This window comes from Fontibacter flavus (genome assembly GCF_042432905.1).
Taxonomy (GTDB): Bacteria; Bacteroidota; Bacteroidia; order Cytophagales; family Cyclobacteriaceae; genus Fontibacter; species Fontibacter flavus.
Genome location: NZ_JBHLWI010000041.1, coordinates 1 through 57,671, shown reverse-complemented (window position 1 = coordinate 57,671; position 57,671 = coordinate 1). Strand labels below are relative to the sequence as shown.

The following is a 57,671-nucleotide window of genomic DNA, read 5'->3' as shown; positions in this document are numbered from 1 at the left end:
CCGTCAATGGCATCATCTACAACCAGCCTATGCCTGCCAATCCAACACTTACCAATTTGGAAATAGCAAGAATTATGTCTTATCTCTACAATATATGGGGTAATAGTGAAGGTGTTATAGATGCCAACAAAGTGGCTGAATTCCTTGAACAAAAGGATTAAATTTCATCAAGTTCCTGTTTTGCCGTTGCCAAAGCTTCTTTGATATCTTTGTTTACTTTTTCAACCTTTACTTTCTGTTCATTCAGGTATTCAATCGCTTCGGATTTTTCCATGTCCTCTTCAGGGGCCTTGAATTGCCTCATCCAAATAAACATACCTTCAAAGGCTTGATCAAGCTGCTTGGAAAGTGCTTTTAATTCTTGTATACGTTCCTGATGCATGACAGAATCTTCCATACTCAACTGCTCAGCCAAAGTATCAGCTTCTTTCTTCAATGATTTCAATTCCCCCATCAAGGGCATAACTTCATCATGAATGGCTATAACTTCTTCTTTCAAATCCCCAACTTCATCTTTTTTTTCAGATTGGCAGGAAACAGTAGCAAACAAGAAAAAAACTAAAAGATTTTTAAAAACAAACTTCATAACCCAAGGCTTTCTCATTAATTGATATGCAATATTAATTAAAAAAAATGACTTAGGTACCCAATACTTAATTTTTAACTATAAATTATACAGTTTTTGATTGAAATAATTAACATTTCATCTGTTTAAAAAATATTTTGAGATTCAAAAAAACACACCCTCTTTTCCTGGGGAATATGTATTTTTGAAAACACATCAAGTAACGCTGATTATGAAAAATTTTTGCTTTGCAAACGACACAATTATCGAAGCTGAAAAAGCGAGCATACATCCTATGGACATAGGCTTGATAAGAGGATATGGAATCTTTGATTTTTTCAGAACCTTCAATTACAGGCCTCTTTTTCTCAATGACTATTTGGACAGGTTTATCAGATCTGCTGAAAAAACCCATCTTTCTTTAACCTTAAACAAAGAGGAGCTCAGATCCATCATTCATGAGCTCATTGCAAAAAATGACTTAGAAGCAGGAGGAATCAGAATGGTCCTAACCGGAGGCGTATCTGAGAACCATTTCAGTCCAACAAAAGGTTCTCTTTTCATTTTCTGTGAGGATTTGGACTTCCCCGCAAAAGAAAAGTATGAAAAGGGTGTGAAATTATTGGCTTTGGAACATGTCCGAGCAATAGCTGACATCAAAACCACCAATTATGCCCTCCCGGTATGGCACAGTGCTACCTGGAAAAAAGAAGGCGCTGAAGATGTTATTTACCACCTGAATAATATAATTTCCGAAAGTTCTAGGTCTAATATTTTCATTGTGAAAGACGGGCAAATATCAACTCCCGATAAACATATACTTCACGGAATTACAAGAAAACGCGTATTGGAATTAGCTCCGGACACAGAAATTAGACAAATTACTTTATCTGAATTGCTGGAAGCGGACGAAGTTTTCATGACCAGTACAACAAAAAAAATCCTTCCTGTCACATCAATCAATGAGTTTAAAATAGGAAAAGGAAATCCTGGCCCTAGGACCAAAAAGCTTTTAACTGCTTTTGAAGCCATGGAACAAAAAAGCTCCGTTTGAGAACGGAGCTTTTTTTAATTGGTCAAAAGTTCAGCATCTTTAAGGATATACATCAACTTTTCAGGATCCTTATCATTCAAAGTCAGTTTCCCTCTCACTTTTACCCTTTTGGAAGTATACTTGATCGGGTTTTTCATCATTACCTCCATGACCGTTTCGGGACCGCCTGATCCACAGAAAAAGCATTCTGCCAAAGGAAGGGAAGATAAGATGATATGTTCTGGCTTAAACATTCCTTCAAAAGGAATGATATAACCATCTGCCTCCACTACTTTACCTTCTAGTTTTTTGATTTTATCACTGAATACAGGTATATACAATTCTCCAAATTCATCCTGACCGATTTTATAAGTCACTTCAGAAAGGTCTCTCCAAACATTTGGTGAGGTCTGGGCAAGAGCAACAGAACCAATTAAGGCTAATACTAATGCTAATGTAATTTTCTTAAATATCATGAAACTTAATTTTTTCTATGTTTATCAATGATCAAAGTTATGATTTGGTAAGCTGTTTGGCAATATCTGTTTGATAAGCGTTCCATGCAGGGATAAGAGAGGCAAGAACTCCTACTATGACAGCATAAGCAATGATCCAAAGCTCCTGTTGTAAAAAGACCAGAGCACTTAAACCACTGATTGCACCTTGCTCATTCTGCATAACGACAATGGCAAGAAAAAGGTGCCCCATCAATATTCCAACCAGTGCACCTAATACGGTTAAGATGACGCCTTCCAATACGATATGCAGGAACAACTGCCCACTTGAGGCCCCCAATGTCCTCATCACAGCAAGATCATATTTTCTTTCCTTCAGTGAATTAAATAATGCAATAAATATACCTAGACCTGCTATCACAATGATCACCACAGCAAGCCCCTGAATCAATTTGACACCAATTCCCAACAATTCAAATAGCCTGGAAATTTCAAATGAAGGTGAGGCTGCTTGTAAAGCACTCTTACTGTTGATAAATCTTGGCAATTGAACAGCAGCCATAGGATTTCTGTATTGAACCAATAAAGAAGTAACTTCTCTGTCTTCATCTGTTTCAGGGAAACCTCTTTGGGCCACATCAGCTTCAAATTTATCATGATCATGACCTTCATCATGGGTATACCATACCGATTCAATACTGGTTAAAATCAGTTTGTCCAGAACATTCCCCATTGGCGTCAAAATGCCGGTAATGATGTAAGGATGCTCATCATGTTCATGGCTACTACTGCCGATTCCATGAGAGCCCACAAAATTATCCCCAACATTCAACCCCAATTTCATCGCTACTTCATGACCAAGTACTACATCAAACGGCTTCTTCCATAATTCACCCTCTCCCATCTCTGCTGAATAAAGATCGATGTAATCATAATTAGTGCCCACGATCCGATAGCCCTGATAATTATCACCTAATCCCATTGGGATGATGTTCTTCACCAATCTGTTTTTGGAGAGCGCCATCGCATCATTCATGTCAATATTTCCAGTAGGAAAATCTATATGATATACGCTGGATAGAATCAGTTGCAAGGGACTTCCTTTGGCCCCTACGACCAGGTCAATGCCTTGGGCATCCCTTGTCATTTTGTTTTCAAATTGATCCTGAATCAGGATAAGCACTGTAATGATAGCCAAACCCAATGCCAGCAGTAAAATATTCAACCCTGTACTTAAAGGTTTAGCGGTGAGGTATTTCCAGCTTAACTTAAACATGTTCATAGTTCACCTCCCATAATTATTTGGTTTGAAATATGATCTTTCACCCGCTGGTCATGCGTGACGATAATGAGAACAGCTTTGAATTTTTCCGCTTGCTCTTTCAGTAATTTCACCACATTTGAAGCATTTTCGTCATCCAAGCTTGCAGTAGGTTCATCTGCCAAAATGACTTTTGGGGAATTGGCCAATGCCCTGGCAATCGAAACACGCTGGGCCTCCCCTTCAGAAAGGGTATTGACTTTAGCTTTCCTTTTGTCAAAAATACCAAGCTCTTTTAGCAAAGTTTCATTCTTGTCTCCCCTTTTTCCAGAAAAGAAGTTTGCCAAACTTAAATTCTCTTCCACTGTCAAAGGAGCTAGGATATGGGGCTTTTGAAAAATGATGCCAATATTCCTTCCCCTAAACTTGTCCAATGCAGCACCTGACTGGCTATACAAAGAAGTACCATCAATAAGTATTTCTCCTTTAATTGGCTTCAACAAGCCTCCCAACATGTTCAAAATAGTGGTCTTGCCACTTCCTGATTTTCCAAGAATCAGCAATTGCCCTCCTGGGGAAAGGTTAATGTCAGGAATATTAAATCGTTGATTTGGATTGTAATAAAATTCTAAATTTTCCGCTTTAAGCATCTTTACTTGTTTATTGGTATTTTGACAAAGAATGTGGTCCCTTTTTTCTGCTGACTTTCAAAAGTGATTTCTCCTCCCAAAACATCTACGCACTTTTTCACAATTGAAAGACCTAGACCTGACCCCTCAATAATACCGACATTCTTTGCTCTAAAGAAACGGTCAAAAAGCTGATCTTGTTCTTTTTCCGGAATACCTATCCCGTGATCTATAATTTTTGCATTCAAAAAGCCATCCTCTTCGATCATTTCAAATTCAACAGATTGTCCATCTTTTGAATATTTCACCGCATTGGATAGAAGGTTTTCGAAAATCTGATATAATAAATCAGAATCTGAGGTTATGGTTTTGGGAATTTTGCCGATTTTCAAATTGATTTTTACATCATTTTCACTACCGGCCTTCACCACATCCACCACTTCATTGATCAAGGCATTTAGAAAAAGCTTTTTAGGCTTGTAATCAATTTTATTGGCATCGGCCTTGCCAAAAAACAATACAGATGTCAGCAAGCTGTTCAGGTTCCTAACAGAATGCTCAATTTTATCGGCATGCTTCATGATTTTCGCCTTAAAAGGATGATCCTTTTCCGCATACTGCTGAAGTAACTGCGCAGAACTTAATATAGAAGTCAAAGGTGTCTTGAAACCATGCGAAACATTCAGAACGATTCTTGACTTTAGTTCACCGATTTCCCTTTCCTTCTCAAGGGCACGGGTCAACTCCTTGTTGGCCTCTGCCAAATCCTTGGTCCGCTGACGTACTTTCTCTTCAAGTTCATTATTGAGTTTCTGCAACTCCTTCTCTTTCCTGTCTTTGAAAATAGCCAATTCAATCACCATATTCAATTCCCTGATATTAAAGGGCTTGATTACATAGGCGGAGGGATTGGTCCCCACTACCTTGGTCAAAGTCTCTGCATCAGAACTGGCACTGAGATAGACGACTGGAATATCATATTTCTCGTTGATGATTTCAGTAGTCCGGATACCATCCAATTCACCGGCAAGATTGATATCCATCATCACAATATCGGCATGGTGTTCTGCCAAGATCTCAAGGGCCTGTTCACCCGAATCAGAAATCCCGATGATTTGATGATTGTTTTTTTCAAGCGCTTTTTTGAGCAGAAGTGCTGACACATGGTCATCTTCTGTAATTAAAATCCGTAATGGAAACATAGTCGTGTTCACAGTAGCATGCAAATTACAAGTTTATACGAATATGAAAAATCAATTTTTTCCAAGGGGTAGAATTACCAGCACCTTTGTACCTTTTTCTTTCACACTTTCTATCTTAATATCCCCTCCTAAAGCATCAATGAGATTCTTAGTAATTGCTAAACCCAACCCTGTCCCTTCATAATTTCGTCCATACCCTCGACTTTCCTGTTCAAAGGGGAAGAAAATCCTTTCTAAAAACTCCTCACTCATACCAATTCCCTGGTCCACAACTTCTAAAAAAAGATTACCACCCGTCCCGCTTAATCTGACCGTAATAAGTCCTTTGTTGGAGTATTTAATAGCATTCCCGACAATATTATTGATGATCATTTCAAGATATCGGGTATCAATCATCCCTACAAAAGGCTGCGTTTCATATTTAACAGATATCAAAAGCCCTTTTCTCACCGCCAGATTTTTCAAAGGCAAAATTATCTTAGCCACAAAGTCATTGATATTGGTTTGCACTGGTTTGATGTCAATTTTATTGGATTCAATTTTCGAAAGATCTAAAATACTATTGATGGTGTTCAAAAGTCTTTCTCCTGATTCCTGTATGATCTCAAGCTGGGAAACCAACTCTCTATCTTTTTTACGTTGAAGAATAATATTTTCCGTGGTACCTAAAATCCCATTCAATGGTGTCCTGATCTCATGGCTCATGTTGGATAGAAAGCTAGACTTCATCCTGCTGGCCTCCTCGGCTTTTTCCTTGGCGAATTTTAACCCCTCCTCATATTTTTTCTTTTCGGTGACATCTCTAAACACACCTAAATAAAGTGGTATGCCATCCAAAGTTGTCTTTAATTCACTGGAATAATAATCAATCTCCCTTATCCCACTTTTAAAAGGAATTGAAATTTCAAAATTGATAGATGGCGCCTCGTACCCTGCATATTCGGCCTCTAGCTTGGATTTTTGACTGTCATAAAACGTACTGTCCTTAAAAACATCTCCTAAGAAACCATGCTCAAGCTCTTCTCTGGGTACTCCGGACAAGGTTGAAAAAGCCTCGTTTACCGCAATAATTTTACCTTCGGCCGAAACAATCATAAGACCATCTTTTGAACTCTCCCAGACATTTTTGAACTGATCTTCAGAAACATTGGCTTTTTGTGTCTTTTCATCCACTTCCTTTTCCAAAACACCTGCTTTTTTTGTTTGGGCCTGTAGGGTTTTAATCAAAAAACCAATCCCTATAAGTGCAATAAGCAACAAGATTAGAAACCAAGTTTGTAAATAAAGGGGTTTTAAAATCCTGATCCGTTCAGAACTTAAGATATTGGTCTCAATTTCCCCATCTATACTCGCTTTGATAAAAAGCTGGTAATCTCCAGGAGGCAGATTATTGAAAGTCAATACGTTGTTTCTAGGATTGACTAACTCCACCCAATCTTCATCCAATCCCTCCAATTTGTAAGAGACGATCAGGTCAACATCCTGCAAAAATGTAATAGCTCTATAATGAATGGCCAAACTGTTATATGAAAATGGAATTTTCCTAAGCGGAATATGGACATTTGGTGCGTTGATCAGTTTTATGGCAGTTATATCCAGGATAGGCGCCACTATACTTCCTTTCTCTTCCTGCATGTTGAGAATTGACAGTCCTTTAGATGTCCCTATGAGGATTTTACCTTGATCACCTTCAATCAAAGCGGCCCTGTTTGTCTCAGTGCCTGCCAGACCACTTTTAACATCGAATTGTTTGATCTGATTGTTATAAATCATAAAAATCCCTTGGTCTGTCCCCGCCCATATTCTTCCTGTCGAATCCCTCAGAAGTCCATACACTTGTCGTCTGATTGACTCACCATTAACGATAAACTCTCTAGCTACTCCATTTTCAACTATTTTCAATCCCTCCTCTGTAGAGACCAAAAACCCACCTTCAACCTCCAAAAAATCATAGCCTACCACAATCACCAATTCCTCTCCCACAAAAATACTCTCCCTATCAGCATAGCTATTGCCACCCACCAAGAGGACCAAACGATTTGAACTGTCTCTGAATACTTTTCTGATATAGATATTTCTATTTCCCAGTAAATCCTGAATATTATCGCTGATTTCAAGTTCAAAATGTTTAAGTCCTTTTTTAAAAATGGAAGACAGAAAGACCCTTGTACCTGCCGTGATGTACAGACTATCACCATGCACCTGAACCGAATTGACAAAGTTGACATCTGGTCTTTTTATCATCTCCAAGGAACGACTTTGGGGATCAAATCTTCCTAAACCCATGGTATTGGAAGAAAACCAGACAATGCCATTTTTATCCATTGAAAAATTTGTCACCCTTTTATCAGGTAGCCCCCTTAAATTCTCATCCACCAAAAGTGTCTCGAATCCATTTTCATTCCACAATTGAAGACCATGATTGTAGCCTAATAAATACTCATTCTCTTTAAGCTTGATCACTGCTGTTACTTCATCATCCAACAAAGTGGGAAAATAGTAATTGAAAAATTTCAGCGAATTGAAATTAATCAAACCTCTATGAGACCCTACCCAAATGATCCCTTCTCTATCCAATAGGAATGAATAGATGTTATGCGTCTTGAGTTGCTCAAAAGCGCTGATCTCTATCATTCTTCCGGATTCTGGATTGTATTTGTGCAATTGGGAGTCAAGGAAGAAAAACACTTCTCCATTTGCCAATTCCAGCTTCCCAAAAAACTGGGCTGAATAATTACTTTTTAAAAAACCTGAGTAAATCAATTCATCAGGTTCATGAAAACTTGAACCTGATGCCAAAAAATCCCTCCCTAAAAAGTAATATTTTCCTTTTTGGAGATCATATGCAACATAAGATATGTGATGAGGTGTCTGAATTCCTTTAAATTTAAAAGGCTTTATATCTTGGTCCTGGAATTGAAAAGTTCCTTTTTCAAAAAACAGGAATATCTTACCTTTTTCAACATATAGGGAATAATAATCACCCAAATTTTCATAAACAACATCCTTCCTGTACCAATCTTTGAAGTTTTTTGAAAAATAAATAAAGTCCTTAAAGATTAAAAAATACCATTTTTCACCTGATAATTCAGCAACATCAAACCTGCTGTAAATAAAACTTTCCTGAATAACTTCCTTTGGAAGTGAAATCTCTTCCCAGCCTCCAGAAAAATATCTGTAAACTTTCGGAATCCCCAATTTATTATAAACCCAAATATTTCCTTCCTTATCTTTAAACATCCCCTTGTAACTGGAAAGGTTAACCTTAATGGTATCAGGAACCGAATAGGTATCAAAGCCATCTGAAAAATAAACACCAAGTGCGGTATTGAACCATATTAATCCTTCATGATCCTGTTCAATACCATAAATGACTTCAGAAGGCAGATCAATACCCCTCACCTGATAATTGTAGGGATAGGTTTGGGCAAAAACACCTTGACTCAACAAAAGGGTTAAAAAAAACAGGAATATCTTTTTCATAAGGTAAAGAAGTCCCGTCTAAATTATAAAAAGATAGGCAATCTGTAAATTAATTGGATAATGTTTAGCAATTCTTTTTGTCAACGGGCTTAATCTTTTATTTTTGTCGAAACTTTAAAAATCGCAACATGAGTGTTTTAGTCAATAAGGATTCAAAAGTGATCGTGCAGGGCTTTACCGGGTCTGAAGGTTCTTTCCACGCACAGCAAATGATAGAATACGGTACCAATGTAGTTGGTGGTGTTACACCTGGAAAAGGTGGCACAACTCATTTGGATAGACCTGTTTTTAATTCTGTGGAAGAGGCTGTCTCCAAATCAGGCGCCAACACCTCAATTATCTTTGTTCCACCGGCATTTGCAGCTGATGCTATAATGGAAGCTGCCGATGCAGGCATCAAAGTGATCATTGCCATCACTGAAGGTATTCCTGTGGCTGACATGATGAAAGCCAAGCCATATATCAAAGAAAGAGGAGCGGTATTGATCGGTCCAAACTGTCCAGGAGTTATCACTCCAGGAGAGGCCAAAGTAGGTATCATGCCAGGTTTTGTGTTCAAGCAAGGCAGAATCGGTATTGTATCCAAATCCGGGACTTTAACTTACGAAGCTGCTGACCAGATCGCTAAAGCTGGTTTGGGCGTATCTACAGCAATCGGTATCGGTGGTGACCCAATTATCGGTACTTCTACCAAAGAAGCTGTTCAGATGTTGATGGAAGATCCTGAAACTGACGCTATCGTCATGATCGGTGAAATCGGTGGTAACTACGAAGCAGAAGCTGCCAAGTGGATCAGAGAAAATGGCAACAAGAAGCCAGTTGTTGGCTTTATCGCTGGACAGACTGCACCTCCGGGCCGTAGAATGGGCCATGCAGGTGCTATCATTGGCGGTGCAGATGATACTGCTGCTGCCAAAATGCGCATCATGGGCGAAAATGGCATCCACGTGGTGGAATCACCGGCAGAGATCGGTGCTGTAATGGCCAAGGTGCTTGGTGTTGAAGCTTAATGAGAATTAGTGATTAGTTAATAGTGATCAGTAACTGGTTAATATCAAACCGCTCGGAAAAATCCGGGCGGTTTTTTTATTAATGTAGGGTGAAAGAATTCCATTTTATAATCCAATAGCAAGGATAGCCTCTCTTACTGACAGGAATGAAATTCAATTAGTAGTTTCAGCTTTAACTATTTCAACTATTTTTCATGTGCTTTCAAAGTTTGAACATAAGGAAGTAGTGAAAGAAAAAATCAAGAAAATTAACGGCTTTATGTCCAGTCCTCAGTAATGCAGGCACTTAAGACATGAAAGAAAAACAGTTTTTTTATATGGTACATAGTACTTGGTAATTGGTGCAAAAATATAATTCAATTTATCTCAACCCTATCTCAATTTCTGCCAATTACTTTTCTGTTTATTTCTAACCCTATATCAAATCAATATCAAAAAATATCCATCAATATCAATCACTATATTTCAACTTATTTCACAAACCTGTCTGCATTGGCAGAGTATATTTCAAGAATAAATTACCTTTGCCCCTTGAATTCCAATCATCATGATTTCAGTAGATAATATTTCAGTTTTGCACGGCGGACATGCCTTGTTCAGTGATGTTTCATTTTCTATCAATGAAAATGACAAAATCGCCCTGATGGGCAAAAATGGAGCAGGAAAATCAACCATGCTCAAAATCATCGCAGGAGCAACCAAACCTACCAAGGGTGGCGTATCTGCTCCAAAGGATTCCGTGATTGCTTATTTGCCGCAGCACTTACTCACGGCAGATGACTGCTCGGTTAGGGATGAGGCGGCAAAGGCATTTGCATCCTATCTCAACATGAAAACTGAAATCGACAGGCTGAACGAAGAACTGACTGTAAGAACGGATTATGATTCAGATGATTATTATAAGATCATCGAACAGGTATCAGAACTCAGTGAAAAATTCTACGCCATCGAAGAAGTCAATTATGAGGCCGAAGTTGAGAAAGTCTTGTTGGGATTGGGATTCGAAAGAAGTGATTTGGACAGGCCTACCTCAGAATTTTCAGGTGGCTGGAGGATGCGAATCGAATTGGCCAAAATTCTTTTACAAAAACCTGATCTGATCCTGCTGGATGAACCTACCAACCACCTGGACATAGAGTCTATTCAGTGGCTGGAGGAATTTTTGACCGAAAAAGCCAAAGCGATAGTGGTGATTTCCCACGACCGTGCATTTGTGGACAATATTACCAACCGTACCATTGAGGTAACGATGGGTAGAATCTATGATTACAAAGCCAAGTATTCTCAATACCTCGAACTCAGAAAAGAACGCAGAGAGCAACAGCAAAAGCAATACGATGAGCAGCAAAAATTTATCGCAGAGACCACGCAATTTATAGAAAGATTCAAAGGCACCTACTCCAAAACCCTACAAGTACAGTCAAGAGTAAAAATGCTCGAAAAGCTGGAAATCGTAGAGGTGGATGAAGTGGACACGTCTGCACTGAAACTACGCTTTCCTCCTTCTCCCCGATCCGGAAAATATCCGGTGATCGTACAGGACCTTTCAAAGTCCTATGGAGACCATGTGGTCTTCAAAGATGCTAATATGGTCATCGAACAAGGTCAGAAAGTGGCTTTTGTGGGCAAAAATGGAGAAGGTAAATCCACCATGATCAAAGCCATCATGGGCGAGATTGAATTTGAAGGAAAATGCGAGCTGGGACACAATGCCATGATCGGTTATTTCGCCCAAAACCAGGCTTCCCTATTGGATGAAAACCTCACTATATTCGAGACCATAGATCAGATTGCTGTAGGTGAAATCCGCTCCAAAATCAAGGACCTTTTGGGCGCATTTATGTTCAAAGGTGATGATATCAACAAAAAAGTCAAAGTGCTTTCCGGAGGAGAAAAGACCAGGTTGGCCATGATCAAACTATTACTTGAACCTGTCAACCTTCTGATTCTAGATGAACCTACCAACCACTTGGATATGAAGACGAAGGACATTATCAAAGATGCCCTGAAAGCCTTTGATGGGACTTTAATTGTAGTATCCCACGATAGAGACTTCTTAGACGGTTTGGTGACTAAAGTTTTTGAATTTGGCAACAAACGTGTGAAAGAACACTTTGAAGACATCAATGGCTTCTTAAGGAATAAGAAACTGGAGAATTTGAGGGAAGTGGAAAGGAAATTAAAATGATATATACTTCGTGATATAAATGGATATATGCTTCCGAAATATAAAAGTATTTACAGATAAATAGCTTGTCACGTATTCTAAGAATCGGGAATTACTAAGTGATATTGGTGGATTTTTGCTTTGCGATATTAGTTGATGTTGGTAATGAGATATTGAAGGGAATGTGATAGCATTTAGCGCCGCCAATGCAGACTGGTTAACGAGATATTGTGGAAATATCTTAATGGATACAGATGGAAAACTTGTGTCGAGATCAGAATTTTGTTCGAGATTTTGAAATGGTCAATTCATAACCATTTCAAAATCAGGATTCTGTATTTTTTCTTTCTTATTTACTTTAACCTCTCTTCTCTCCCACTTCTAAACCTTAATATTTAAAACAGATGCCTCCTATCGTCGGCATGACAAGGAAATGCTTCTATCTATAGCCTACCGACTGGAATTGGATAGATTTCTGGATATAATTTAATTCGATTGTAGATTTTCTCTCGCTTCTCGCTTCTAATTTCTCTTCTCTAAATCCAGCCCCCCTGCATCAAAATCAACAACAGTGCCTGCTGAATAGCCAAATGACCATCCTTGTTGACCCACCACTCATCCAGACTGTGGGCTCCACCTCCCAAACCTCCACGGCCAATGGTCACCGCTGGAATACCTAATGAAAAGGCAATATTACTGTTTGTCGAACTGGAGCTCAAACTTGGATCATTTCCTGAAAGGTACTTGGCAATAGCCATGGTACGCTGAATCAAAGGAGAATCAGGGTCTGCCAATCCACTTGGCCTATCCCCTACTTTTTCAATATCCACAGTCAAGGCTTTACCTCTACGGATAATGGCATTTTCCTTGTCCAATCCTTCTTGAATGGATTCTAAAAATAATTGATTAATACCCTGGAGTTTTTCCTGACTCTCAGAACGCATATCCACCAACATCCAAGATTCATAAGGGATAGAATTCACCGAGGTACCTCCTCCCAATACAGATACACTATAGGTGGTTTTAGGTCCTTCTTTGGTAAAAGCATCTGCCTTAGGCACAAAGGCCACTACTGCCTGTGCCAGTGCATTGTGAGGATTCCCTATTCCAAATGCCCCATAAGAATGTCCTCCTGGACCTTTGAAAGTCACTTTATACCTTAAGGAACCAATACCCCCATTCACGATATCTTCCAATCCTCCCCCATCAATGGCAATATGGGCAGCCAATGGATGTGCCCTTTCCCTAAACAGGTGCTTCATGCCTTTTAGGTCTCCCAAACCCTCTTCTCCAACAGTACCGGCAAACCAGATATCATCTTCCGTGCGGATATTTTCATGGTGCATTGTTTTGAGCAAAGCTACCACAATGGCCAAGGACCTATTGGCATCTGTGATCCCTGGAGCCAATAAAGTATCCCCTCTTTGCTTGACAGTCACATCTGTACCAAATGGAAAAACGGTATCCAAATGCCCCTCCACCAAGAAAGTCCTTTCGGATTTTGTACCTTTCCTAAGTGCAATCACATTGCCCACTTCGTCCGTCCAAACTTTATCGGCACCGGCTTTTCTGAGCATCTCGGCAAAAACCTTCCCTTTTTCTTCCTCATGATGGGAAGGAGAAGGGATTTCGGTTAGGGTGATCATGTCCTGCACGGTCTGCTCATCAATCTCAACGATATATTGAAAAGCCTTTTTGACTTCCGGTTTTTGAACCAGTTTATTGACCTGTTGTTGGTAAGACGGCTGAATAGTCTGGGCCTGACCCTCGATTGAAACAGTCACTAGAAAGAGCAGAACGGGCAATATTTTGAATTTCATACTTGTCTAAATTTGAAGTGAAATACAGCAAAAATAGAAATGAAGACAATACCGTTTATCAATTTTATTTCCCACCTTTTGACATACAATCAGTCCCTTCCCCAAATTTTCAAAATTGGTTGAAATGAATATCTTTAAAGTATGAAAAAACTTATCGGCCTCCTTCCCTTCCTGTATTTCATATACACAGTTTCCTTTTCCCAGAGTCTATTCAATGGTGAAAATTTAACCGGATGGTACATGGATGTGCCCGAACTGGAAAAGGAATCATCTTTAAGAAAACCATTTATCGTTCGGGAGGGCATGTTGATAAGTCTTGGAACTCCCCTTGGCCATTTAATCACTGAAAAAGAATTTGAAAACTATCGCTTGGAAGTAGAGTACCGCTTTCCGGGAGAACCGGGAAATTGCGGGGTATTGGTACATGCTTCTTCCCACAGATTTTTGTACGATATGTTTCCAAAATCCATTGAGATACAGATGATGCATGAAAATGCAGGGGATTTCTGGGTAATCGGTGAAGATATTCAGGTTCCTGATATGGAAGCCAGAAGAGGCCCTAAAGAAAACTGGGGCGTCACGGAAGGCAAAGGACGACGTATCCTCAACCTGACCGATGGCTCCGAAAAACCTTTGGGAGAATGGAACCATATGCTGATCGAATGCAGAGGAGATGAGGTCAAGGTTTGGGTAAATGGCGACCTGGTCAACCATGGTTTTAGTGCCACCGCCACCAAAGGCAAAATCGCCATTCAGGCCGAAGGCGCAGAAGTGGAGTTTAGGAAGTTAGAGTTGACAAAACTTTAACATGCCACGAAGGCACAAAGATCCGAAAAGAAAAGACCTTAGTGCCTTGGTGTCTTTGTGGCAAAAAAACAAAATTCCTTTAAGGCTTTTCAAAATAATGCCGTCACCTGCATTCTACCGATATGAACCAACCTACCCAATCCTTCAGAATTTCTTCCTTCATAGACCATATTCATCTGTAACCCTTCCCCAATCTTTTGCAGCCAATTGAGCGACCAAGTAACATTATTTCCAGTAGTTAACGCTTGTAGCATTTCGTAACCAACAGGGGTATTAATCTGTCCATTATAATCAATATTGACATATTTGAAATTAGCGTTGATGGTCGTTTTGATAGCTTTGGCATATCGGAAGTCCAAACCAAACTGATGCGACAATGCCCGTTCCTCAAACTCAGTATTGGCCACATTCATTTTGTCTGCGTACTGGTACATGACCGTCGTTCTAAAGATATTGCTGGGCTGATAGGCCAATTCAGGACCAAAGCTGTATTGATCAATGGCATAATTCCTATTGTCAAGGAAGTCTGATCCAGCAGACCTTTTTCCTGTCTGCCCGATCAAGCGCATATTCAACATGGGACTAAAACTAACCCTCGTATTCAGGCGCCAATCTTTCTGGATCAATTCCTCAAAGCCCCCTGCCAGTAATTGCTTATTCTGACTGTCAAATAAAGAAAGGTCAAATCCATATTTAGCCGAAGAGCGGTTGAAGAAAAAAGAAGACCTGATTACCTGTCTCACAGAAATAAGTTCTTCTGCCTCAAATCCTCCTATGAAAGGATTAATCCTGTCCCAAAAGTCATTAGAAGTAATCTTTTTCTCTATACTCAAACTTGTTGTGTTGGAAAATTTTTGCAAAAACTGTTTCACGCCACCTTCCTTCCTCCAGACATCCGGGAACCTCGCATTAAGGCGGTAATTAAAAATGGTGGTATAGGCCTGCACAAATTCCGCCGTGGGGACAAAAATCTTGATGAAGTTCTTCTCCTCAGGATTGACAGCTAGATAAAATTCATTCAATTGCTGGATCCCATCTTCATTGTCATCCCTCCAGGTATGGGTACCCTCACCGGTAGGAACAGGAAGGAATACAAACTCCCGGCGAAACTCCCTACCATTGCCCAAGGCATAGCTAAATTCATTCCTGATAGCACCTTTTGCCATTGTACCCAAATAATCTACCTTACCCAAAACAGTTGTCTCTTTTTCCGATTCCAACCTCAAAAACTCAAGTTCCCGGTAGGTAAAGCTAGCGCTAAGGTCATGTCCTTTGAACCTCCTTTTAAGTCCAAACATAGTCTGAAAAGCTTCTGTATCGGGCATCAACACCCCTTCTAAGGGAAACTTATCCTCACGCACAGATGCATTCAAGAAAAAAGAATAAGGCAAAGTATCATTGCTGTTGAGATAGGCCATGTGCTCCACAAAGTTCATAGCAGTACTTACCACAGAATCCGTTTCGATATTTCTGACCGCATTTCTATCCAGCATGAGTTTGTATCCCGGAACCAAAATTTTTGATCTATACTGAACATCACCGGTGTACCTGATCCAATCTGAATTGAGGTTCCGGACATCAGAATCCAATACAAATAACTCATTTTTGAGAAAAACATGTTTACCCAGTTGATGATTAAATTTAGCCGTTTGCTGGGTACCCGATTGAATAGTCCCTCTGTTACGGAAATTAAAGCGATAACTCAATTCATTATGCTGGTCCTTCATGAAACCGAAACCTGCATTGAAGATCCGCTCATGCCCTGCCTCCAGCATATCCTCTTGTGTCAAACTCCAGTCTCGGTCAAATTCTATATATCGCAATCGGTCAATGAAGCTAAAATGACTGGAGTTATATTCAAACTCCGTCAGGGCATTGAAACGATATCCTTTTAGCTTTTCTAAAGGCCTATTTTCTGACACAAAACCAGATTTAATACCGAACCCATTATTGGTGTCATTGTCTAGTTCAGAAAACAGATTTTGGTCCACACTAGAAAAAGCCATCTCTGTATAAACCTTTTCAAAATCACTGAGCTTCACCTTGGCCCCTGTAGTAAACATCTGCTTTTTATTCGGTGCTGGCAGAGGTGACAAAATGGAATAATTCCCCTGTGGCACGCCATTGATTCGGGGTCTGAATACTAACACAGGCCCATTGGCCAATTGCCGGTCTCTGACATAATCTCCGTTTCCTTGGCCCACCTCGGAAAACCCGATTGCAAAATGGGCCAGTTCAGGATCGGTTGAATATTCATAGAAAACTATGGAATTACCCAGATCGTCCACATCAATTACCCTCCTATACAATACACGGTTAGGATCAAAGGCTACCGAATCTACTCTTGGAATAGCTGCCGCATCGAGATCATTTCCGACAGATGCCAACAATCTTTTATCCGCATCGCTGAATTCAAAGAATAGCGGCCGGTTTCTATTATCCTGCTCTCTATAAAAATTCATGTAAAAAGAAAACCGATCAGTTTCCTGAATATGATTGGCTGTTAAAATTGACCGGGTAAAATTCCTTTCCGCATATTCAAAATCAATTCTTACCCTACTGTATTGGGTAATCAGCACATTGGGGGTAAAAGTAATTTCACCTTGATTATAATCAATCACATAATCGTAATTGAACCCTCTTTGCAATTGTTTGCCATCTAAAAATACCCTTTCAGAATTGGCTATAATAATCACAAAGCGCTCATTTTGTGGCCCAGGAATCCGGTATGGTCCCAGAGTCCCCTCAGTAACTTCTAAATTAATAGAGGCAAATTTACCTTTCGCCACCGATGCCGCTGCTTGGGTAGAAGCTTTCCATTTATCTCCCAATGAATAATTGGTGGTCAATTGTGCTCCTTGCACGTTTTTATAATAGCGGAGAAACTCCGACTTCCTTTGCTGCAGGACCACATCACCAGCAGCCAGATTAAAATCATCATTGAACAATTCGACAAGGACATTATCAAAATCCTGCAATTGCTGCGTATTTCCTTCTGGCTGAAAAGGCACATTTTGATCCGTAATACTAGCCCTAATATTCAGGTTGTCGGACAGTTGCCCGCTCATCTGCAAGTTCAGGGATGAGTTAACAAAAAGATTCTGTGTATTTCCAAAAGAAATACCTCTTGTAAGATTTCCTGATTTATTCAGATTCGTAGAAGGGAATAACTCTTCACGAAAGTCAAAGGCAGGGCTTGCCTTAACCCTGTTATCCTTAAAGGTAGCCATGGAGTCATAGTCTGCCATTAGCGTTCTTTTGGCAATCCGTTGGTGAAGGGCAAAAGGCAAGGTTTGATAACAAATCAATAAGGAATCGGGCAAAGTATTTTCGCCAATTTCAATGGTAATCTGACCGGAACTTAGGTCATACTTAAAGCTAAAAGCTCTTTCTTTCCCATCTGTCACCTTTATACTTTCTTCCAACACAGAAAGTGAGTCCAGTAAAAAAGGCTTTTGGGCCAAAGAGGAGGGAATGGTTTTACAATCTTCCGTTTGAGAATATACCTCATCCTGAAGCCCTGCAATCATCCAAAAAATCAGAAAAACATAGCCAAACCTTAACATAGAAATATTCAAAGCCTCTGCTAATGTAATATTTTATAGCAGAAGAAATAAAAAAGACAGGTTTGATTCATCTTTAAGAAAGACACAGGGGCTTACATCAGACCAAAGCAAACTCTAAAAAGAACGAGGTGCCTTTTCCTTCCTCTGTTTCAAACCAAATGCTGCCACCAGCTGTTTCTACTCCCCTTTTTGCGATAGCCAAACCTAAGCCAGAGCCTTCTGTTTTAGTACTGAAATTTGGAATGAAAATTTTATCCTTAAGCTCATCAGGAATTCCTTTGCCATTGTCTTTGATTTCCAATACAACACTTCTTCCCTCTTCTTTCAATATTACTTCAATTTTAGGTGATCCTTCAACTGCCTGTATGCCATTTATGATCAAGTTGGAAATCACACGGCCAAACAATTGATCATCCCCTACAACTTCAAGCTTTTCTGAGGTACTCAAATCTTCAAAAGTAATTGTTCCCTTTTCCCTATTTTTAAACAGCTCAAGTGTATCCTGAACCACTTTCCTGAAGTCCATGATTTCATTTTTGGGCAAAGGCATCTTGGCAAAAGTTGAAAAGGACGTAGCAATATCACTCAAAGTATCTACCTGATGAATGAGTGTTTCTATAGGCTTTTTCAATTTTTGAGGGTCATCAAGCTTACCTTCAGACTGCAGCCTCAAAAGATGCTGTAAAGTCAGCTTCATCGGAGTCAGAGGGTTTTTGATTTCATGGGCAACCTGCTTGGCCATTTCCCTCCAGGCAGATTCCTTTTCTGTACTGGCAAGTATATTCTTACTGGCTTCCAACTTATACAACATGTTATTGTATTCATTGACCAGCAAACCAATTTCATCCTTAACCGGCCAATACATCGGCTCATTGTTGTCCAGATCTGTGGTTTTAAGTTTCTGAGTCAACAATTTGAATGGAAAAGTCAGGTTTTTGGTCACAAAAAATGAGACAAACAAAAACATGATGAAAACCAGTACAAAAATATTGAGAATATTGCTGAGTACATCTGCAATCAACATATCCAGTTCATTTTCGGACTCGAAAAAAGGTATAGAAATAATGGCTTGGATATTCTGTCCATCAGTGGTTCGAATAGCAGAGTAAACCGCCTTATAATTAAGCTGACCAACCCTCTCTTCCAAGAGGATCAGGTTATTTTGACCTTCAACCAAGTCTACCCTTGCCTTGGGATTGATATATTTGGTCAGTATCCTTTTGTCAAAAATATTTGGTTGAGAACTTGTAAGCAGTAAACCTTTTTCAGTGTAAACATTAATCTCCAGATTAGTTGTCCCCGCAAGATTATTGACTGCTTCAAGGAATTCTTCTCGATCAACCACACCTGCCTCCTGCTTTTCCATGATAGCAGAAAGGTTGTCTTTTATCAAGGTGGCCCTTTGAAAATATTGTCGGTGAAGTTCCTCTTGATAGGAATTTGCCAAAAGACCCAAGATAATAGCAGAAATGATAAGGATTGGAAAAAAGAAAGCGAAATTCAGATACATCTGAAGCTTGGTGGCATAATTAAAATCAAAACTCTTTAATCCTTTGGAAATAGAATAAACCAGAACACTGATCAAGGTCAAAAGAATAAATGCCAAAAAGAAAAGCGAAATATCTGCTAGGATATAATAAACAGGATAAATAGATGAGGAAACGATAATGACGCTATCTTCATTTTGAACCCCTAAATGGTGATATTTTTTTCTATAAAGACCTGAAGAATACAACCCCGAAGCATCAAGCAAATCTTCAAAACCTGATGCCCTATAATTAAAAACGCCTACCGAATACTGCAATTCTCCATCTTGATAAATGGCATAATCGTAGTTTTTATCATTCAGCGTAGCCATGTAATTTTTATCCATCAAGAGCTTAGGGAAAACCGCTCCGGGAAGAATCCTTAGCTGCCTTAATTCAAGGTATACAGTACCGATAAAACTATCATCCCGATATAATGGGACAAAAGCAAAGTATTGGTTATTCCTGCTTTCCTCGTTTCCCTTAATGAAATAAAGGTCACGGACTGTAGTCGCATAATCACTTTTAACATAACTCAATCTGAGATCCTGTAAATTTACCTCATCATTCCTGACCAAAACATTGTCTCCTGAGGCGTTAAAGATTTTTATTTTCAGGGTATACTGATCAAAATAATTGGTCATATGGATTCTCCTGATCTTCCTTTCTATTGGCTCTTTGGCTTGAAAAGGGTCAATGAGAGCATTTTTGATGAAAAGATCCTCGCTGATTCTGGTCATGATATCTGATAAAAAAAACTCTGCTATCACATCATTCTCGACTAACTGCTGATTGCCAAACCTTAATTTGGATTGAAGCTGTCTTTCCAAATAAACATCATGAGCCGCAATACCCGTAATAATCGCTCCTATAAGACAGGCAAAGAAAAAAGTAAGAAACGTATTCAAGCCTAAGCGGAAGATATTTTTATGTAAGTCAAAACTGATAATTGATACCAGAAAAATAAGATGCCCCACAAAAACAATCAGGTAAATCCAATTATAAACTGCCAGCCCCAAAATAATTGGAGTAGCATATAACAATAATATCTTCAGCGCATAAGTCTTCGCATTTGTCCCTTCTTCAAGCACAAGACTTAAGCCTAAGATGGAAAATAAGATATACCCAACACCTCCAAGAAAAATAACGAACAAGCTGATGAGTTTAAAATAATCCAGAGATGGAAGGCTCAAAATATTCAGCTCCCACTGGGAGTTTGTCAATATATTGATATAAAGACCATAGAAGGCAATCAACAGAATGGATGAAACGAAGTAGACCAAAACATGAAAAAACCACCTTTTGTACTGCACTCTGATTTTATTGAATTTCTCTAAAAAAGACCCTCTCCGTATTAAGGCCAAAATCATCGTGAAAACAATCAGAAAGCAAATCACATTTACCAAAAGGTCTCCCAAGCTTGGGTTTATCCAAGAGGAAGCATACTTGCTGGAATCAAAAAGCTCATAATCAAAATAATCTTGCGGGAAACCAAAAAACAGCATAAGCCCTCTGATCGAGCCAAGAATAATACTTGTATATAAAATCGCCAGTAGCCCTTTTCCTTTCTCCCATAAAGTTTTGATGAATCCTGAACCAGAAACAACAATCAATAGTAAAAGAGAAAAGAAGAAAACCAATAAAGTCAAATTGTTGGTTTGTTCAATAGGCTGATAACCTTGTTCAAAACTAATTGAAAAGAAATATTCACCTTTACTTCCGATAATATCAATATAGTCATCCTGAGGCTCTGCGGACAAGCTAACATTATCATTCCCAAAAATGGCTTTATTGAATCCTGATTGAAGGAATTCATTTTGAATCTCACTTTTGGAAAATAGCGGATATACCTGTATCAACCAATACCCCTTATCCTTCCTTGTAAACCTTCTGACTTTAGAAAAGAAAATACCTTGCCTGTCTTCATAAAGATACTTTTGACCCTGAGAACTCACTTCATCAAAATCAGGTATGTAAGTAAAATCAGACCAATAAATCAGGTTCCCTCCTTCATCATATAAATAATAGGGATGATGAGAATTGATCGTCAATTTGGAAAAAAGCAGCTCATCATCAGGCCTATTTTGCATTAAAAGATCTATAAAATCAAGGTCAAATTCCTGATTTACCTGAACCATTTTTTGTGCAATAGGTCTGAGATATTTTTCTGAACTTTCTATTGTACTAATGAAAAAATTGATAGCTAGGAGAAATCCTATACCTAAAATAGCCAACAATAAAATAAAACGTTTTTTCTTCAGCATATCCTAGATAAAAGTAAAAAAGCAAAGTTGATAATCAAACTTTGCTTTTTTATTTCAGAATTTATCTCCTTGGAAAGTAAATTTGCCTTTCCTCTTTTTAGCATTTCTATACCATAGAAAACCTATTACGGCAGCGATCAAATATGGCATAGAAAACAAATACAATATCCCGGTATTTAGACCTGCTCCTATAGTAGTATCTCCATTACTGACATTGTTTTCAACCGACGCCCTGCACATGGCACATTGAGCGAAACCCGGAAGATCTATCAACAAAAACAGAATAAGAGCAATGATGACTTTTTTAAGAAATTCCATACTATTGAAACGGCTTTAGATTGAAATTAGTTTAATGCGTATAATATGGGCTAATCATCAGATAAACCAATACACCAGTAATGGTTACATACAACCAAATCGGAAAGGCAAATTTAACAATTTTTTTATGCTTTGTGCGCTGATCGAAATAGCCATAATAATAAGCCAGCAATATTGGGAAAAGTGCCACTGCCGCCAAAATAATATGCGTAATCAAAATGAAATAGTACACAGACCTAATCCATCCTTCACCTCCGAAAGTTGTACTTTCAGCAGAGGCATGGTAAACCACATAAGATACCAGGAAAATCGCTCCAAGGCCAAAAGCAGAAGTCATAGAAGCCCGGTGAAGGTTAATATCACCTTTCTTGATAAATATAAGGCCAAATATCAAGGCAATTGTAGCAGCAGAATTAATGACTGCGTTTAGATGGGGCAGAAAATATACCCATTCGCTTGCCAAGTCTATCTTTGAAGGCATAAACAACAATACCGCCACTACTACCGGTACGGCAATAGATATAACCGAAATCCACCTGATCACACCACGATTATCGGAATGTTGAATTGATTTATTCATTTCCATGTAAAAGAATTTTTGTTTCCAATATTAATTTATCGACATCTTCTCTATTTGTACCACTATAATAGCCCCTTATTCGGCCCAACTCATCTACCAGTACAAATTTATCACTATGCACAAAATCATCAGGCACTCCATTACCATCCAAAGTAGGAAGAATAAAACCACAACGGGCAAGGTTATATATAAGTTGTTTATCACCGGTCAAGAAAAACCATTTTCCAAGAGTAGCTCTATGTCTTTCCGCATAATCCTTCAGGACTTCCGGAGTATCATACTCAGGATCGATAGAAATAGAGAAAATCTGTACTTGGTCCTGATTTCTGAATGCATCATCCACCCTTTCCATTTCCGTAGACATGATTGGACAAATACTTGGGCAAGAGGTAAAGAAAAAGTCAACAATAGTAATTTTCCCCTTCATTTCTTCCCTACCCATTTCGATACCATCCTGGGATGTCAGCACAAAATCCGGAATATAGTGCTGTTGGTTTTCAGCCATGCTACATTCCATAAACGGATCCTCTACACCATTTTCAAACAACACAGGAATGTCATACTTGTTGTTTCCGAAAGTTTTCAGAAAAACAATAATCACTATTGGGATCAAAAGGATGCAAAGCAACACCAATCCCTGTAAAACTCTCAATCCTTTCATTCTATAATTTTATATCTAAACAAAAAAGTAGGTTGAAGTATTTCACCTCAACCTACTTTTTTTAATAAAATTCAAATATTTTTTACCACCTCAACAAGAGAATGTCCGCACCTTCTCTCATCAGTGCAATCACTAACCAAACTAAGAAGATTAATGGAACAATAATGGAATAGAAAAGTGGTTTTGCTTCTTCACCTAAGTGCATAAACTCCATCATAATATATTTAGCCTTCCAAATAGTAAGACCAATGAAAATAAGATAAAGCAATATACCTCTGTCAAGAGTAAATGCAAATACGAATTCGATTGAGGTCAAAATCAAAAGTATCAAAGCTGTTTTCCAGATTTTTTTGATTTTAGCGTTATCTCTAGGAATTACTTCTAAAGTGGTTTTATTTCCGTGTGATGCCATTATATTGATATTTTAAAGTCTTAGATCAAATAGAAGAAGGTAAATACAAATACCCAAACCAAATCCACAAAGTGCCAATATAACCCGATTTTTTCAACCATTTCATAATGACCTCTATTTTCATAAACACCTACTGCAGCTTGATAAAATGCAAGGAACAATAATACCACACCAATAGTTACGTGAAAACCATGAAAGCCTGTAATGAAGAAAAACAGTTGTGCAAAGGCAGCTGGTCCATACTCATTTATTGATAGGTTAGCACCTGTAACTGTTTCAGTCACTATTTTACCCATATTGTTCACGAATGTCAATACAGATCCTGATTCAGTGCCATGAATAAAATGGGACCATTCCCAAGCCTGACAGCTCAAGAAAGTAATACCGCCTAAAAGTGTCCAAAGCAACCATTTTACTACATCTTTTCTGTCATTTCTATGGCCTGCTTCTACCGCTAACACCATCGTAACAGAACTCATGATCAAGATGAATGTCATCAATCCGACAAAAGCCAAAGGAATATGTACGCCATGGAAAAAAGGAATGGCATCAAACACCAATTCGGGGATTGGCCAATATTCATTCGAGCCCACAAAAGTTTCTTCCGGACCTGCATAACCAGGATAACTCACCCTTATTGCAGCATAGGAAATCAAAAAGGCGGCAAATGTAAAGATATCGGAGAGCAAGAAAAACCACATCATCAGTTTTCCATAGCTGGCTTTGAGAGGCTCATTGCCTCCTCCCCAGATTCCTCTTTTAGGGCTCACGCCCACAGCAGTTGCAGTCGTTGACATATTGATTAAGTTAACAGTATTTAAATTTTTAATGATTCAATAATAGGAACATGAATAGATATAACCAAAGCCCTCCGAGAAAATGCCAATAGGTAACACACATTTCCATGACATCAATATTTTTGGAGTGAACCTTATATCTAAAGGACGAAATTAATACAATAATTAGAAATATCACACCACTGATAAGGTGTATTGCATGTAATCCTGTGAAAACATAAAGAAATGATCCGGCAGGATTGCCCACGAAATAAACATCTCTGTCAACCAAGGCCACCCAGCTATACCATTGCCCTATGAGGAATGTAATTCCCAAGAAGGTGGTAATGAACATTCCTGCCCTCACTTTAGACAACTCATCCTTTTTGGTTGACAAATAGGCAAAGTGAAGGGTAATACTACTGAGTACAATAATCCCTGAAGTATACCAAAAGATAGCTGGTAGATCAAACTCAAGCCAATTACCTTCTGCCTGTCTTACAATATAAGCACTGGTCAAAGACGCGAAGATCATCACCACCGTCACGATGAAGAGCCATAAGGCAAACTTCTTCGGATGCATGGATATGGGTTGTTCTGCACCTTCAATATAGGATAGTTTTTCTTCCATATTTTTATATCTTATCCAAAAGATAAGCAATTTGAACTATTGGTAAATAAAGGAATGATCCAAACATGATCTTCAGCGCTGATTTTCTGGAACAATCTCTCATATGAGAGAACGTTTGTGCCAAAAACAACACGCCACAGATAGTGGCCACGATACCTGAATTAATCCCTGTCAAGCCAAAATAAGTTGGCAACAACCCCAAAGGGAGAAGAAATAGGGTATAAATCATAATCTGAATAGCAGTATTCAAATCTTTTTTTCCTCCACTTGGAAGCAATTTAAACCCTGCTTTTTTATAGTCATCATCGCTTACCCATGCAATTGCCCAAAAATGAGGAAATTGCCAAATGAATTGTATCCCGAATAGAATAAGTGCCTCATGTCCAATAACACCGGTAGCAGCTGTCCAGCCTAGCAAGGGTGGCATAGCTCCTGGTATAGCGCCAACAAATACTGCAATAGGTCCAACTTTTTTAAGAGGCGTATAGACAAACACATACAAAACCATGCTCAATACCCCAAGAAAAGTAGTCAGTGGATTAGTGAAAATCCACAACAAGCTTATACCAAGAATGGCGATAATACCTGTAAACCAATAGGCTTCAGAAAGTGATATGATATTTAAAGGTAAAGGACGATTTTGGGTCCTTTTCATTAATTTATCTATGTCTCTTTCCCAAATTTCATTTGCAGCACCTGATGCACCAGTGATAAGAAAACCTCCTAATGCTAGCGCAAAGAATTTACCCCAGGAAAAGAAAGTACCCGAATCACCAAGAATAAATCCAAATGCCGCAGAAAAAGTAACCAGAGCAGAAAGTCTGAACTTGATCAATTCGTAATAAGCCTTGGCTCTTAAAGCCAAGAAATCAAGAAAGGATTGTTCTGAAATATTAATAGTTCTCATGAACCGGATTTTTCAATTTTTAAAGCTTTTTGGTCATTCAATTGCATCAATAGAACAAACTGAACACCAATAATCAATGAACCAACAAGAAGATGAATAGGCTGTAAGTAAGCAGGAATTCCAAAGTAGGCCATTCCAATACCACTCGCAATTTCAATACCTATCAAGAACATTAGGAATTGAGACCACTTGAAGACACTTACTTTCCTCAGAGAATACTTATATATTTTATAGAGAAAAAGGATATGCACAGCCAACAGCACAATAGAGTACGATCTATGAATCAGAAATTCCATACCCAATACATCAATCCATTGATCTCTCATCATATTTCCAAAGGAAAAGGCTATTGCATCAATTTCTTCCCTAACCTGAGTACCCAATACAATTTGAATCAGCATCAAAACAAAACCAACAACAAGTATAAGAAATAACCTATTTGGCTTTTCTGTTTTAAACTTAACTGGATAGGCTAACCTGTAGGAACGATAATGAACATACAAAAGAAGGCAAACTATAAGAAGTGCCAACATCATATGCAAGGTAATCATCCATGGAAGCAAGTTGGTAGAGACCACTATAGATCCTATCCATCCTTGGAACATAACGAGCAAAAGGTTGAAAACAGAAAGTGAAGTTATTGTTTTATCCAGTGACCAAAGCTTTAAAGACCTAATCAAAGTCAACAAGACTAGGATACCAATAGCTGCTCCAATCAACCTATTCACATATTCTATCCAGGTTTTAACAGCGTTAAACTCCTCCTCAATCAGAATGCTTTTATCATTTCTGATTTCTTCAGCTTTTTTGGAGAAACCGAGCTTTTCTAATTGCAGGATGAACCTGTCATTCTTCTCAACCCTTTTGGCTAAGTATATGTCCTGATAATCATTTGGGAGCTGATCCACACTTGTTGGTGGAACCCAGCTCCCAAAGCATTTTGGCCAGTCGGGACATCCCATACCGCTTCCGGTACTTCTAACTACCCCTCCGACTAATATCAGAAAATAAACAGCTATCACAGTGATCAAACTGATCCTGCGAAAGCTGCTTATATCATTAAGATTCTTTTGATTCATTAGCTACTAAATCAGCCTCTTCATCAGCGATAATTTCTCTTTCCAACTTCACTAATTCCTGCTCATGCGGAAGGTTTGATTCTGGAGTAGCAGACAAAGGTACTGTCTGAGGAATGAAATCTTCCTTAGCACCGGGCTTAGAGTAATCGTAAGGCCATCTGTAAACAGCTGGAATTTCTCCTGGCCAGTTACCATGTCCAGGGTGCAATGGAGTCGTCCATTCTAAAGTATTTGATCTCCATGGATTCAGGTTAGCAACCCTACCTCTATACATGGAATAGAAGAAGTTGAACAAGAAAATAAACTGAGCAGCAAAAGTAATGATTGCCGCAGCAGATACAAACATGTTCAAATCTGTGTACATATTAGAGAATTCAAAACCTGTCCAAGAATAATATCTTCTAGGGAATCCAGCTATACCGATGTAATGCATTGGAAAGAAAACCATGTAAACACCTACAAAAGTCAACCAGAAATGAATGTAACCTAGTCGGGCATCAAGCATTCTTCCGAACATTTTAGGGAACCAGTGGTAAACACCCGCCATCAATCCAAAGAATGAAGCAGAACCCATCACCAAGTGAAAGTGGGCCACAACGAAGTAAGTATCGTGCAACTGAATATCAATTGCAGAGTTCCCTAAGAAAATACCTGTCAAACCTCCAGAGATAAAGAAGGAAACCAATCCTATTGAGAACAACATAGCAGGGGTAAAGATCAAATTACCTCTCCATAATGTAGTCAAATAATTGAAGACTTTAACAGCAGAAGGAATAGCAATAATCAAAGTCAGGAACATGAAAATAGATCCCAAGAATGGATTCATACCGGACACAAACATGTGGTGGGCCCATACTACAAATGATAGGATGGTGATACCCAACATGGAAATGATCATCGCTTTATAACCGAAAATCGGTTTCCTTGAATTGGTTGCAATTACCTCAGAAGTGATACCAAGTGCTGGCAACAAAACAATGTATACTTCTGGGTGACCAAGGAACCAAAACAAGTGCTGATACAAAACAGGACTACCACCTGTATTTGGTAAGGCTTCTCCACCGATATAAATGTCTGATAGGTAGAAACTAGTACCAAAACTTCTATCAAAAACCAATAATAATGCAGCAGAGAACAATACAGGGAAAGACAATAATCCAATTACTGCAGTCAAAAAGAATGACCAAACAGTAAGCGGAAGTCTTGAAAATGACATCCCTTTAGTTCTTAAATTGATAACAGTCGTGATATAGTTAATCCCTCCCAAGAGCTGAGAAGCGATAAAGAATACCATGGCTACCAACCACAAAGTCATACCTAATCCAGAACCTGGCATAGCCTGTTCTAAAGCAGATAAAGGAGGATAAACTACCCATCCACCTGAGGCAGGTCCTGTTTCAATAAACAAGGAAATGAACATAATCAAACCGGAAACAAAGAAGAACCAGTAAGAAAGCATGTTCATAAATCCTGAAGCCATGTCTCTAGCACCAATTTGAAGCGGAATCAAGTAGTTAGAGAAAGTCCCACTAAGACCAGCAGTCAATACAAAGAATACCATGATGGTACCATGCATGGTCACTAAAGCAAGGTAAAATTCAGGATCAAGTTTCCCTTCCTCAGTAATCCAACCACCAAGAATTGGTCTCAGCCATTCAAGGTCCATTTCTGGAAAGCCTAACTGAAGTCTGAAAATAAGAGATAATAAACCACCAATGATTGCCCAAAAGATACCGGTAACAAGAAACTGTTTACCGATCATTTTGTGGTCAGTCGTAAAGATATATTTGGTGATAAAATTATCGTGGTGTTCATGATCATGATGATCATGAGCGGTAGCACTGTGTGTAGCTGTATGAGCTGTTGCCATATTAATGATAATTTAATTACTTATACTCACTGATTGTAATATCAGCTAATTCTTTAAGTTCTGCAGGAAGATCTGCAACCAAAGCCGGATTATTCACTATATATGGCTTTTGTTCAGCTAACCATTTCCTGTACTCTCCAGGCTCAACTACCCTGATTTCCTTTCTCATACTAAAATGCCCTCTTCCACATATTTCAGTACAGGCAATTTCATATACGAATTCAGGATCATTAAGCTCTGCCCTCATTTCTTCAGTTGTCTTAGTAGGTGTAAACCAAAACCTTGTAGGCATTCCTGGTACAGCATCCATTTTTAACCTCATATGTGGCGCAAAAACTGAATGAAGTACATCTCTTGCTCTGATTTTAAATAAAACAGGCTCACCTTTAGGAATCATCACGATTGGAGATGTGAAATCATCCAAAGCATTTTTATCAGAAAAATCAACACCTGAAACATTAGAAGCATTGATTAAACGATAATCGTGCTCACCAAGGACATTGTCCAATCCAGGATACCTAACTTCCCAAGCAAACTGGTAACCTAAGATCTCAACAACATGTGCGTTTTCCGGCGCAGGTTTGGTAATATCAGACCAAGCTCTCCAACCGCCAATCACAAGAAGTGCTAAGACAATTGCAGGAACTGTGGTCCAGATAACTTCAAGCTTATTGTTATCAGGATAGAAAGAAGCTTTTCTATTTTCTTTGTACTGATATTTGTAGGGGAACCAGAAAAGCAAGATATGCGTGATAATGAATACAATACCAGTAACGGCCATGGTGATCCAAAATAACTGATCTGTTATCACACCATGTTCTGATCCTACTGGAAGATTGTAATTATCAAACTCTTTGATAGAATACCAAAACATCAAACCTCCAGCTCCTACAAGGAAGAGAATGAATAATATGGCATTTACTTTGTTGCTTCCAGTGGCGATTTTTTTATCACTACCCTTTACAACAGAAACTAAAGTCTGTATCCTGTACACCATCCAAATGATGGATAATAACAACAGAATACCAACAGCAATAAGGAATCCGTACATAATGTTTACTTTTTCGGATAATTAAATATGATGATGATAACTTTCTTCCAACATAGGATGATTCTTTGCAACTAGTGGCTTTTTAGCCAAAGCTCCTAACACTACAAGTGTGAACGCAGAACCATAAACCAATAACATACCTACTTCCATTAGACCAAACCCACCATTGTGGCCTAAAGTGCCCGGTTGAACCATTAAGAAGAAATCAAACCAGTGTCCTAGTATAATTAAGGAACAGATAACTTTAAGGAAGATAGCATGTCTTTTTGCATCCCTAGTCATTAAAACCAAGAAAGGTAAGAAGAAGTTTAAAACTAGGTTTACAAAAATGAACGGGCTATACACATCACTTTGCATTCTCTCTACAAAGTAAACTGACTCCTCAGGAATGTTTGCATAATAGATCAAAAGGAACTGAGAAAACCAGATATAGGTCCAGAAAATAGAGAATGCAAATACGAATTTACCAAGGTCATGAACGTGATTCTCATTAACCATTTCCAAATATCCTCTTTCTCTTAGGAAAACAACAATAAGTGTTATCGCAGATAATCCGGCAACAAACCAAGATGCAAAAACATACCAACCAAACATAGTGGAGAACCAGTGTGTGTCAATAGACATCACCCAATCCCAAGCAGCTATAGAAGAAGAAACCGCAAAGAAAATAATAAACAAGGCGGACCAAGTTCTAGTTTTTCTCCAATAATCAGTACCACCATGAATATCCTCTTCGAATGCTAAAGTTTTCAGTTTATTGAAAAAGAAAACCCAGAAACCAAAGAAAGCAACCATTCTGATGATATAGAAAATAGGAAATGTTCCTTTTTCCATTGGCCAGTAAAAGAATGAACCTTTACCATCTATAATTTTATCATAATGATCGCCATCTTTATCGAACAAGTCACTGTGAGTCCAGTGGAACAAATCATGACTAGCTACGAAGAAAGTCACAATCATTAGAATAGCAGCAATAGGTAACCAGCTACCAAAAGAAAGCGGGATTCTCAAAATACCGGCAGACCAACCTGCTTGAGCAGCATATTGGAGAGCAAAGAAGAATACACCAATAATAGCTATCCCTGTAAAATAAACGTTATTGATCCAAATATTGGCAAATAACCTCTGATACCAATGAAATTCATGGCCTCCTGCTTCATGGGCATGGTCATGACCTCCGCCCATCATAGCGGAAATGATACCAATAGCTAGGACAACCGCTCCAATAACTAAAACGGTCATAATTGATTTTTTCAGCGCAGCTGTAAAATCAAACTTTTGGTCCAAATTAAAATTCGTAGTACTGTGCGCCATGATTATTGTTTCTGAATTTCTTGTTTAACATAGTGAACAATTTTCCAAATTCTGTCTTGAGGAATCTGAGAACCATGAGCCCCCATTCTTCCCTTACCTTTCATGATGACATGGAAAATATGTCCTTCCGGAAGATTGATATAAGCACCACCCTTAAGGTTGGCTACACCACCAATCACTTCACCAGCTTTTCCATCTCCTTCACCACCTGTACCATGACAAGCAGAACAATATTGGTTAAATAAAATTTTACCCTCTGCCAAAACCTGATCGTTCAACTCAATAGGGTTTTCAATTTTCGCAGCTTCTTCAAGTTCGAAAGCTTTCAACCTGTAAGGTAAAGAGCCATCTTTAGTTCTTGGAACTGTATTGGCAACAGGCTCTCTCATGTTCATTCTGTGGGGATTATTCACATTACTGTTGAAAAATTCACCTTTACCATCTTCACGTGATGAAAGCCAAGAACCTTCATCTTCATTCACAATCTGAGTTAAAGGTTCGTAAGCAACAGAGTTGTACATCTGAGGAGCATATTCATAACCAGGATTATCTCCTGAAGCACCACAGGACACCAAGCCTGAAGCCAGTCCTGCAAATGCCAATGCGTATATAGAATGTGTAATTTTCATGACAACTATTTACCTATTCAAAACTTTTTTTATTGACCTCTGTAGCACCTGAACTTTTCAATACTTCAGAAATCTTATCCAATCCTAAACCAGCATTGTTTGCAATATCAATAGCCATTACATGCTTATCGTCTGTAATTCTAAGATCGAAAATTCTAGGTTGTCCCCATGGTTTCAAATTACTTGAAATCATAAAAACTCCTACCATACCGAATGCTGCCAAAAGAACTGTTAATTCAAAGGTTACTGGAATAAAATCAGGGAAAGCCGCATGGTCTTTACCGCCAATAATCATAGGCCAGTCAAACTTCATCATATAAAATTGCATGGTTAAGGCTAAAGTTGTACCTAGCAAACCAAACAAGAAAGCTGCAATAGGCAATTTACTTCTTTTATATCCAAGTACATCATCTAAGCCATGCACAGGAAAGGGAGAATACACTTCGTGGATTTTCACACCACTTTCTCTCACTTTGGTTACCGCATCTAATAACACATCCTCATCGTCATACACACCGAGGATAAAATTCTTATCTCTTTCCATGCTTTTATTTATTTACTTTTTCAGATGAAGATTTCACAATAGATTTAACCTCAGCCATATTGATTACAGGGAAGAATTTTGCAAACAACAAGAACAAGGTGAAGAACAACCCGAAGGTAAACAGATACACACCCACATCAGAAAGGGTCGGATAGAACATCGCCCATGATGATGGAAGGAAGTCCCTGTGCAATGAGGTTACAATGATCACAAAACGCTCGAACCACATACCGATATTCACCACTAAGGATAAAATGAAGGTAGCAATGATTGAGGTTCTGATTTTCTTGATCCAGAATAACTGAGGAGAGATTACGTTACAAGTCATCATTGACCAGTAAGCCCACCAATAAGGACCAAATGCTCTGTTAACAAAAGCATACTGTTCTGCAGCAACACCAGAGTACCAAGCAATAAAGAACTCAGTGATATAAGCAATACCTACAATTGAACCAGTGATGATGATTACAATATTCATCAATTCAATGTGCCCGAGAGTAATGTAATCTTCCAGCTTGAAAACTTTTCTGGTGATGATCATCAGCGTCAATACCATCGCAAACCCAGAGAAGATCGCACCAGCAACGAAATATGGAGGGAAAATGGTGGTATGCCATCCAGGGATTACTGAAGTTGCAAAGTCAAAGGAAACGATTGTGTGTACAGAAAGTACTAGAGGGGTAGCCAAACCAGCAAGGATTAAAGCTACAGACTCATATCTGCTCCATGTCTTTGCAGCACCGTCCCATCCAAATGCCAAGGCACCATAGATGGACTTTCTTATTCCTGTTGCTCTGTCTCTAATAGTGGCAAAATCAGGAATCAAGCCAATATACCAGAAAACCAAAGAAACTGAGAAATAAGTAGAGATCGCAAAAACGTCCCAAAGAAGCGGTGAGTTAAAGTTAACCCATAAAGAACCAAATGTGTTAGGCAATGGTAGCGCCCAATAAGCACCCAACCATGGACGTCCCATGTGTATTACCGGGAACATCGCAGCACAGATAACAGCGAAGATCGTCATCGCCTCTGCAGCTCTGTTGATTGCCATTCTCCATTTCTGTCTGAACAATAAAAGTACTGCTGAGATCAACGTACCGGCGTGACCAATACCGACCCACCACACGAAGTTGGTGATGTCCCATGCCCAACCAATAGTCTTGTTGAGCCCCCACATACCGATACCTTCCCAAAGAGTTGCCCATAGTGCAATGAAACCTAAAGCCAATGCACCTACGGCTACCAAAAGGCCAAGAAGCCAGCCCATAGTTGGCTTACCCTCTACCTGTCTGGAGATATCATGGGTGACGTCTTTTAGGGTTTTACCGCCCGTTATTAGCGGCTCGCGTACGGATGAAGTAACCTGCATATCTTATAAAATTATTAATTACGCTTCTGATTTATCCTTATTTCTGATTTTGGTGAAATACCAAACGTTTGGACTCACGTTGATTTCCTCCAATACATGGTAAGCTCTTTCTTCATTTACTTCTTTGATCGCTGAAGTAGTATCTTCCTGAATTTTGAGCATTTGAGTGATCTTACTGTTAGGATCATTCATATCACCGAATACAATTGCATTGGTAGGACAAGCAGTCGCACAAGCAGTGTTGATGTCTCCATCCTGAACCTTTCTGCCTTCTTTCTTAGCAGTCAGTTTACCAGCTTGGATTCTCTGAACACACATAGAGCATTTTTCTATGACTCCTCTCGCTCTTACCGTTACATCCGGATTCAATACCATTTTACCCAAGTCATCATTTTGAGCCATATTAACAGACGCAAAATCCTTGTTATCATGATATTTGAACCAGTTGAACCTTCTTACTTTATAAGGGCAGTTGTTTGCACAATATCTTGTACCGATACATCTGTTATAAGTCATTTGGTTAAGACCCTCGGAAGAGTGTGTTGTAGCAGCTACAGGGCATACAGTCTCACAAGGAGCGTTGTTACAGTGCTGACACATCATCGGCTGGAAAGTAACTTCTGGATTATCAGCAGCCATTTCAAGTTCTTTATTGGAGCTTGCTCCCTCTGGAGAACTGTAATAGCGGTCAATTCTGATCCAAGCCATCTCTCTTCTATTGAGAACCTCTTGCTTACCCACAACAGCTACGTTGTTTTCAACTTGACAGGCAACGGTACAAGCACCACAACCAATACAAGAGTTCATGTCAATCGCAAGACCCCAGTGATGTTGGCTATATTGATGACCTTTCCACAATGAAATTTTAGATGGTTTTACAAATTCACCTTCTTTGTAAATCTGTGGTCTGTATCTTCCTGCAGAAGCATCTTCTTTGTATTCCCCTAAGGTAGCTTCCTGGATGACAAACTCACGTCCCATATAGGTCTGATGAGTTTGCGTTTGAGCAATTTTGTATGTATCAGAAGTAAGTTCAATACTTACACCTTCTGTCACGTCGTAATTTACGAATCCTTTAGAGCTATCTAACAATTCGTAAGCATTAACACCTACACCATTAGCTACCCTACCGGCTTTAGTTCGGCCATAACCAAGAGCCAAACCAACTGTTTCGTTAGCCTGTCCAGGCTGAACCAAAACTGGAACGATCAAGGATTTATCACCTACTGTGATTTTGGCTTTCTGAGTTGCACCTTCAAACATTTTAAGACCATTATCATTGGCCCATTTTTGAGATACAGTTAAATAGTTATCCCAAGTAGCTTTTGAAATAGGATCGGACATTTCATGCAACCAAGGGTTGTTAGAATACGCTCCAGTTCCAATACCAACTTTAGTATAAACTACCAATTCAACAGCAGAACTTTCTGCTTTATAGCTTTTTCCAATAGCAGCTGCAGCCGAAGCTACATCAGCTGAACCTACTACTGGGGTAGACTCACCTGTTAGGGAATAAACTCCATTGAACAAAGATCTATCCCAGAATTCTTGGAAATTGCTGATTTCGGATTGAGTACCGAATAGGCTTGCGTTCCAGTTCTCCTGTAGGAAATCGTAATAATTTGTTGTATTTCCAGCCCAAATCAAGAAGGATTCCTGTGCTTGTCTGGTGTCAAACAAAGGAGAAATAGTAGGTTGAGACAAACTGTACTCTCCTTTTCTTGGATTAAAATCATTCCAAGATTCTAAGTAATGATGATCTGGGGCAGCGTACTGTACCAAAGAAGATGTTTCATCCATGGTCAAGTTAGTTGCCAAAGAGAATTTAGCTTTAGCTATACCCTCAGCAAGTTCGGCACCTTTAGCAAAATCATAAACTGGATTACAGTTGTAGAATACAACTCCTCCAACTCTTCCAGCTTTCAAATCAGCAACAAACTGATTCATTTTGGCATCATCACCTTTTCTGAAGTGAGATGGCTTTGAAAAGTCTACTGTAGCGCCATTGTTTTCAAGCAAATCATTGATGGCATTGATCACCACTTGGACATTTGGATCGTTTGATCCTGAAACAACAATAGATTTTCCTCTGTTTGCCCAAAGTTCTTTAGCCGCTTTGTCAAGGTATGTTACTTCAACAGCAGCTCCCGAAACAGTAGAAGCACCAGCTTGTTTTGCAATTGCGTTATATAATGCCAAAATAGCTAAACCACTCTGAGAAGGTTTGATAGGTGTTCTGTAATCAGCATTTGCACCTGTCAAAGAAAGGTTGGATTCAAACTGAAAATGTCTGGACATGACAGGCTTCTCTTTGGTGATTTTTCTGCCTTGTCCGTATTGTTTTGCAAATTCAATTGGAGAGATCCATGTCCCTAAAAAGTCAGCACCAAAGCTAACGATAACGTTTGCTTTGGAGAAATCATACGTTGGAAGCATGGCTGTACCGTAAGTAAGCTCTGCTGCCTTCGTGATACCATAGGTAGAAGATGGATCGTAAGTAACAATTTCAGCACCACCAAAAACCTCAGCGAATTGCGCTAATGCTTTTTCCGTAGATGGGGATAAAATGGTGTTGGTCACAATCTTAACCGAACCCGCAGATGCCAACTTAGACTTCACTTCAGCATCTAAGGTTGCCCAATCAGACTTTTCTCCATTGATATGAGGACCGGCTAATCTTTGTTTATCATAAAGGGAAAGTACAGAAGCCTCCACGATAGCATTTGTTCCACCTTTTGTGATTGGTGAAAGCTCATTACCATCGATTTTGATAGGTCTACCTTCTCTAGTTTTTACCACGATAGATGCATAATCACCCCCTGAGGCAAAAGTAGATGCATAATAATTAGGAATTGAAGGGTTGATGTCAACTGGTTTGTTGACATAAGGAATAGCCTTTCTTACTGGAGCCTCACAAGCCGCCAAGGAAGCAGCTGCCAAACTAAAGCCCATTAATTTAAGGAAGTCCCTTCTGGAGGAACCATCAAGGTTTGATGGACCCTCAGGAAACTCTCTTTCAGCATTTTTAACAAACGTCTCATCGTTTGTCAGTTCTTCTAACCCTTTCCAATAGGTCTTTTTATTTTCTTTCATTGTATATTCAAGAAAAGTAAGTTCTGAATTGATTTAAATTAATAGTGGCACTTAGCACATTCCAAACCACCGATGTCTTTCACTTTCAAAGCATCTTTGGAACCGCTGTGTAATTGCACCAATTTATCATAGTATTCGTTGCCCTGTGATTTGATATCAGTCTGTCTGTGACAGTCGATACACCATCCCATAGTCAATGAACTATGCTGATAAACAACTTCCATCTCTTCGATTGGTCCATGACATGTCTGACATTCTACACCACCTACAGCTACGTGCTGCGCATGGTTGAAATAAGAAAGGTCCGGAAGGTTGTGAACTCTTACCCATTCAATAGGTTGATTATTATCAACAGCTGCATAAATTTTGGCAATTTCCGGAGAAATGCCCTCCTGACCACCTACATTTTGAATGTGGGCATGACAGTTCATACAAATATTGGCAGAAGGAATATTGGCTGACTTACCCAGTTCAACGCCAGTGTGGCAATACTGACATTCGATCTCATATTGTCCAGCGTGGAGTTGATGAGAAAATGCAATAGGCTGCTTAGGCGCATAACCTTGTTGAACACCTACAGTGTAAAGCTCGTCTATGGCTGTTTTAGCTACCAGGGCAATTACCAGAGTGGTAATAATAATGACAAAAGCATCAGATCTGAATAATTTCTTGAAATCTGATTTCTGATTGATGAACTCTTCATCTTCGGCATCAAGTTGTTGATTTTTCAGGTATTTGGTCAGGATAGAAATAATCAATCCCAACACGATTAATATCAACAATAAAACCAAAACCAGAACACCGAGAATAATGGTCAAGTATTCACTTGGAATACCGGCGCCTCCACCTGCTACCTGAGCTCCGTCACCGGTTGCTGCCGCAGCCGCAGGATCAGCTTTATCCCCATACTCGATGTAAGCCAATAAGTTCATCACATCATCATCTGATAGGAACTCATGGTTTGGCATTACGAGTTGGTTGAATTCATTGTAAATACCGACAGCATCTGCATCACCGGATGCAATTAACGCTTGTGAGTTACGGATGAATTTCTTAGCCCAGTCAATAGAACGACGGTCTGTAAGTCCTCTTAATGCTGGACCTACAGCCTTTCGGTCTAATTGGTGGCAAGTTTTACAATTGGCATTGAAAACTGACTTTCCAGCCGAAATTGCTTCTTCGCTGTCAGAAACCTCGGGATTAGCCGCGTAGACCTGTGTTCCTAATAGTAGGAAGAACAGCATCGCCAGGGTGCTTAACCTCAAAGGAACACTTGTTAATGAGCGCTTGATCGACATATTTATTACTTATTAAACAGTTTGGTGCAAGTTTTTAATAAACACTGCAAATGTACTACCCCGATTCTATTTTTCAAACTTAACACAAACTCAAACAAGTATTGAAAAAAAAGAGATACGACAATAATAATACACTGATTTTAAATCATTTACATCAGGTTCTAAGAGTTTAAAATCAATTTAGAATCATTATAAATAAAATAATCTTCGGATATTCTGCGCTATGTCAAGACCTGACTGGATTGTCTCCTCACATTGGAATAAATATTATTGATGGTTTTTATAAATTACTCTGATTGTTTAAAGATAATTTTTAGTCTATCTTTTGTAAAAAAGATCAGAATTTCTACATTTGCATTCCGATTCAGACAGGGTCGCGTGGCCGAGCGGCTAGGCAGAGGTCTGCAAAACCTTGTACAGCGGTTCGAATCCGCTCGCGACCTCCTTATAAGCATCTTCACAAGAGATGCTTTTTTTATTTAAAGCAAACCTATGAAAGCGGTTAGATCCCGCCTGACATAGCCAAGCTGACAGGCCTGGCATGCTCCAGCAGAAAAACCTACTTTGGATGCACAGAAGACAGGCCCGCTTAAGAAGCTCCCTAACTAACAGGTCCAATGGAGCCTTAAAAAAGTAGCCTTAGGACATGCTTTATTAATCTAAATGTTACTGTATTTTGACATATATGTCTTAGTTTCCGGATACCTTAATTTAATCTTCAAATTGCATTCGTAAACTCCTTCTGATTGGAATTCGCATTGAAATTTATTAGCTTATAGATTCAACATTTTTCTTTCACGATGATGAAGAAGATAGAATTAGAAGTTAATGGCAGGAAAAAAACAGTAGAAGTTGATCCCGAGGAGCCTTTACTTTATGTGTTAAGAGAAGACTTTGGGCTCAATGGGCCCAAATTCGGATGTGGTCTTCACCAATGTGGCGCCTGTATGGTGATGATAGAAGGGACTGCTACCTATACCTGCAGAATCCCCTCGGGCCAATTTGAAGGACAAAAAATAGAAACGATCGAAAATTTGTCCATCAATGACAACAAACTTCATCCTTTACAACAATCTTTTTTTGAAGAACAGGCAGCCCAATGTGGCTATTGTGTGAACGGCATGTTGATTGCCGCCCTCGATCTTCTCAGAAAAAACAAAAATCCCACAGAGTCGGAAATCAGAGAAGCGCTACACAAAATCATTTGCAGATGCGGTACACATAGTCGGTTTATCAAAGCAGTAAAGAAAGCAGCAGCAAATTCCTCAAACTTATAAGCCATGAAATTTCAGTATACAAATAGAAGGGACTTCCTGAAAACAACTGGCCATTTGTTGATCGGCTTCAATCTGTTTCCTTTCCTCCAATGCAGCCCAATTGAAGAAAACAAGACTTTTTTAGATGAATACACCGGAATACCTGAAAGGCCTCATGCGGGTAGAGATTTGATTGATTCTTGGATCAGGTTAGACGCCAATGGACATGTAACCATATTGACAGGAAAGAAAGAACTGGGACAAGGAATCCGTACTGCACTGATGCAGATGGCCGCAGACGAACTTGAGGTGGATCTGAAAAGATGTCATATCATCAATGGGGATACCGGACAAACAGCCAATGAAGGCTATACTTCAGGTAGCAATTCCATCGAAGGAAGTGGCATTGCCATAAGAAGGGCAGCAGCAGAGGCTAAGCATTTTTTAAAACAATTGGCGGCAGAAAAATGGAATAAGGATTATTCTAAATTGACAGTAAAAGATGGCTTGATCCAAGATACTGAAAACAACAAAATCACTTACTGGGAATTGGTTGACGGCCAGTATTTCACCAAAAATATTACAGAAGAAGCACCTCTTTTGGATTTTGACCAATACAAATATGTGGGAAAGCCCATCCCAAGAGAGGATATCAAAAATCTTGTGATGGGAAAACAGCATTTTATCCATGACCTGAGATTCCCCGAAATGGTTCATGCCAGGGTTTTACACCCTCCTACTTATCATGCAAAAATCAAAAAAATCAATATCGCCTCAATTGAATCACTAGAGGGGATAATCAAGGTGATCCAAGATGGAAACTTCATCGCAGTAATCGCAAAAAGAGAATATCAGGCCATTAAAGGTTTAGAAAAGCTGAGGGCAGAAACAGAATGGGAAGAGGAACCAATCAAGATTACTCCTGATAAGCTCTTCACGGACATGAAGGCAAAACAAGGCAAGGCGCTCATGGTCGAAGACAGCTCCAAAATTAGTCCAACCATCAATTCTTCTAAGATAAAAATACGCTCAACTTACCAAAGGCCATACCACATGCATGGGTCAGCTGGTCCCTCCTGTGCTGTGGCCCTATGGGAGAATGAGCAACTTACCGTCTGGTCACCTACCCAGGGAGTGTATCCTTTGCAAAGCACATTAACTGACCTTTTCCAAATGGATCAGGAAAAAATCCGTTGCATTGGCATACCTGGTTCAGGTTGTTATGGTCATAATGGTGCAGACGATGTCTCCGCTGAAGCAGCCCTGATTGCAAAACAGCTACCGGGGAAACACGTCCGTCTGCAATGGATGAGGGAAGATGAGCACCAATGGGAACCATATGGTTCTGCAATGATCATGGAATTGGAAGCTGGAGTTTCTCAGGACGGGAAGATCGAGGCCTGGGACAGCCAAATCTGGTCTGATTCCCACAGCACAAGGCCAAGGGGTGAAGCTGGAAACTTTATAGCTGCAAGACATTTAGAAAAGTCTTTTGCTTTCTCAAAAGGAGGATATTCGGGTGGGGCCTATAGGAATGCGACACCTATATATGATATACCCGATCACAGGTTGCGCTTGTATAATTATGATGGCCCCTTAAGAACCTCTGCATTGAGGGGCTTAGGTGCATACGCCAATATTTTTGCTTTGGAATCTTTTATGGATGAACTGGCTGAGGCTTCTGGCATTGATCCGTTCACATTCCGGATCAACAACCTGAAGGATGAAAGGGCTATCGCTGTTTTGGAGGAATTGAAATCAAAGACCAACTGGAATGCCCTGGAGCGATCAGGGGACAAAGGGTATGGAATTGCCTTTGCCAAATACAAAAACTCCGCTGCCTATTTTGCTGTGATGGCAGAAGTGGAAAAAGTCCCAGAAAAAGAGGCTTTCAAATTGAACAAAATGGTCGGTGTGATTGAAGCCGGACAGTGCATCAATCCAGATGGACTGATCAATCAAACTGAAGGGGGCATGATCCAATCTGCCAGTTGGACCTTGTTGGAATCAGTCAAGTATGATGAAAATGGAATATTAAGTAAAGATTGGAACAGTTATCCGATTCTGCGGGCCAAAGATGTACCTGGAGTCGAAGTACATGTCATCAACCGGCCTGAACTCCCACCTTTGGGGGCTGGGGAGGCGGCACAAGGGCCTGTGGCGGCAGCCATTGCCAATGCTGTATTTGATTGTACTGGAACAAGGGTTAGGGAATTGCCGATTACAGCAGAAAAGGTTGACTGGTAGAAAAAGAAAGGAGGAAATAAACTCCAAAAACCAACCCAGAAAACCTTTTCATTTTTTCCATACCCATAACTGATTTACCAAAGCAGTGGATCAAACCTTACTTCATCCTAGAAGAACTTAATTTATAAGCTAAACCAAACTGCAGCCCAAACTCCGTCAACCTTCTATAATTCTGTTCAAATGGAACAATGGAAGCATGCCTTTTGAAATTAGGCTGTAAAAACAATCCAAATTTGTCAAAATCATGGCTTAAACTAAGTCCAATCAAATAACCCAAGCCCGATTGTCTGCTGCTTGGGCTATCAGAAAGCTGAAAGTTCAACATTGGTCCTGCTTGGAGAGCCAGAAAATCAAAAAGCTGATAAGAAGCCAACACCGGCAAGCTCAACATTTCAAAATCAGTAGACTCCTCAATAATCGAAAGGCCGTTTATAGGAAATGTGGTTCCAGGAGGGATATTTGGTGAAATTAAAATTTGTGCAAAACTGTAAGAAATTCCCGTTTCTACTGCCCATTTGGGATGCCATTTTCTCTGAATCCTTAATCCCAGATCATAAAAATCACTCACTTCATAAGAAGCTCCTCCAAGAAAGTTGACTTTCTCCAACAAAGCCGCATCCGACATCCCAACAAATGCTTTCATCCTCCACTCCGTTTGTGCAATCAATGATGAGTGCATCAGTACCAAAATAAAAATTCCAAAAATAAGCTTTTTCATAACAAAGGATTGACCAATTATAAACTGGACGAATAAATTACAGAAAACGCGACAGTACGGAAACTAAAATCACAAGTTCCTATTCATTTGAATCAAGTTTATGTTTGAACCTATTATAAACTTCTGATCAAGCCAAGATCAAAATAAAAAAAATAAGATTTCATACTTTGATCAATTAGATACCAATTTCACTTTATAAATTCTTAAAAAATCCTCTTCCTCTTCTTCATTTGGAGCTTTTTCCATCCAAAGAAATCCACCACCAGAAGCAAAACCAATTCTCCTAACTTTGTCAGGAAAAGCAAGGTTTCCAATTACTTCGAATGTATTTTGGTCTAAAATTAAAACCCCTTGATTGACTTCATTTTCAACTTGATTGTAAAGCCTTTCGGATCCCTCCTCATCCCCAGAATTCCAAAGAACCTCTAATTCTTTCATTTTATCTTCTGGAATACCTCCATAATAATGGATCAGGATTTTTTCGTCTACAATGTGAATATTTCTAATAGCTGGAGTATCACCTTTAATGGTTATTGAACCTTCAGCAAATTCTGATCTTGGAGTAATAGGCAATTTTCCAAAACCAGGAATACTTATAAGTACTATTGTATCCAACTTTGCACCTTCGGAACTTAAGTCATAAATATTTAACCGCTGTTCTCCCCCTAAAGCGATATAAAGTTTTTCTTTTGTAGCCTCAAATGCTGGTGCATAATCACTTTCAAAATAACCGTTCCCATCCAAAAACTGGCTTCCTTTTTCAAATGGAACAATTTCAGTAAAATTCCCATTTTCGATATCGATAAGTTCCAAAGCCTGGAAGCTATCGTAAAACTTTTGTTCTCCAGGAAAAGTATTTCTGGTTCGGACAGATTTGCTAAGCAAAAATTGCTTTCCATTGATCGTTACAGTTTCTATTCCCTTTCCAGTAAAACTCATAAAACCTGCACCTCCCATAGCCTCAGGATGTGCTAGTCTTTTAATCATATTCCCTTCTAAATCATAGATAAATATCCCTTTCATTCCGGCTAGGGCAACTTGATTGTCATTTAAAAAGCCTGGAAATTCGATAAGAAATCCATAAGCATCAGGAGTGTCCTCTTTTTTGGAGAATCGACTAAAAATATCCCCTGATTGATCGGTAAATACAAATTCTCTACTCGCGAAATCATAAAAAGCAAAGCTTTCCATGTTCGGACTTACATCGATTAACATGGGATTTCCAAGAATCTTCAAGTCTAAAGAATCAACTACTTCAAAAGAAAAATTATTAGAAATTTCAAGCTTCTGTTCCTTGGATTTTCCACAGGAAAATAGAACTAGTGAGATCAGTGAAAAATGATAGTAATGTTTCATTTTGGAAATTAAACATTTTTTCCGACATCCTCAGTTCTTAGTTTTAATTTTCAGAATGAACAAAAAAAGTGGCTGCCTTCCGACAGCCACTTTCTATTATATTACACACGAGTCTTGACTCTCGTCTCTCGCTTCTAGCTTATTATTTCTTTCCGCCTTCCATCTTCTCTTTCAACTCTGCCAATGCGTCGATATCACCAAGGGTAGATTTCTCTGCAGCAGGAGCATCAGCTGGAGCAGCAGCAGCTTTCTTAGCCTTTTTAGGCGCAGCAGCAGGCTTAGCTTCTTCTTTGAAAGTAGCAGTATGGGAAAGAACGATTCTCTTATCGTCTTTAGAGAATTCGGTAACTTTGAAGTCCAAAGCTTCACCTACTTCTACCTGAGAACCATCTTCTTTTTCCAAGTTTTTGGAAGTGGCAAATCCTTCAAGGCCGTAAGGCAATTCAAGAACCGCACCTTTATCATTCTTCGAGTTTACAGTACACTTGTGCACTGAACCTACTGGGAAAACAGTCTCGAAAGTATCCCATGGGTTTTCTTCCAACTGCTTATGACCTAGAGCAAGTCTTCTGTTTTCAACATCAAGTTCCAAAACAGCAACTTCCAATTCATCACCTACTTTTACAAACTCAGATGGATGCTTGATTTTCTTAGTCCAAGAAAGGTCAGATACGTGTACCAATCCGTCGATACCTTCTTCCAATTCAAGGAACAAACCAAAGTTGGTAAGGTTTCTAACCACACCTTTGTGCTTAGTACCCACTGCATATTTAGCAGCCATGTCACCTTTAGTCCAAGGATCTTCAGTCAATTGCTTGATACCCAAAGACATTTTTCTTTCGTCTTTATCCAAAGTCAATACAACTGCTTCGATCTCATCGCCTACTTTCACAAAGTCAGCAGGGTTTCTCAAGTGCTGTGACCAGCTCATTTCAGAAACGTGGATCAAACCTTCAACTCCTGGAGCCAATTCAAGGAATGCACCGTAGTCAGCAACGTTAACAATTTTGCCTTTCACTCTTGAACCAACTTCCAATTCAGCAGAAAGAGCATCCCAAGGATGAGCGGTCAATTGCTTCATGCCCAAAGAAATTCTCTTCTTGTCATCATCGAAGTCAAGTACAACCACCTGAACTTTGTCGTCAAGGTTAAGTACTTCTTCAGGATGGTTGATTCTGCCCCAAGAGATATCAGTGATGTGCAATAGACCATCAACACCACCCAAGTCGATGAATACACCGAAGTTGGTCATGTTTTTGATCACACCTTCCAATACCTGACCTTTCTCAAGGTTGTTCAGAATTTCTGCTTTTTGCTTCTCTAGATCTTTCTCAATCAATACTTTATGAGAAACAACTACGTTATCGTTAGTATGGTTGATTTTAACCACTTTCACTTCCATTTTCTTACCTACATAGATATCGAAATCTCTGATAGGCTTCACGTCAATCTGAGAACCTGGCAAGAAGGCTTCTACACCGTAGATATCTACGATAAGACCACCTTTGGTTCTTCTTTTCACCAATCCTTCGATTACGCTATCATTTGCTAGGGCGTCTTCGATATCGCTCCATGCACGTACCATTCTGGCTTTCTTTCTAGAAAGAACCAACTGGCCCAATGCATTTTCCTGCTCTTCGATAAATACTTCAACTTCATCTCCGATTTTAAGATCAGGAAGATCACGGAATTCAGAAGCAGGAACCAAACCGTCAGACTTGAAGCCGATGTTGATGATGATATCCTTATCATTGATACCTACTACAGTACCTTTGATCACTTCTTTTTCATTGATTTCATTCAAGGTGCCTTCGTAAAGGGCCTCCATTTCGGCTCTTTTGTCCTTGGAATAGCCTTCACCAAATCCTTTGGTGTCGAAATCGTCCCAGTTAAACTCTTTTTGTTTAGACATAATAATTGAACAACCCTGATTTTCAACAACCTTAGGGTCATTAGGTTGAGGTTTTTAGTGATAGATAAAAGTCCCTGAAAATCAGCATCAGAAACCCCGTCCACCCGAACGGACTGCAAAGGTAAGGTTTTTTTAGAAATGGAGAATTATTGAAAGGAAAAATGTATGTGTTTTGAAAACAGGATTTACTTAAAAAAAGAATATGTATATCCGGAATTACACCACTACTTAAATTAGAAGTAGATTTTTAACAAACCGATATTTGTTGATAACCTGTCCCGGCTCTCGAGATTGGATATTCATAGATATTGGTTCGAAATCAGAGGTTAGTTCTATTTAATATCTTTAGCTGGTTTAATTGCGGATAATCAAAAAAAGAAACCCCAAAAATCACTTTCAGGGGTTTTCTATTGTTCAATCGATTACTTTATTTTCAATTTTACTAAAACAAAATTTTCACTTTCTAATAAATCCTTATTTTCATTTACAAAAAAATGCACCCCTTCATTTAACTTTAATTCATCACCTTGGGGGTTAGGAAAAGAAGAATTATAATCATTTATAAATTGTCCAGGGTAATATAGAAAATAGATTGCATCCTCTGAATATGTCCATGGAGGCAGTGAAAGCAACATGCCATCAATATCATTTTCAATTCCAGCATATTGATTTTTTTGATGCAAATTTTCATCTAGCCAAACATAATGGCGATTTCTGTTTTCTTGCATTAAATACATTAAGAATCCATTTCCGAAAGGATGAATTGAAAAAATATTTCTTATAAATTCAGTTCCTTCCAAATATTTAGATTCATCTTCAAAATTATTAAACCTTGCTCTTTGCTCAGATTTGAACGAATATTTACCAAAATCAAATTCAACTTGCTTGATCAATTCACCTTCGTTGGAGAATTCCAAATATTGGTATCCAAAAGGTAGTATATAATTTATGGTATTGGTATTTGGATTTATCATGAATCCGTTGATACTTCCAAATAATTTATTCTCCATCCATGGTTCCATTGGAATCATAGACGAAATTTTTCCATTTTTGGATTTAATTATTCTCCCTTCGAATTGAGGATCATTATTGACATAATATAATTCAACCCCCTCTCCTTTATAAAAGTCTCCTAGTAAAAAATTATTTTTCTCTACAGATATTAAAGCTCCCGAAAAATCATAAGTTAACATTTTTCTAGTCCTGCCATCCTTAATTATTATTTCATTATTATTTACTTGAAAATCATCGATTTGCAAAAATTGATCAGGTCCTTCTCCAATATCTTTTATAATTTTTTCCAAATCCCCACCTTGGTTGTAAATGAATATGAAATTTTGAAATTTATCTAAAAGAAAAATTCTCGAACCATATAATAAGGTTTTATATGGATTCACTAGTGGAAATCTCTCATCAGATTTTATTAAATAATAATCAATTTCGGAAAAGAATTTCGAAGCCTTAGCTTTTTCTTGATTCTCTAATCTAATGCTCCTAGTTAAATTTTGGTCAACATCATAATTGTTTTTACAAGAAAAAATAAATAAAACAATGATAATTGTAAACAAACTATTTTTAAACATCATATTTTCTTTGAACTATATATTTGAATAAAATTATTTAATTAAAAGTAATAAATCAAAGAAGGAAGTAGCCTTAAAAATTGAGCTACTTCCAATCCTTCTGTTCATTTTTATTGGCATCCCTTTAATGAGCCACAACCATGTGTGGGGTGATAAACGCATACTGTGACCATTGATTGTGTTATAGGGCAATATACTTGTTGGGGTGTTCTACCTTGATCAGATCCTGGTAATGATTCATCCTGAGCCCTTGAAGGAGTTGAAAAGATTAAACAACCTAAAAGGAATACTGAAAACAATAAAATAGATTTACTCTTTTTCATAATATTAATATTTAATGATTAAAGATAAATTAGTTCTTGAAACTAGAAAAAAAAAAAAAAATGAAACTGCAAAATCTTAAGATTAAGAATAAATGTCTTTCCAGTAAATTTGAAATTAGGTCTGATTTCATAAAATTACTTTTCTCATGAAAAATCCTCTCATCATCTTTCTGTTTTTTGCTGTAATAAGGCCAGCTTTTGGACAGTATTATGCAGGTGGAATTCAAGCTAATTTTGGAATCCCATTGAATAAACTCAGAGAAAGTGCTGAAGGTATTATTTTCCCTGAGTACACTTTTACCCTATATTATCCATTGTACAATAGGCCTGTCGATCTAGGACTGAACATCGGGGTTGGCACATACCAAACCAAACTTGAAAAAAGAAGGGATCTTTACCAAGGCTATAATGACGAAATGAGACTTAGGAGAAATAATAATTTATTGAGTCTGATGGGTTTTGTGCGATATAATTTTAATCCAGAGGCTAAAGTAATTCCATTCATTGAAGCCCAGCTGGGTACGACTTATTTTTATACAAGATATAAAATCAGGGAAAGTTGGGACAGTGTTCCCATCGAAGAAGGCCGAGATCAGTCAAATTGGGTGATGGCCTATAGAATCGGGGGAGGGCTTAAATTCCCTTTCAAGAACAGAGACAAGGGACATTGGGAATTCAAGGCTTTGTATCATGAAAGTACCCCCGCAAAGTTTTTAAGGAAACAGGACACCCTATTTAATCCTGACAAAGGAGAGGGTGAATTTGAATATAACCTACAACGAAGTCCTTTTTACCTTCTGCAGCCTGGGATTGGGGTTATTCTGTACTTCGATTATTAAAATAAAACGCCAAAGTTTTCAAACTTGAACTTATTCCTATACCCACAAAGCCTACCCGCTTCCCCGCTTCTCGAAATTTGCAATTTCGAGAAAAGATAAAATGGATTTCCAATCCACCTTTTTACAAACCACAAATATCCTGGGCAAATAAAATCCTTTCTATCAAGGTTAGTAACTACAAGTCTTCGGCAAAATAAGATAAATCTAACACCATCAAAAAAACGCTCATCCCCTCTTCTTCCACAAAAACACCGGCAATGCCAAAAACACCCCCACCACACTGAACACCAATCCTCCAATCGTTCCAATGGCCAGAGAAAACCAGAAAATCTCATTCTGCCCTTCCATGATAAATGGGATCAATCCAAAACAGGTTGAAAGAATGGTCAGTAAAATAGGCACAGCCTTACCCGCAACGGCTTTGAGAATGTTCCTATTATAAATTCCCCCTTTCCGATTATTCAGGTCATTGACAATAAAAATAGCCGCATTGACTGCCAAACCACCCAACATGACAAAGGCCGCATATCCTCCCTGATCAAAATAAAAATCAAACAAAGAGAAAATCAAAAACAGTCCAATAAACGAAATCGGGATGATGATAATGATATAAAAAGGCTGCTTCAGGTTTTCAAAAAGAACAGAAGTAATAAATAAAATCCCAACAATCAAGACCAAAATCAAACTGTACTGTCTTTTTGCTTTTTCCCAGTTATAGGACCAGGTCTGCTTGGATGCTGTATAGCCAATTGGCATAGTCGCCTTCATTTCTTTTAAAACTTCATCCAGGTACTCGTTCCCAAACTTGGCAGAACCCATGTATTCGAAAGCCACTAAACGTATGTATTGTCTATCCTCTTTATGCAGGGCGTTGGTGGTAGATTCTTTGGTAAGACTTCCAAAATTACTGACTTTGAATATCTTGTCCTCTCCACTGATCAGACTGTTCGACTCGAGGTCGTACCTGGAATATTTGTCAGCATCCTGTTCTCTGACCATCAAACCATAATTTTTATCTTCTAGGGTAAGGTAAACAGAAGGTCCTGCAGGTTTGGAAACATCATTCAATGCTGAAATAACCTGGTATTGATTGGTTCCTCCTAGAGCCATACTGCCTTGATTTAAACGCAGCACATATTCTTCTGTTTTCTGCTCATTCCAACCTAGCCGTTCATTGGTATTGACTTCCTGAATTCTTCTATGTCTTAAAAGTTTTTCTGCCAGGATTTCTGACTGTCTTTCAAGCTCATCAAAATTATACCCCTTCATGGTCACCCTGAAAGAAGGAATCCCCTCTCCCCCTGCTCCGGTATAAAACCCTTGGCCAACACCATAGATAGTCCATCGTGCACCTGACCAATCGGTGGACTTGACCGACAACCTTCCCTTCAGCTGATAAGGCAGTGCGGATTTTTCATAGGCTTCCTTAAAAGTAATGATAATCTGAGCATATTGGCCCGATTGTACCCAGGTAACAAACTGATCAATTCCCTCCACTCCTTTCAAGAAACCTTCAAATTCCCGCATGATAAAATCCATCTGATCTAGCGTATTACCAAAAGGCAGGCGGGCGGTCACATACAACCTGGTTTTTTCAGCTTCCCGGTAAGATGATTTTTCAAATACACCCCTAACAAACATTCTCAGAGAACCACCCAAATACTTGTCTACATAGGATCTGATTTCTTCCTGATAAAGGCTACTTCCAATGCTTTTGTTATACCACTCCTGCCCTTCCCATTTGGCAGGAAGAAAGAAAACAGGAAGACCGAAAAGCAACAACAAGGCAGTGATAAAGCTTTTTCTGTAGTTGGCCACAAACCCTATTCCCTTTTCGAAAGTCCGGAACCTTATCACCCTATCTCTAAGCTGTTTGATAGAAAGTATCCTACCTCTCTTAGCTTTATTTCCGAAAAGCAATTCATACATAGCAGGTGTAAACAATAGAGCTACCATCAAGGAAACCCCAAGCATGACCGCTACCACTACAGAAAACTCAGTCAGGTTTTTGCGGTCTTCTTCAGGAAGAAAAAACACAATCATCAAGGCTGCAATCGTGGTCAGAGAAGCAGCCAACAAGGCCAAAAACACTTTCCTGTTCTTATGCTTATGCAGGTGATCAATCATGATGATGGCATTATCCACGATAAGGCCAAAAGAAATGGTCAGACCCGCTATGGAATAAAGGTGTATATCTACCTCCAGTAGGTATAATATGATGCCTGTAATACTAAGATTGACTACAATCCCCAAAAACAATATGCTCAGGTAACGCAGATTGCGGTTGATCAAAAAGATGAAAACAATCAAAATCAAAATAGAAAGCCCGGACCTTTTGTAAATTTTGTTCAGTTCCTTTTCCAGAAACTCTGTATCATCATTTTCCAAACGGACTTCAAATCCTGCAGGCAAAAGTTTTTTAGCTTCCTCAACAGCGGATTTGATATTCTTCGCCAACAACACCTTATTCACTCCATCCCGGTTGATAATGGAAAGCGTAACAGAGTTATTGCCATTGATCCGGTAATATGAGGTGGCTTCGGCTTCTTCCAAAGTGAGCTGGGCAACATCTTTCAGCAAAACCTCTTTGCCTTCACGGGTCGTAACAAGCAGGTTTTCCAATTGGCTCAAACTGCTTAAGGAACGGTCAACCTGAATAAATAGTGTTTCTTCTCTGCTGTTCACAACTGCTCCTGGATAAGTCCTCCCAAAAGAACTGCGTATGGCAGATTCCAGGTCCTGCTTACCGAGCTTCAGCGCCTGAAGTTTTTTGACATCATAGGTCACAAAAAGCTGCAGGTCATTGGCCCCTCTTACAGTAATTTCTTCGATTGCTTCAAATCGGTTAAGAGAAGATTTGATCACATCTTCTGCAATCTTCTTGATCTCGAATGAAGCGAAAGGACCGTTGACAGAATAAGTAAGAATTGGGGTTTTGAGGTCACTCCGTCTTTCTTCTGATTGGGTGACCAAGGGATAGGAAACCTTCCGGTCCATGGAAGGATAAACCTGCCTGACAATGGATGCGACTTCGAATTTTTTGAATTCCATATCCGTCTCCTTATCAAACCGCAAGGTGATAGACCCCCTGTCATAATTGGAAACCGAGTTAATTTTCTTCAGCTCGGACAATTGGGAAAGTGCGCCTTCTAATGGAGAAGTCGCCAACTTTTCCACCAACTCGGGTGAAGATTGAGGAACAGCATAACTAATTGTCAATACAGGCTCACGCTCTCGTGGATTCAAATCCACAGACAGCCTAGGCACCAAAGCGAAACCTATGATGCTCAGCACGATGAACGATATGATGATCCTGAATGGTGACATTTTTATTTTAGAATTTTAGAGGCGAGAAGCGAGAGATTAGAAGCAAGAATCTAGAGGCTAGAATTAAGATTCTGTACCTACACGTCACCCTGAGAATTTACAGTGAATAGAATGACATTTTTTGTAACGTCATCCTGAACCGTAGCTTGCGGAGGTGAAGGATCTCCCAAATAATAGGGGATTCTTCGCTCTTACTTCGCTACCATTAACAGATTTATAGAACCGTCACTCTGACGAAGGAAGGGTCTCCTGTTATATGGGAGACACTTCGACTTCGCGAGCCTGTCTGACGAACAGGCAGGCTCCGTCTCAGAATGACAGAACATCACCAATTCATTACTTCTTCCCCCAAGTCCTTCCAACTTGGATTCAAACTACTTATCAATTCAATTTTCTTTTTCCTTGTCCACCCTTTCAACTGTTTTTCCCTTTGAATTGCTTCCTCTATTGTGTAAAAACCTTCAAAATATATAAGTTTTGTAAGGTTATATTTGGTTACAAATGAGTTTCGATTTAAACCATTTTGATGTTCATAAAGACGTCTTTGTAAGTCATTTGTGACTCCGATATAAAGTGTGGTATGATGAGCATTTGTCAAAATGTAAACAGCACCACCTTTTTGCATTTTGTTATCTTTTTTCTTTGATTAACATAATCAGCCAGTTCTATACCAATACTCGTCACTCTGAACCAAGTGAAGAGTCACCAAAACTACGGGAGATTCTTCGCCTCCGCAGGCTACGGCTCAGAATGACGAGCCAAAAACCAATACGCCAAAGGCACAAAGTACAAGGCCGTAAAGGTTCCGATCGTCAGTCCACCGATGACGGAAAAGACCAGAGGCCTTTGAAGGTCAGCACCCAAGCCAGAACTGAACACCACAGGCAGCAAGGCCAAGATGGTCGTAACGGATGTCATCATGATGGGCTTCAAGCGGATTTCACCTGCTTCAAACAATGCTTTGTCCAGGACTCCTCTTCCTGTCAATTCACTGGAATACTTTACCCTAAGCCGATTGATGGTGTCTATCTTCAAAATGGCATCATTCACCATAATACCCAACATCACCACCAAACCGATCGCTGACATCACATTTAGACTGCTTCCAGTAATCAAAAGCACCAGAAATGCACCGGCAACCCCTAAAGGCAAAGTAAAAATCACGATTAGCGGCTGAACAAAACTTTCAAATTGGGCAGAAAGGATAAAGTACAAAAGCAATACAGCCACCAACAGTATGCCGATCAATTCCTGAATAGTTTCCCTATCCTTGAAGTACTGTCCGAAGAAAGAAACCCCAAGGTTTCTATCTACTCCCCATTTGATGATCTCAGCATTATGCGAACTTGGATCCTCATCTTCCAATATGACAGATTGATAAACACCTCCCTTATCTGCCGTGACAAATTTGTAGTGGTTTTCGTAATCAAACCTGATAAAATTATCCAGTGCATATTCTACCCCATCTTTCCCTTTGAGGTAATTGTTTCGGAGAATGTTTTCAAAATCCTTCCTTTCTGAGCTCAATTTGATGGGCGTGATCTCCCCAAAACGCTTGATATCTGTGATGGTATAAGCTCCAAAAAGCCTTTTTACCTGTTCCTGAAGCTCATTGGCCTGAATCCCATAAAGAGCCAACCGAGAAGCATCGAGCCTAAAAACTACAGAAGCCTCTTTTTGCAATCCTGGCCCTCTGCTGTATTCCTGTTGAGGAAACTCCGATAGCCAGGCATCCATTTTCTCTTCATCAACCGGACGTTTAGTAGTTAAATCCTTCCACCTCACTTCGTAAAAAGGCATATTGGAAGAAAACAACTGATCAAAAGCATTTGGGGCATCTGATATTTCGAATAAGGCATTTGGATAAGCATTTCTGATCATGCCTCCCATACGTTCCATCTCTGTATTTTTCTCCTCTTGGGTTTCAAAAAGGAAATAGAGATTGGCTTCCTGTAAGGAGCTTTCCCCATCAAACAATAAGAACTGCCGGACCCCAACGTCTGCTTCCGACTTTTCATATCTACCTTCCAATGCTTCTAACAAGCCCATAACCCTTTCCTTATTTTGCTCCACACCTATCGGCTCATTCCAATCTATCCTGACCACCGCGTCGAACTTTTCAATAGGAGGCAAACCCTGAACTTCCAACAAATAAACCAAACCAAGTCCCAATGGGATAAAAACCAGGAAAATGGCAAAACTCAATTTTCTTTTCGCAAAAATCTTAACATAAAGTTTTTTGTAACCTTTAAGCACCAACTTGAAAAACCTGCTGTCTTCTTCCATCAATGGCTCTTGAGCCTTCTTCCTGAAGAAAAAGTGATACAACATGGGCAAAAGAATAAATGCTACCAACAGGGAAACTCCCAATATCGCTGCCACTGAGACTGCCTGATCGAAAAACAAAGCACCTGAAACCCCGCTCAAAAACACCAACGGAACAAACACCGCCAAAGTCGTCAATACCGAGCTGATTAAAGCTGACATCACTTCATTTACCCCTTCTGCACAGGCATCAAACAAAGCCAAACCTTCCTTTCTTTTGCGGGTAATGTTATCCAGTACAATAATGGAATTATCGATCAACATCCCCAGGCCCAGTGCCAGGCCAGAAAGGGAAATCACATTGATGGAGATATCAAAAAAGTAAAATACCAGAAAACTGATAACCAAAGAAGAAGGCAATGAAATACCGATAATAATGGGTGTTCTATAGTTACCCATAAAAACAAAAAGGACTCCAAAAGCGAAAAGACCTCCGAAAATCAGGGACGTCTGCAGGTTGCTAATTCCTGCATTGAGCAATACAGATTGGTCTTGGGTAAGGTCAAAGTCTACCTGAGGATAATCCTCTTTGAAAATTTCGATAGCTTCATATACCTTGGGAAGCAGCTCATTCATTTTGGCGGCTGCCTGCTTGTGCACTGTGATCACTAAGCCTTCCTGTTCACCAAACAAATGTTGCCCCATCACCTCATTCACTTCATATTGAACCTTTGCCACTCGACCCAAATCCAAGGTCACCCCTTCTGATGAAGTTACGGGTAGTCTTTGAATATCTGAAGGGCTATCTACCCTGGTAGCAAGTCTTAAATAATACCGGAACTGCCCATCCTCCACAGAAATGCCTGGGAGTTCTTCATTGCCAAACCTGATGGCATTGATGACATTTTCCTCTGACATCCCCAGGGCTTTGAGTGTGGCTTTATCGGGGATTACCGTAATGATCCTTTCTTTTTTTCCATTGATATCCACCAGGGATACGCCCTCTAGCTGCTCTAGTCTCTTCTTGAGCACATTTTCAGTCAGCAGAGACACCTCAGTAAAATCAAAACCTTCTTTGGGAATGACCTGAACACGCACTACCGGAATATCATTGGTATTGACACGGATGACCTGGGGTCGGTCCAGATCTGAAGGAAGGCTATTGGTCAGTCGATCAATCTTTTCATTGACATCTATATAAGCCAATTCCATCTTGGTGCCATAATCGAAAGTCAGGCGGATAGTCCCCACCTCCGAACCCGCTTTACTTTCCAGATCTTCCAGACCATTAAGCGTCATCAGACCCTCTCTAATGGGGGAAAGTACATTCTGTTCAATGGCTTCAGGGGAGGCATTTGGATAATTCACCTTTATCACAATCTGCGGCACATCAATTGGCGGCAAAAGGGATATCGGCAAGGTTCGGAAAACAATGACTGAAAAGACCATCAAGGCCAAAAATGTCATCAGGACAGCTATGGGTCTTGCCAATAAAAATCTTACCATAGCGGTTAATCTTTAATGATTTGTACTGGGGCCTGATGAGCCAATTGTAGGTTATTGGAAGTAATGACAGTCATTCCCGGTTCTATTCCACTGAGAATCTCCACCTCTTCACCATTGTCCTTCCCCACCTCCACATAATTCCATTTGGATTCTTCCTTTTCGATGGTAAATACGACCGGTCGATTGGAACGGTAGACCAAAGCCTGCTTCGGCACAACAATACTGTTATTCTGAGGTGCACGGATAATAGCCCTGGCATTCATCCCAGGCAGCAGACCTCGGTTACCTGTTACAAGAACAGACACCTGAACCAGTCCATTTTCATCTACCTTGGGATTGATACTCCTGACTGTACCGGTAAGGTTGGAAAAACCATCCCCTACTGGATAAATTTCTGCTTTTTGCCCTAAAGTGATCAGGTTAATATCGGATTCCAAAACTTTAACCTTGAGCTCGAGCAGGTTGGTATTGAGGATTTCAAAAAACTCATCTCCAGCATTTACCAGACTCCCTTTTTTCACTTTCACATCGGCAATTCTTCCTGAGGTTGGCGCTTTGATGATGGTTTTTTCTAAGTCCATCTCTGCTTCCTTTAACTCTATTTCAGCTGTTAACAGGTTTGTTTTCACCTTGAGCTGTTCTTCAATCTCTGCTATTCTTTTCTGATCCCCGCTTTCGAGGATTCTTTCAAAACTCAACTTTTCAGAGTTATAGTTAACCTCCGCATTCTTAACAGCAATTTTGGCTTTCTCCAATTTGAGCAAAGCCTCTGTCTGATCCAACCTGGCCAAAACCTTACCCTTTTCTACCATATCCCCTTCCTTAACCAGGAGTTCTTGTAAATAACCAGATCTCTCTGCAATTACTTTGACCTGTTCTATTGCCTCCATTTTACCGGTGGCATTGATCAAATAATCGAAAGTTTTACGCTCTGAAAGTGCTACCCGTACGGGTGTTGCTGAGACTTCTGCCCTGAAGGACTCCAAAGGCTGATCTTGGGAATCGGATTTTTCCTCAGTACAGGAAAAAAAACCAAGAAAAAAGGGTAAAATGAAAATCAGTTTATTCCGCATCATAAAAGACTTTTCAAAAGAAAGCCTTAATAAACTAAATAATTAAATACTGTGCAAGGATGAAACAGAAATATTAAAGCTGAAAAGCATAAATTTCCTTGAAAAGGATCATTACAAGAGGTGAAATAAAAATCTTACTTGCTTGATTATAAAAAATCAAACCGATATCAGAAAAATCAGGAGACTAGAAACTGAAATATTTTACGATCTGAACAGCTTAACTATTCAGCGTATTCATGGCGATTAACCTGGCGCTCGTTTGGAGTTCTAACCCTATGGATAAAATACAAGGTCTTTCAATTTCAATGGGGTTTTCATAAGGTCTCAGACGAAGGTCATCAGGCTTGTCGTCCTGAAAATGTTCCATTAAGGACATGACTGCTTCTTCATCCGTCACTTCAATTTTAACTTTGACAATTCCATCCCGAATCATATCCAATTCCTGCGCAGCTCCTTTAGACAAATCAATTATCCTTTTGGATGATTGTGGCAATCGGTCATTGATCCGTACCCAAACTTCCTTACCGTTTTTTAGATTGGTCACCTTCAGCATGGTTCCAAACGGAAGGTTTTTGTGGGCAGCGGTCAACTCTTCCATATTATACACTTCTCCACTAGCTGTTTTTCTCATGTGGAATTTTCTGCCATAATAACTCGCAACCCCCTCTTGAATTTTCAAGCGCTCTTCCACAGGAGGCAGAGAATCATTCCTTTCAGCCATAGCTGAAAAAGTAAGGAAGACCAGAAGTATCAGTGAAGTTAATTTCATGATGAATTTCTTAGCAATTCACATACCAAATTGAAAAAGAGAATTAAATCTACAATTAATGCCGTTTAGTTAGTGGTTAATTAACTGAAATTCATTATATTAGAGATATAAAATAAGGCTTCCGAAAGCAGGGAGTGCTGGAAGCCTTAAAACTTTAATTGTAAATGAATTCAAGTT

At 39.2% G+C, this 57,671-nt stretch carries 42 protein-coding genes and 1 tRNA gene (1 of these 43 running past the window's edge); 9 read left to right on the top strand and 34 right to left on the bottom strand.

The features are described 5' to 3' along the window. Window positions 1–161, top strand: the 3' end of a protein-coding gene (locus tag ACFFIP_RS15250; RefSeq protein ID WP_382388559.1) for a c-type cytochrome. 286 nt of this gene lie to the left of the window's left edge; 161 of the gene's 447 nt are visible here — the last part of the coding sequence; its start codon lies beyond the left edge, outside the window; the stop codon is at window positions 159–161. On the opposite strand, the gene ACFFIP_RS15245 is transcribed toward ACFFIP_RS15250, so the two are convergent. After that, on the bottom strand, window positions 158–586 hold the full coding sequence (locus ACFFIP_RS15245; protein WP_382388558.1) for a hypothetical protein: 429 nt from the start codon (window positions 584–586) through the stop codon (window positions 158–160). The two genes, ACFFIP_RS15250 and ACFFIP_RS15245, sit on opposite strands and share 4 nt — an antisense overlap. A 211-nt stretch (window positions 587–797) precedes the next feature. On the opposite strand from ACFFIP_RS15245, the gene ACFFIP_RS15240 reads away from it, so the two are divergent. After that, on the top strand, window positions 798–1,619 hold the full coding sequence (locus tag ACFFIP_RS15240; RefSeq protein WP_382388557.1) for an aminotransferase class IV: 822 nt from the start codon (window positions 798–800) through the stop codon (window positions 1,617–1,619). Between the two features lie 14 nt (window positions 1,620–1,633). On the opposite strand, the gene ACFFIP_RS15235 is transcribed toward ACFFIP_RS15240, so the two are convergent. Genes ACFFIP_RS15235 through ACFFIP_RS15215 form a run of 5 tightly spaced genes read right to left on the bottom strand, consistent with a single transcriptional unit; the run spans window position 1,634 to window position 8,628 of the window. Beyond that, complete coding sequence (locus ACFFIP_RS15235) at window positions 1,634–2,074, bottom strand: hypothetical protein (RefSeq protein ID WP_382388556.1); 441 nt, start codon at window positions 2,072–2,074, stop codon at window positions 1,634–1,636. A 37-nt stretch (window positions 2,075–2,111) separates the two neighbouring features. Next, window positions 2,112–3,335, bottom strand: a complete 1,224-nt coding sequence (locus ACFFIP_RS15230) for an ABC transporter permease (protein ID WP_382388555.1) — start codon at window positions 3,333–3,335, stop codon at window positions 2,112–2,114. Next, the gene (locus tag ACFFIP_RS15225) at window positions 3,332–3,964 is read right to left on the bottom strand and encodes an ABC transporter ATP-binding protein (protein ID WP_382388554.1); all 633 of its coding nucleotides are present in this window, start codon (window positions 3,962–3,964) and stop codon (window positions 3,332–3,334) included. The genes ACFFIP_RS15230 and ACFFIP_RS15225 overlap by 4 nt, the downstream gene beginning before the upstream one ends. Window positions 3,965–3,966: 2 nt before the next feature. Beyond that, window positions 3,967–5,145, bottom strand: coding sequence for a hybrid sensor histidine kinase/response regulator (locus ACFFIP_RS15220; protein ID WP_382388553.1), 1,179 nt, complete (start codon window positions 5,143–5,145; stop codon window positions 3,967–3,969). A gap of 51 nt (window positions 5,146–5,196) precedes the next feature. Further along, window positions 5,197–8,628 carry a sensor histidine kinase gene (locus tag ACFFIP_RS15215; protein WP_382388552.1) on the bottom strand — a complete coding sequence of 1,144 codons (3,432 nt, stop codon included), beginning with the start codon at window positions 8,626–8,628 and terminating at the stop codon, window positions 5,197–5,199. A 128-nt stretch (window positions 8,629–8,756) separates the two neighbouring features. On the opposite strand from ACFFIP_RS15215, the gene sucD reads away from it, so the two are divergent. Together sucD and ACFFIP_RS15205 are read left to right on the top strand one after the other, a co-directional pair. Next, the gene (gene sucD / locus ACFFIP_RS15210; protein WP_382388551.1) at window positions 8,757–9,638 is read left to right on the top strand and encodes a succinate--CoA ligase subunit alpha; all 882 of its coding nucleotides are present in this window, start codon (window positions 8,757–8,759) and stop codon (window positions 9,636–9,638) included. Between the two features lie 547 nt (window positions 9,639–10,185). Further along, window positions 10,186–11,826, top strand: a complete 1,641-nt coding sequence (locus tag ACFFIP_RS15205; RefSeq protein WP_382388550.1) for an ABC-F family ATP-binding cassette domain-containing protein — start codon at window positions 10,186–10,188, stop codon at window positions 11,824–11,826. 515 nt (window positions 11,827–12,341) lie between these two features. Here ACFFIP_RS15205 and ACFFIP_RS15200 read toward each other — a convergent pair. After that, window positions 12,342–13,625, bottom strand: a complete 1,284-nt coding sequence (locus ACFFIP_RS15200; protein ID WP_382388549.1) for a M20/M25/M40 family metallo-hydrolase — start codon at window positions 13,623–13,625, stop codon at window positions 12,342–12,344. Window positions 13,626–13,766: 141 nt separating this feature from the next. On the opposite strand from ACFFIP_RS15200, the gene ACFFIP_RS15195 reads away from it, so the two are divergent. Further along, window positions 13,767–14,432 carry a 3-keto-disaccharide hydrolase gene (locus ACFFIP_RS15195; protein ID WP_382388548.1) on the top strand — a complete coding sequence of 222 codons (666 nt, stop codon included), beginning with the start codon at window positions 13,767–13,769 and terminating at the stop codon, window positions 14,430–14,432. An 89-nt stretch (window positions 14,433–14,521) separates the two neighbouring features. On the opposite strand, the gene ACFFIP_RS15190 is transcribed toward ACFFIP_RS15195, so the two are convergent. The 18 genes from ACFFIP_RS15190 to ACFFIP_RS15105 form a co-directional block, all read right to left on the bottom strand. After that, window positions 14,522–17,998: a DUF8818 domain-containing protein gene (locus ACFFIP_RS15190; RefSeq protein ID WP_382388547.1), complete on the bottom strand. Its 3,477-nt coding sequence runs from the start codon at window positions 17,996–17,998 to the stop codon at window positions 14,522–14,524. Between the two features lie 97 nt (window positions 17,999–18,095). Continuing rightward, window positions 18,096–21,788 carry an ATP-binding protein gene (locus tag ACFFIP_RS15185; protein ID WP_382388546.1) on the bottom strand — a complete coding sequence of 1,231 codons (3,693 nt, stop codon included), beginning with the start codon at window positions 21,786–21,788 and terminating at the stop codon, window positions 18,096–18,098. Window positions 21,789–21,842: 54 nt separating this feature from the next. Beyond that, the gene (locus ACFFIP_RS15180) at window positions 21,843–22,106 is read right to left on the bottom strand and encodes a CAMCR motif-containing small membrane protein (RefSeq protein ID WP_382388545.1); all 264 of its coding nucleotides are present in this window, start codon (window positions 22,104–22,106) and stop codon (window positions 21,843–21,845) included. Window positions 22,107–22,137: 31 nt separating this feature from the next. Next, complete coding sequence (locus ACFFIP_RS15175; protein ID WP_382388544.1) at window positions 22,138–22,692, bottom strand: DUF420 domain-containing protein; 555 nt, start codon at window positions 22,690–22,692, stop codon at window positions 22,138–22,140. Beyond that, window positions 22,679–23,347 (bottom strand): SCO family protein, encoded by a 669-nt coding sequence (locus ACFFIP_RS15170; protein WP_382388543.1) that lies wholly within the window; start codon window positions 23,345–23,347, stop codon window positions 22,679–22,681. The genes ACFFIP_RS15175 and ACFFIP_RS15170 overlap by 14 nt, the downstream gene beginning before the upstream one ends. An 82-nt stretch (window positions 23,348–23,429) precedes the next feature. Then, entirely contained in the window at window positions 23,430–23,759 is a 330-nt protein-coding gene (locus ACFFIP_RS15165) for a cytochrome C oxidase subunit IV family protein (protein ID WP_382388542.1), read from the bottom strand. Window positions 23,760–23,779: 20 nt separating this feature from the next. Then, window positions 23,780–24,556, bottom strand: a complete 777-nt coding sequence (locus ACFFIP_RS15160; RefSeq protein ID WP_382388541.1) for a cytochrome c oxidase subunit 3 — start codon at window positions 24,554–24,556, stop codon at window positions 23,780–23,782. 28 nt (window positions 24,557–24,584) lie between these two features. Continuing rightward, window positions 24,585–25,166 carry a cytochrome c oxidase subunit 3 gene (locus ACFFIP_RS15155; protein ID WP_382388540.1) on the bottom strand — a complete coding sequence of 194 codons (582 nt, stop codon included), beginning with the start codon at window positions 25,164–25,166 and terminating at the stop codon, window positions 24,585–24,587. A gap of 4 nt (window positions 25,167–25,170) precedes the next feature. Further along, window positions 25,171–26,073 (bottom strand): heme o synthase, encoded by a 903-nt coding sequence (cyoE, locus tag ACFFIP_RS15150; protein ID WP_382388539.1) that lies wholly within the window; start codon window positions 26,071–26,073, stop codon window positions 25,171–25,173. Continuing rightward, entirely contained in the window at window positions 26,070–27,152 is a 1,083-nt protein-coding gene (locus ACFFIP_RS15145) for a COX15/CtaA family protein (protein ID WP_382388538.1), read from the bottom strand. The genes cyoE and ACFFIP_RS15145 overlap by 4 nt, the downstream gene beginning before the upstream one ends. Then, complete coding sequence (locus ACFFIP_RS15140; RefSeq protein WP_382388537.1) at window positions 27,133–29,022, bottom strand: cytochrome c oxidase subunit I; 1,890 nt, start codon at window positions 29,020–29,022, stop codon at window positions 27,133–27,135. The genes ACFFIP_RS15145 and ACFFIP_RS15140 overlap by 20 nt, the downstream gene beginning before the upstream one ends. A 16-nt stretch (window positions 29,023–29,038) precedes the next feature. Beyond that, window positions 29,039–30,073 carry a cytochrome c oxidase subunit II gene (locus ACFFIP_RS15135; protein WP_382388536.1) on the bottom strand — a complete coding sequence of 345 codons (1,035 nt, stop codon included), beginning with the start codon at window positions 30,071–30,073 and terminating at the stop codon, window positions 29,039–29,041. A gap of 21 nt (window positions 30,074–30,094) precedes the next feature. Beyond that, window positions 30,095–31,387, bottom strand: coding sequence for a quinol:cytochrome C oxidoreductase (locus ACFFIP_RS15130; RefSeq protein ID WP_382388535.1), 1,293 nt, complete (start codon window positions 31,385–31,387; stop codon window positions 30,095–30,097). Window positions 31,388–31,389: 2 nt separating this feature from the next. After that, entirely contained in the window at window positions 31,390–32,016 is a 627-nt protein-coding gene (locus ACFFIP_RS15125; RefSeq protein ID WP_382388534.1) for a c-type cytochrome, read from the bottom strand. Between the two features lie 13 nt (window positions 32,017–32,029). Continuing rightward, window positions 32,030–32,560 carry a DUF3341 domain-containing protein gene (locus ACFFIP_RS15120; RefSeq protein ID WP_382388533.1) on the bottom strand — a complete coding sequence of 177 codons (531 nt, stop codon included), beginning with the start codon at window positions 32,558–32,560 and terminating at the stop codon, window positions 32,030–32,032. Between the two features lie 4 nt (window positions 32,561–32,564). Further along, entirely contained in the window at window positions 32,565–33,929 is a 1,365-nt protein-coding gene (gene nrfD, locus ACFFIP_RS15115; protein WP_382388532.1) for an NrfD/PsrC family molybdoenzyme membrane anchor subunit, read from the bottom strand. Between the two features lie 18 nt (window positions 33,930–33,947). After that, entirely contained in the window at window positions 33,948–37,022 is a 3,075-nt protein-coding gene (locus ACFFIP_RS15110) for a TAT-variant-translocated molybdopterin oxidoreductase (protein ID WP_382388531.1), read from the bottom strand. A 38-nt stretch (window positions 37,023–37,060) separates the two neighbouring features. Next, window positions 37,061–38,320 carry a c-type cytochrome gene (locus tag ACFFIP_RS15105; protein ID WP_382388530.1) on the bottom strand — a complete coding sequence of 420 codons (1,260 nt, stop codon included), beginning with the start codon at window positions 38,318–38,320 and terminating at the stop codon, window positions 37,061–37,063. A gap of 372 nt (window positions 38,321–38,692) precedes the next feature. On the opposite strand from ACFFIP_RS15105, the gene ACFFIP_RS15100 reads away from it, so the two are divergent. The 3 genes from ACFFIP_RS15100 to ACFFIP_RS15090 all read left to right on the top strand — a co-directional run bounded on the left by ACFFIP_RS15100 (window position 38,693) and on the right by ACFFIP_RS15090 (window position 41,823). Continuing rightward, window positions 38,693–38,763, top strand: a tRNA-Cys gene (locus ACFFIP_RS15100). Window positions 38,764–39,120: 357 nt separating this feature from the next. Further along, entirely contained in the window at window positions 39,121–39,597 is a 477-nt protein-coding gene (locus tag ACFFIP_RS15095) for a (2Fe-2S)-binding protein (protein ID WP_382388529.1), read from the top strand. A 3-nt stretch (window positions 39,598–39,600) separates the two neighbouring features. Next, complete coding sequence (locus ACFFIP_RS15090; protein ID WP_382388528.1) at window positions 39,601–41,823, top strand: xanthine dehydrogenase family protein molybdopterin-binding subunit; 2,223 nt, start codon at window positions 39,601–39,603, stop codon at window positions 41,821–41,823. A 97-nt stretch (window positions 41,824–41,920) separates the two neighbouring features. On the opposite strand, the gene ACFFIP_RS15085 is transcribed toward ACFFIP_RS15090, so the two are convergent. The 4 genes from ACFFIP_RS15085 to ACFFIP_RS15070 all read right to left on the bottom strand — a co-directional run bounded on the left by ACFFIP_RS15085 (window position 41,921) and on the right by ACFFIP_RS15070 (window position 47,395). After that, on the bottom strand, window positions 41,921–42,541 hold the full coding sequence (locus tag ACFFIP_RS15085) for a hypothetical protein (protein WP_382388527.1): 621 nt from the start codon (window positions 42,539–42,541) through the stop codon (window positions 41,921–41,923). Between the two features lie 171 nt (window positions 42,542–42,712). Next, window positions 42,713–43,897: a hypothetical protein gene (locus ACFFIP_RS15080; protein ID WP_382388526.1), complete on the bottom strand. Its 1,185-nt coding sequence runs from the start codon at window positions 43,895–43,897 to the stop codon at window positions 42,713–42,715. Between the two features lie 142 nt (window positions 43,898–44,039). Further along, the gene (gene rpsA / locus ACFFIP_RS15075) at window positions 44,040–45,809 is read right to left on the bottom strand and encodes a 30S ribosomal protein S1 (protein ID WP_382388525.1); all 1,770 of its coding nucleotides are present in this window, start codon (window positions 45,807–45,809) and stop codon (window positions 44,040–44,042) included. Between the two features lie 422 nt (window positions 45,810–46,231). Next, window positions 46,232–47,395, bottom strand: a complete 1,164-nt coding sequence (locus ACFFIP_RS15070; RefSeq protein WP_382388524.1) for a 6-bladed beta-propeller — start codon at window positions 47,393–47,395, stop codon at window positions 46,232–46,234. Between the two features lie 466 nt (window positions 47,396–47,861). Here ACFFIP_RS15070 and ACFFIP_RS15065 point away from each other — a divergent pair, with 466 nt between their 5' ends. Beyond that, window positions 47,862–48,554 carry a hypothetical protein gene (locus tag ACFFIP_RS15065; RefSeq protein ID WP_382388523.1) on the top strand — a complete coding sequence of 231 codons (693 nt, stop codon included), beginning with the start codon at window positions 47,862–47,864 and terminating at the stop codon, window positions 48,552–48,554. A gap of 225 nt (window positions 48,555–48,779) precedes the next feature. Here the strand turns inward: ACFFIP_RS15065 and ACFFIP_RS15060 are convergent, their stop codons facing one another. The 5 genes from ACFFIP_RS15060 to ACFFIP_RS15040 form a co-directional block, all read right to left on the bottom strand. Beyond that, on the bottom strand, window positions 48,780–51,881 hold the full coding sequence (locus ACFFIP_RS15060; protein ID WP_382388522.1) for an efflux RND transporter permease subunit: 3,102 nt from the start codon (window positions 51,879–51,881) through the stop codon (window positions 48,780–48,782). 325 nt (window positions 51,882–52,206) lie between these two features. After that, window positions 52,207–52,506 carry a GIY-YIG nuclease family protein gene (locus tag ACFFIP_RS15055; RefSeq protein ID WP_382388521.1) on the bottom strand — a complete coding sequence of 100 codons (300 nt, stop codon included), beginning with the start codon at window positions 52,504–52,506 and terminating at the stop codon, window positions 52,207–52,209. 113 nt (window positions 52,507–52,619) lie between these two features. Beyond that, the gene (locus ACFFIP_RS15050; RefSeq protein ID WP_382388520.1) at window positions 52,620–55,652 is read right to left on the bottom strand and encodes an efflux RND transporter permease subunit; all 3,033 of its coding nucleotides are present in this window, start codon (window positions 55,650–55,652) and stop codon (window positions 52,620–52,622) included. Between the two features lie 5 nt (window positions 55,653–55,657). After that, entirely contained in the window at window positions 55,658–56,728 is a 1,071-nt protein-coding gene (locus ACFFIP_RS15045) for an efflux RND transporter periplasmic adaptor subunit (protein ID WP_382388519.1), read from the bottom strand. 214 nt (window positions 56,729–56,942) lie between these two features. After that, on the bottom strand, window positions 56,943–57,494 hold the full coding sequence (locus ACFFIP_RS15040; protein ID WP_382388518.1) for a septal ring lytic transglycosylase RlpA family protein: 552 nt from the start codon (window positions 57,492–57,494) through the stop codon (window positions 56,943–56,945). Window positions 57,495–57,671: the final 177 nt, after the last annotated feature.

What these genes read in the sequence shown, in the direction of transcription:
- ACFFIP_RS15060 (WP_382388522.1), bottom strand. Translation starts at nt 51,881, where the DNA reads ATGTCACCATTCAGGATCATCATATCGTTCATCGTGCTGAGCATCATA.
- ACFFIP_RS15085 (WP_382388527.1), bottom strand. Translation starts at nt 42,541, where the DNA reads ATGAAAAAGCTTATTTTTGGAATTTTTATTTTGGTACTGATGCACTCA.
- ACFFIP_RS15185 (WP_382388546.1), bottom strand. Translation starts at nt 21,788, where the DNA reads ATGCTGAAGAAAAAACGTTTTATTTTATTGTTGGCTATTTTAGGTATA.
- ACFFIP_RS15225 (WP_382388554.1), bottom strand. Translation starts at nt 3,964, where the DNA reads ATGCTTAAAGCGGAAAATTTAGAATTTTATTACAATCCAAATCAACGA.
- ACFFIP_RS15080 (WP_382388526.1), bottom strand. Translation starts at nt 43,897, where the DNA reads ATGAAACATTACTATCATTTTTCACTGATCTCACTAGTTCTATTTTCC.
- sucD (WP_382388551.1), top strand. Translation starts at nt 8,757, where the DNA reads ATGAGTGTTTTAGTCAATAAGGATTCAAAAGTGATCGTGCAGGGCTTT.
- ACFFIP_RS15065 (WP_382388523.1), top strand. Translation starts at nt 47,862, where the DNA reads ATGAAAAATCCTCTCATCATCTTTCTGTTTTTTGCTGTAATAAGGCCA.
- nrfD (WP_382388532.1), bottom strand. Translation starts at nt 33,929, where the DNA reads ATGCAGGTTACTTCATCCGTACGCGAGCCGCTAATAACGGGCGGTAAA.
- ACFFIP_RS15110 (WP_382388531.1), bottom strand. Translation starts at nt 37,022, where the DNA reads ATGAAAGAAAATAAAAAGACCTATTGGAAAGGGTTAGAAGAACTGACA.
- ACFFIP_RS15135 (WP_382388536.1), bottom strand. Translation starts at nt 30,073, where the DNA reads ATGTACGGATTCCTTATTGCTGTTGGTATTCTGTTGTTATTATCCATC.
- ACFFIP_RS15070 (WP_382388524.1), bottom strand. Translation starts at nt 47,395, where the DNA reads ATGATGTTTAAAAATAGTTTGTTTACAATTATCATTGTTTTATTTATT.
- ACFFIP_RS15180 (WP_382388545.1), bottom strand. Translation starts at nt 22,106, where the DNA reads ATGGAATTTCTTAAAAAAGTCATCATTGCTCTTATTCTGTTTTTGTTG.
- ACFFIP_RS15140 (WP_382388537.1), bottom strand. Translation starts at nt 29,022, where the DNA reads ATGGCAACAGCTCATACAGCTACACACAGTGCTACCGCTCATGATCAT.
- ACFFIP_RS15165 (WP_382388542.1), bottom strand. Translation starts at nt 23,759, where the DNA reads ATGGCATCACACGGAAATAAAACCACTTTAGAAGTAATTCCTAGAGAT.
- ACFFIP_RS15235 (WP_382388556.1), bottom strand. Translation starts at nt 2,074, where the DNA reads ATGATATTTAAGAAAATTACATTAGCATTAGTATTAGCCTTAATTGGT.
- ACFFIP_RS15105 (WP_382388530.1), bottom strand. Translation starts at nt 38,320, where the DNA reads ATGTCGATCAAGCGCTCATTAACAAGTGTTCCTTTGAGGTTAAGCACC.
- ACFFIP_RS15240 (WP_382388557.1), top strand. Translation starts at nt 798, where the DNA reads ATGAAAAATTTTTGCTTTGCAAACGACACAATTATCGAAGCTGAAAAA.
- rpsA (WP_382388525.1), bottom strand. Translation starts at nt 45,809, where the DNA reads ATGTCTAAACAAAAAGAGTTTAACTGGGACGATTTCGACACCAAAGGA.
- ACFFIP_RS15095 (WP_382388529.1), top strand. Translation starts at nt 39,121, where the DNA reads ATGATGAAGAAGATAGAATTAGAAGTTAATGGCAGGAAAAAAACAGTA.
- cyoE (WP_382388539.1), bottom strand. Translation starts at nt 26,073, where the DNA reads ATGAGAACTATTAATATTTCAGAACAATCCTTTCTTGATTTCTTGGCT.
- ACFFIP_RS15190 (WP_382388547.1), bottom strand. Translation starts at nt 17,998, where the DNA reads ATGTTAAGGTTTGGCTATGTTTTTCTGATTTTTTGGATGATTGCAGGG.
- ACFFIP_RS15245 (WP_382388558.1), bottom strand. Translation starts at nt 586, where the DNA reads ATGAAGTTTGTTTTTAAAAATCTTTTAGTTTTTTTCTTGTTTGCTACT.
- ACFFIP_RS15055 (WP_382388521.1), bottom strand. Translation starts at nt 52,506, where the DNA reads ATGCAAAAAGGTGGTGCTGTTTACATTTTGACAAATGCTCATCATACC.
- ACFFIP_RS15155 (WP_382388540.1), bottom strand. Translation starts at nt 25,166, where the DNA reads ATGGAAGAAAAACTATCCTATATTGAAGGTGCAGAACAACCCATATCC.
- ACFFIP_RS15045 (WP_382388519.1), bottom strand. Translation starts at nt 56,728, where the DNA reads ATGATGCGGAATAAACTGATTTTCATTTTACCCTTTTTTCTTGGTTTT.
- ACFFIP_RS15090 (WP_382388528.1), top strand. Translation starts at nt 39,601, where the DNA reads ATGAAATTTCAGTATACAAATAGAAGGGACTTCCTGAAAACAACTGGC.
- ACFFIP_RS15125 (WP_382388534.1), bottom strand. Translation starts at nt 32,016, where the DNA reads ATGAAAATTACACATTCTATATACGCATTGGCATTTGCAGGACTGGCT.
- ACFFIP_RS15050 (WP_382388520.1), bottom strand. Translation starts at nt 55,652, where the DNA reads ATGGTAAGATTTTTATTGGCAAGACCCATAGCTGTCCTGATGACATTT.
- ACFFIP_RS15215 (WP_382388552.1), bottom strand. Translation starts at nt 8,628, where the DNA reads ATGAAAAAGATATTCCTGTTTTTTTTAACCCTTTTGTTGAGTCAAGGT.
- ACFFIP_RS15195 (WP_382388548.1), top strand. Translation starts at nt 13,767, where the DNA reads ATGAAAAAACTTATCGGCCTCCTTCCCTTCCTGTATTTCATATACACA.
- ACFFIP_RS15160 (WP_382388541.1), bottom strand. Translation starts at nt 24,556, where the DNA reads ATGTCAACGACTGCAACTGCTGTGGGCGTGAGCCCTAAAAGAGGAATC.
- ACFFIP_RS15120 (WP_382388533.1), bottom strand. Translation starts at nt 32,560, where the DNA reads ATGGAAAGAGATAAGAATTTTATCCTCGGTGTGTATGACGATGAGGAT.
- ACFFIP_RS15220 (WP_382388553.1), bottom strand. Translation starts at nt 5,145, where the DNA reads ATGTTTCCATTACGGATTTTAATTACAGAAGATGACCATGTGTCAGCA.
- ACFFIP_RS15145 (WP_382388538.1), bottom strand. Translation starts at nt 27,152, where the DNA reads ATGAATCAAAAGAATCTTAATGATATAAGCAGCTTTCGCAGGATCAGT.
- ACFFIP_RS15205 (WP_382388550.1), top strand. Translation starts at nt 10,186, where the DNA reads ATGATTTCAGTAGATAATATTTCAGTTTTGCACGGCGGACATGCCTTG.
- ACFFIP_RS15200 (WP_382388549.1), bottom strand. Translation starts at nt 13,625, where the DNA reads ATGAAATTCAAAATATTGCCCGTTCTGCTCTTTCTAGTGACTGTTTCA.
- ACFFIP_RS15175 (WP_382388544.1), bottom strand. Translation starts at nt 22,692, where the DNA reads ATGGAAATGAATAAATCAATTCAACATTCCGATAATCGTGGTGTGATC.
- ACFFIP_RS15170 (WP_382388543.1), bottom strand. Translation starts at nt 23,347, where the DNA reads ATGAAAGGATTGAGAGTTTTACAGGGATTGGTGTTGCTTTGCATCCTT.
- ACFFIP_RS15040 (WP_382388518.1), bottom strand. Translation starts at nt 57,494, where the DNA reads ATGAAATTAACTTCACTGATACTTCTGGTCTTCCTTACTTTTTCAGCT.
- ACFFIP_RS15230 (WP_382388555.1), bottom strand. Translation starts at nt 3,335, where the DNA reads ATGAACATGTTTAAGTTAAGCTGGAAATACCTCACCGCTAAACCTTTA.
- ACFFIP_RS15130 (WP_382388535.1), bottom strand. Translation starts at nt 31,387, where the DNA reads ATGGCGCACAGTACTACGAATTTTAATTTGGACCAAAAGTTTGATTTT.